Genomic DNA, 43,749 nt, shown 5'->3' on the forward strand with positions numbered 1-43,749 from the left:
ACGATTTCAAAGGGAAGTTATTTGTGATTGCATGTGAACACACAGTATTCGCTTTATTAAATAACAGCAAAATACAAATCATTCACGATGAATAATGAGTGAAAAGCTTATTAAAAATCAGGCAATTTAATTCCGACTAACAAACTGATGGCAAGTACATAATTGTCTGATGCGCTACGCTTATCAGAGCGACCAATCCCTGCAGGTGCTGAACGCTGGTCGAATAAGAGGCGCATACCGCTTCCAGCATAAACAAAGTGTACTTTGTCAACACGCGAAAAAGGCGCCGAAGCGCCTTTAGACGTTAGTCGAATCAGTAAATTACTGGTATTCGCTAATCGGTACGCAGGAGCAGAACAGATTACGATCGCCGTAAACATCATCCAGACGTTTCACTGTCGGCCAGTATTTGTCTGCCACGCCTGCCGGGAATACCGCAACTTCACGGCTGTACGGGTGTGCCCACTCGGCGACCAGTTCGTTCTGAATGTGCGGCGCGTTCACCAGCGGGTTATCTTCCAGCGGCCAGACACCGGCTTTCACCTGGTCGATCTCCGCGCGGATAGCCAGCATCGCGTCGATAAAGCGATCCAGTTCCACTTTGCTTTCAGATTCAGTCGGCTCAACCATCAGCGTCCCTGCCACCGGGAACGACATGGTCGGCGCGTGGAAACCGTAGTCAATCAGACGCTTGGCAATATCCAGCTCGCTGATGCCGGTTTCTTCTTTCAGCGGACGAATATCGAGAATACATTCGTGCGCCACGCGACCATCACGACCGGTATACAGCACCGGGAAGGCATCCTGCAGGCGGCTGGCAATATAGTTGGCGTTAAGAATTGCCACCTGGCTTGCTTTTTTCAGCCCTTCTGCGCCCATCATGCGGATGTACATCCAGCTGATTGGCAGAATGGATGCGCTACCGAACGGTGCCGCAGAAACCGCGCCCTGACGGGTTAACATACCTTCGATTTGCACCACGCTATGACCCGGCACAAGCGGTGCCAGATGCGCTTTCACGCCGATCGGTCCCATCCCCGGGCCGCCGCCGCCGTGCGGAATGCAGAAGGTTTTATGCAGGTTAAGGTGCGAAACGTCCGCGCCAATAAAGCCCGGCGAGGTGATGCCGACCTGGGCGTTCATGTTCGCGCCATCAAGGTAAACCTGACCGCCGTACTGATGTACGACTTCACACACTTCACGGATCGTTTCTTCGTACACACCGTGGGTGGAAGGATAGGTCACCATGATGCAGGAGAGGTTATCGCCCGCCTGTTCCGCTTTAGCGCGCAGATCAGCCAGATCGATGTTGCCATTTTTATCACACGCCACAACGACCACCTGCATTCCTGCCATATGTGCGGAAGCAGGATTAGTACCGTGCGCCGATGCCGGGATCAAACAGATATCACGATGACCTTCGTTGCGGCTTTCGTGATAATGGCGAATCGCCAACAGGCCCGCGTATTCGCCCTGAGCGCCAGAGTTCGGCTGCATACACACGGCGTCGTAACCGGTCAGTTTCACCAGCCAGTCAGCCAGTTGCGCGATCATCTGCTGATAACCTTCGGCCTGTTCCGGTGGGCAGAACGGATGCAGTTCGGCAAATTCCGGCCAGGTTATCGGGATCATCTCGGCGGCGGCGTTCAGTTTCATGGTGCAGGAACCCAGCGGGATCATCGCCTGATTCAGCGCCAGATCTTTACGCTCCAGCGAGTGCATATAGCGCATCATTTCGGTTTCGCTGTGGTAGCGATTAAACACCGGATGGGTAAGGATTTCGTCATCGCGCAACATCGCAGGCTGAATAGAGCAGCTATCGTGCGCCACGTCTTTGTCCAGCGTGTCGATGTCCAGCCCGTGATTATCGCCCAACAGCACGCTGAAAAGCTGCATCACGTTTTCGCGGGTGGTGGTTTCATCAAGGGTGATCCCAACCGCGTTCAGAATATCGCTACGCAGGTTGATTTCAGCCGCTTCGGCACGCGCCAGCACGCCCGCTTTATCTGCCACTTCCACACACAAGGTGTCAAAATAGTGCGCATGACGCAGCTTCAGACCTTTTTGTTGCAGGCCCGCCGCCAGGATATCGGTAAGACGGTGGATGCGGTTAGCGATACGTTTCAGGCCAACCGGACCGTGATAAACAGCATACAGACTGGCAATATTTGCCAACAATACCTGAGAGGTACAGATGTTGGAGTTCGCTTTCTCGCGGCGAATATGTTGCTCGCGAGTCTGCATCGCCATGCGCAACGCAGTATTGCCTGCGGCATCTTTCGATACGCCAATAATACGGCCCGGCATTGAGCGTTTGTATTCATCTTTCGCCGCAAAGAATGCCGCGTGTGGGCCACCGTAGCCCATCGGTACGCCAAAGCGTTGCGCCGAACCAAAGACAATATCCGCGCCCTGTTTACCCGGCGCAGTTAACAACACCAGCGCCATGATATCGGCGGCGACGCTGACCACAATTTTGCGTGATTTCAGTTCGCTGATAAGCGCAGTGTAATCGTGGATTTCCCCCGTCGTGCCGACCTGCTGTAACAGCACGCCAAAGACGTCCTGATGATCGAGCGCTTTTTGCGCGTCATCGACAATCACTTCAAAACCAAAAGTTTCAGCACGGGTGCGTACTACATCCAGCGTTTGCGGATGCACGTCAGAAGCCACGAAGAAGCGGTTGGCATTTTTCAGTTTACTGACGCGTTTCGCCATCGCCATTGCTTCGGCGGCGGCAGTGGCTTCATCCAGCAAAGAAGCAGAGGCCATATCCAGTCCGGTTAAATCCAGCGTTACCTGCTGGAAGTTGAGCAGTGCTTCAAGGCGGCCCTGGGAAACCTCAGGTTGATACGGAGTATACGCGGTATACCAGCCCGGATTTTCCAGCATATTGCGCAGGATAACCGGCGGCAACTGCACGGCGGTGTAACCCATGCCGATGTAAGACGTGAAGCGTTTATTGCAACTGGCAATAGCCTTGAGTTCCGCCAGCGCGGCGTATTCGGTCGCCGGTGCGCCAACCTGTGGCGGGGTCGCAAGCTGAATATCTTTCGGCACAATCTGGCCGGTCAGCGCGTTTAACGATTGTGCGCCAACGGCATTCAGCATTTCTTGCTGTTGCGCGGCGTCCGGTCCGATATGGCGTTCAATAAAAGCGCCGCTGTTTTCAAGCTGGCTTAACGTCTGTGTCATGAGCGATGGTTCCTGAAACGTGCAGTGAATGGTGAACCTCTCTCCTTGCGAAGAGAGTGGGGTGAGGCGCGAATTTTCCTCACCCCGGCCCTCTCCCGCAGAAGAGGGATAAAGCCGTTACTCGTCTTCTAACAATGCTTCGTATGCGGTCGCATCCAGCAGTGAATCCAGTTCGCTTTCATCGCTGGCTTTGATTTTAAAGATCCAGCCACCAGCGTACGGCTCGCTGTTTACCAGTTCCGGGGAGTCGCTCAGTGCGTCGTTCACCGCCACGATTTCACCGCTTACTGGCGCATAAATGTCTGACGCCGCTTTTACCGATTCGGCAACCGCGCAGTCATCGCCCGCGCTTACCGTTGCGCCGACTTCCGGCAGGTCAACAAACACCATATCGCCTAACAGCTCCTGAGCGTGCTCAGTGATGCCAACAGTGTAAGTGCCGTCGGCTTCTTTACGCAGCCATTCGTGTTCTTTGCTGTATTTCAGTTCTGCTGGTACGTTGCTCATCAATCAATCTCCAAAAAAGTAAATCACGCGACGGCTTTGCCGTTACGCACAAAAACAGGTTTAGTCACTTTAATCGGCATCTCACGGTTGCGAATTTGCACAATCGCCGTTTCGCCAATGCCTTCCGGCACGCGCGCCAGCGCAATGCTGTAACCCAGCGTCGGGGAGAACGTCCCGCTGGTGATAATGCCTTCATGCTGATTGCCCTGCGCATCGGTAAAACGTACCGGCAGTTCATTACGCAGCACGCCTTTTTCGGTCATCACCAGGCCAACTAATTTTTCTGTGCCATATTCACGCTGCGCTTCCAGGGCTTCGCGACCGATAAAGTCACGATCTGCCGGTTCCCAGGCGATGGTCCAGCCCATGTTGGCGGCTAAAGGAGAAATGGTTTCGTCCATCTCCTGACCATAAAGATTCATACCCGCCTCCAGACGCAGCGTGTCACGCGCGCCCAGGCCACATGGCTTAACGCCCGCTTCTACCAGCGCGCGCCAGAAATCCGCCGCTTTTTCATTGGGCAGCGCAATTTCGTAGCCCACTTCACCGGTATAACCGGTGGTGGCAATAAACAGATCGCCCGCCTGCACGCCAAAGAAGGGTTTCATCCCTTCCACCGCCTGACGCTGAGCATCATTAAACAGTGTAGCAGCTTTTGCCTGCGCATTCGGCCCTTGTACGGCAATCATGGAGAGGTCATCACGAACGGTAATTTCGATGCCAAAAGGTTCAGCGTGTTGGGTAATCCAGGAGAGGTCTTTTTCGCGGGTGGCGGAGTTGACAACGAGGCGGAAGAAATCTTCAGTGAAGTAGTAGACGATGAGGTCATCTATCACCCCGCCAGAGGCATTTAACATCCCCGAGTAAAGGGCTTTGCCGCTTTTGGTGAGCTTCGCCACATCGTTCGCCAGCAGATAACGCAGAAACTCCCGGGTGCGACTGCCGCGAAGATCGACGATGGTCATATGTGACACATCAAACATTCCCGCATCGGTGCGTACCGCGTGGTGTTCGTCGATTTGCGAACCATAATGCAGCGGCATCATCCAGCCGTGGAAATCCACCATGCGAGCGCCGCAAAGCGTGTGTTGTTCGTACAAAGGTGTCTGTTGTGCCATCTTGTCCTCATTGAATAAGCGGGGCTGACAACTTTTTCACGGTGAAATCATCACCACGAAACCCAGCATCGGAGCCACTCCCGGTCCCCAACGCAATCGTTCTCTTTTCCCTGAACTTACCACCGAAACAGACGGTTAACCATAAGGTAAAATTGATCATCACATTAGCTTATGGTTAAAAAATGCCAAAATCACAACAGAATAAAAAACTAAAAAATATTCATATTCTTATGCAAACACGCCATATTCAGACAACGAACTCATGTAAACCAATATTAAGAACTAAAAAGATGTCAAAAATCACCAAACCCAAAAAATGCGACATTAGAAAATATAATGCGAAATTGCAGGTGAAATTAGTTTATTTCAAATGAGGAAAATCTCCCGGCGAAAAAACCGGGAGATGAAAGTGTGATGGGTATCAAATAAACAACAGAGGGAAAATTTTTAACGCAGCCATTCAGGCAAATCGTTTAATCCCATTGCCTGACGGATAAGTTGCGGCTTAACGCCAGGAAGCGTGTCGGCCAGTTTCAGACCAATATCACGCAGCAGTTTTTTCGCCGGATTAGCCCCGGAAAACAGATCGCGGAATCCCTGCATACCTGTCAACATCAACGCCGCGCTGTGTTTGCGGCTACGCTCATAGCGACGCAGGTAAATGTACTGCCCGATGTCTTTACCCTGACGATGCAACCGTTTCAGTTCAGCAATCAGCTCCGCGGCATCCATAAAGCCGAGGTTCACGCCCTGGCCTGCCAACGGATGAATGGTATGCGCGGCGTCGCCCACCAGCGCCAGACGGTGCGCGGCAAACTGGCGCGCATAGCGCCCCGTCAACGGGAACACCGGGCGTTCACTCTCAACCTTGCATAAGCCCAGGCGATTATCAAAAGCGATATTTAACGCGCGATTAAATTCCTCTTCGCCTGCCTGCTGCATCCGTTTCGCTTCCTGTGGTGCTAATGACCAGACAATTGAGCAAAGATGCGGATCGCTAAGCGGCAAAAAGGCCAGAATGCCTTCGCCGTGGAAAATCTGGCGCGCCACTGCTTCATGCGGCTCTTCCGTGCGAATAGTCGCCACCAGCGCGTGATGCTGATAATCCCAGAAAGTCAGCGGAATATCGGCTTTGTTGCGCAACCAGGAATTAGCGCCGTCTGCGCCAATCACCAGACGCGCCGTTAACATACTGCCGTCTTTCAACGTCAGGAAGGTTTCGTTCTCTCCCCAGGCAACCTGCTGTAATTCTGCGGGAGCTAACAGGCTGATATCTGACGACTGCTGCGCTTTGTTCCACAGCGCGTAGTGAATGACTGAATTTTCAACGATATGCCCAAGATGGCTATAGCCCATGCTTTGATCATCAAACGAGATGTGACCAAAACTGTCTTTATCCCACACTTCCATGCCGTGATAGCAGCTAGCTCTGCGGGAGAGGATCTCCTGCCAGACGCCAAGACGGGTGAGTAATTTTTCGCTGGCGGCATTGATAGCCGAAACGCGCAGTTGTGGTGGTGCATCCGCCGCCAGAGGTTCCGGTACGCGCTGCTCCAGTACGGCGACGCGTAATCCGCTCCCCTGTAAGCCGCAGGCAACCGCCAGCCCCACCATGCCGCCGCCAACAATGGCTACATCAACACTTTGCATTGTTTATTCCTTAAAGCCGCCTTCAACGCGCTACCCAACCGAGGGTGCGCTGCGCCAGCACATCGCGTGCCGGAGTGAATAATTCCATCGCCATCAGCCCGAGGTTACGCCCGGCAATCAGCGGCGCCCAACGGTTGGCAAAGAGATGCACCAGACTGTCCGTGACGCTAATGGTTGCTTCGCGATCGCTCTGCCGACGCTGCTGATAACGGCACAATACGCCGTAATCACCAATATCTTCTGCACGCTCCTGCGCCTGAGTCAGAGTTTCCGCAAGACTCATCACATCACGCATACCAAGGTTGAATCCTTGCCCGGCGATCGGGTGCAGGGTTTGCGCCGCATTACCTACCAGCACGGTACGATGGGTAATAGGTTTGGCAGCGCGGGTTAACGCCAGCGGATAAGCACTGCGTTTTCCTGCATGGGTAATTTGCCCCAGTCTCCAACCAAAGGCAGACTGGAGTTCACGGCAAAACTTCTCGTCGCTCCACGCCAGCACCTCTTCGCGCCGTTCCAGTGGATGACACCAGACCAACGAACAGCGTTCGTCAGACATCGGCAACATCGCCAGCGGGCCATGTTGTGTGAAGCGTTCAAAAGCGCGCCCTTCGTGCGCAACGGAAGTCGCAACGTTGGCAATCACTGCCAGTTGTTCGTAAGGCTCCTGCAGCCAGTCAACACCGCACGCGGTGGCTAACGCTGAATGGGTGCCGTCAGCCGCCGCCAGCACGCGGCCCGTCAGCGCCTCGCCACTCTCCAGCGTCACTTCAACGTGGCTTTGAGTACGGGAAACGTTAGCCACGCGATCAGGGCAATGCAGCGTTACGCCAGGTGCTTTGCGCAGCAATGCAAACAGCCGTTGCCCGACATTGTGCAATTCGACAACCTGCCCCAACGCCGCCAGTTGGTAATCTTCTGCAGCGAGGGTGACGAATCCGGCATGACCACGATCGCTGACATGCACAGTAGTAATGGCGGTTGCGCAATCAGTCAGAGATTGCCAGACGCCGATGCGCGCCAGTTGCTGACAGGTACCCGCCGCCAGCGCAATAGCTCGTCCATCAAAGCCCGGATGAGCATGTGACTCTGGCGCGGTCGCTTCAATCAGATGTACCGGCAGCGTCCCATGACTTAACCGGGAAATAGCTAGCGCCAGCGTCGCGCCCGCCATGCCGCCACCGACGATGATTACGCTCATTGTTTTCTCGCAGCTGCCATCAACGCTTCGATTTCTTCCGGCTTTTTCACCACGCTGGCGGTGAGGTTTTCGTTGCCGGTTTCGGTGATCACAATGTCGTCTTCAATACGAATGCCGATGCCGCGATATTGTTCTGGCACATCCGCATCCGGCGCGATATACAGACCCGGCTCTACGGTCAGTACCATGCCCGGTTCCAGAATGCGCGAGCGATCCTGACCATAAACGCCAACGTCGTGAACATCCAGCCCTAACCAGTGGCTAAGGCCATGCATAAAGAAGGGACGGTGCGCATTTTGGGCGATCAGTTCATCGACATCGCCTTTCAGGATACCCAGTTTTACCAGGCCGCTAATCATAATGCGCACCACTTCACCGGTGACTTCCTGAATGGACGTTCCCGGACGATACAGGCGCAAACTGGTTTCGAGAGACTCCAGCACAATGTCGTAGATTTCGCGCTGAGCCTGTGTGAATTTGCCGTTGACCGGGAAGGTGCGGGTAATATCGCCAGCGTAGCCTTTGTATTCGCAACCCGCGTCAATCAACACCAGATCGCCGTCGCGCAGTTCACACTCGTTTTCGGTGTAGTGCAAAATGCAGCCGTTCTCACCGCTGCCGACAATGGTGTTGTAGGAAGGATAACGCGCGCCGTGGCGGTTAAATTCGTGGTGAATTTCGCCCTCCAGATGGTACTCAAACATCCCCGGACGGCATTTTTCCATCGCCCGTGTATGCGCCAGTGCAGTAATTTCGCCAGCTCGACGAAGAACGGCAATCTCTTCTGGCGATTTGAACAGACGCATTTCATGGACCATGGGACGCCAGTCGATCATCGTTGCCGGGGCAGTGAGATTTTGCCGCGAGCCTTTACGCAGTTTTTCCAGCGCGCTGTTCACGATTTCATCAGCATACGCGTATTCGCCCTGGGCGTGGTAAACCACATCCAAACCATTAAGCAATTGATAAAGTTGCTGATTGATTTCGCTGAACGCCAGTGCGCGGTCAACGCCCAGTTTCTCTGGCGCGGCATCCTGACCTAAGCGGCGACCAAACCAGATCTCTGCCGTCAGATCGCGAACGCGGTTAAACAGAACGCTGTGGTTATGAGTGTCATCGCTTTTAATCAGCACCAGCACCGCTTCCGGTTCGTTAAAGCCAGTGAAGTACCAGAAGTCGCTGTTCTGACGATAGGGGTATTCGCTGTCGGCGCTACGAGTCACTTCCGGGGCGGCAAAAATCAGCGCCGCGCTGCCAGGTTGCATTTGCTCCACCAGGGCCTGACGGCGGCGCTGAAATTCTTGCTGGGATATCACACTCATAACACTCTCCTTACGTTTTTTGTTTTTAGTGTAGAGTCGGTTTTTGTACTTCTGGCGCGGTCGGTTGCGGATGGGTAAAGGTATCGTGGCATAACAGCGCAGCGACACGGACATACTCGATGATCTCTTCAAGCGACATTTCCAGCTCTTCCTGATCTTCGTCTTCGTCGTAGCCCAACTGCGCAATATTACGCAGATCGTCGATGGCTTCACCGGTTTCGCCGGTCACTTTGTCCAGCTTCGGTTGCGTAACGCCAAGACCAAGCAGGAAGTGATTGACCCAACCTGCCAGCGCATCCGCACGATCGAAAACGCTGACATCATCACCATCAGGCAGATAAAGCTGAAAAAGAAAACCGTCATCCTGCAGGGCATCGCTGGTAGCAGAGTGCATTTTGCGCAGTGCCTGTGCCAGCTCATGACCGAAAGCCATGCCTTCGTTCGTCAGGTCGTGAAGCAGCGGCAGCCATGAGCTGTCATCGTTACCGCCGCATACCATCCCGCTGATCAAACCATGCATTTCAGCAGGGGTCAGACCCGTCCCTTGTTGGTTCAGATACTGGTTCATTTCGTTGTAACCAGGCATTTCATTCTGTATAGACATAAGCATTCGTCATCAAAGGGAGGAATATTCATGGTATGCTACCACTTTGGGCCCTGGTGGACCAGAAAAGGGCTTGTCTCTTCTCATCAGGGTAGCTATAGTGTCGCCCCTTCGCAGACCATGGGTCTAAAGACGAAGGCAGCGCAGTCAATCAGCAGGAAGGTGGCATGTCTGCACAACCCGTCGATATCCAAATTTTTGGCCGTTCACTGCGAGTGAACTGCCCGCCTGACCAAAGGGATGCGTTGAATCAGGCCGCGGACGATCTGAACCAGCGGTTGCAAGATCTGAAAGAACGCACTAGAGTCACAAATACAGAACAGTTGGTCTTCATTGCCGCGTTGAATATCAGCTACGAGTTAGCGCAAGAAAAAGCGAAAACTCGGGACTACGCGGCGAGTATGGAACAGCGTATTCGGATGCTGCAACAGACCATAGAACAAGCGTTACTTGAACAAGGTCGCATCACCGAAAAAACGAACCAAAACTTTGAATGACACTTTTCGGTTTACTATGGTAGAGTAACCGTGAAGACAAAATTTCTCTGAGATGTTCGCAAGCGGGCCAGTCCCCTGAGCCGATATTTCATACCACAAGAATGTGGCGCTCCGCGGTTGGTGAGCATGCTCGGTCCGTCCGAGAAGCCTTAAAACTGCGACGACACATTCACCTTGAACCAAGGGTTCAAGGGTTACAGCCTGCGGCGGCATCTCGGAGATTCCCTTCTTATCTGGCACCAGCCATGACACAACTATCAGAACTCCCACTGACATTATCCCGACAAGACATCCGCAAAATGATTCGGCTGCGTCGTCGTGCGTTAACGCCAGAACAACAGCAAGAAATGGGTCAACAAGCCGCTACCCGGATGATGAATTATCCCCCGGTGGTGATGGCGCATACAGTTGCTGTATTCCTCTCGTTTGATGGCGAACTCGACACTCAACCGCTCATAGAACAACTCTGGCGCGCCGGAAAGCGCGTATATCTTCCAGTTTTGCATCCTTTTAGTGCCGGTAATTTGCTATTCCTGAATTACCATCCGCAAAGTGAACTGGTGATGAACAGGTTGAAGATCCTTGAGCCAAAACTGGACGTGCGCGATGTGCTTCCCCTTTCCCGGCTAGATGTATTGATCACACCGCTGGTAGCTTTTGATGAATACGGTCAACGCCTGGGAATGGGCGGTGGTTTTTATGATCGAACCTTACAAAACTGGCAGCACTACAAAATGCAACCGATAGGTTATGCGCATGATTGCCAGTTAGTAGAAAAACTGCCGGTGGAGAAGTGGGATATTCCACTGCCTGCGGTGGTTACACCGTCGAAAGTCTGGGAGTGGTAAGGGCGACACACCTGCATCGCCCTGATTGACATCGTTGATTCTTTAACCTAATTTAGTGAGTAAGGGTAAGGGAGGGTTTCCCCTCCCTCTGGCACACTGTTAGAAAGCCGGGCAGCTTATCATCAACAGAATGACCAGTATGATGACGCTCTTCATCATAACCCTTCTCCTTCAAGCCCTCACTTCGGTGAGGACTTTACCGTTGCAGCCCTGTGCTGCCCCGCCATCGTAAATCCTCCATATACAAACACAACGCATTGATCTGGCTTTGGTTTATTTCTTCGAGCAGACTCGCAAAGACATATGTACGGCACTGCAAATGTGGGGAAAACGAATAAAAAAACGGGCAAGTCAGCGACCTGCCCGTTATTTGTCAGAGATGGAGAAATCAGTACAGCAGACGAGCGCGGATAGTCCCCGGAATAACTTTCATCGCTTGCAGTGCTTTCTCGGCGACGTCCTCATCAGCTTCAATATCAATAACTACGTAGCCCATCTGAGCAGAAGTTTGCAGATACTGCGCGGCAATGTTAACGCCCTGCTCGGCAAATATTTTGTTCAGCGCAGTCAGCACGCCCGGACGGTTTTCATGGATGTGCATCAGTCGGCGACCGCCATGTAACGGCAGCGAGACTTCCGGGAAGTTCACTGCAGAGAGCGTAGAGCCATTATCAGAGTATTTGATAAGCTTACCAGCCACTTCCAGACCGATATTCTCCTGCGCTTCCTGAGTCGAACCGCCAATGTGCGGCGTCAGCAGAACATTGTCGAATTCGCATAGCGGAGAGGTAAACGGATCGCTGTTGGTCGCCGGTTCCGTGGGAAATACGTCGATTGCCGCACCGGCCAGATGTTTGCTCGCCAGCGCATCGCACAGAGCGGGAATATCAACCACCGTGCCACGAGAGGCGTTAATCAGTAGCGAGCCGGGCTTCATCAGCGAGATCTCTTTCGCTCCCATCATGTTTTTGGTGGACGGATTCTCTGGCACATGCAGACTCACCACGTCGCTCATATTCAGCAGGTCAGAAAGATGTTGTACCTGAGTGGCATTGCCCAGCGGCAGTTTGTTTTCAATATCATAGAAGTAAACATACATTCCCAGCGATTCCGCCAGAATGCCCAGTTGTGTACCAATATGACCATAGCCGATGATACCCAACTTTTTACCGCGCGCTTCAAAAGATCCCGCCGCCAGTTTATTCCATACGCCACGGTGTGCTTTGGCGTTAGCTTCCGGCACGCCGCGCAACAGTAACAGAAGTTCGCCAATCACCAGCTCCGCGACAGAGCGCGTATTCGAGAACGGCGCGTTAAATACTGGGATCCCGCGTTTTGCCGCCGCATCCAGATCAACCTGATTTGTGCCGATACAAAAGCAACCAATTGCGACCAGTTTTTCTGCTGCGTTGATCACGTCCTCGGTCAGATGGGTACGGGATCGCAGGCCGATGAAGTGGGCATCGCGGATAGATTCTTTTAATTGTTCATCATCCAGCGCGCCTTTGTGAAATTCGATGTTGGTATAACCTGCCGCGCGAAGACTTTCCAGCGCCTTTTGGTGCACGCCTTCTACCAGCAGAAACTTAATCTTGTCTTTCTCCAGCGATACCTTTGCCATTTACCCAATCCTGTCTTTGAAATGTTGTGTGTGGATTTACATCCGCCTTTCAACATATCAAAAAATAATATTGCGGCAATATGAACGTTTGCGTCGCGATGTTGAGGAAATATCACGTGAGGTTAATTAACAGAAGAAAATACTGGGGATAAGACTTTCTTTAGATGGTTAGGCAATTTCGAAGGAAAAACGTGACACATGTCACCAAATTTAACAGTACAAAAATTTTAGCGGGGGAACACGTTCCCCCGTCAGCTCATTTCACAATGGTTTTGACACCGTCAGCCGTGCCAATCAGCGCAACATCCGCACCACGGTTAGCAAACAGACCAACAGTAACGACACCAGGAATAGCGTTAATCGCGTTTTCCATCGCTATAGGGTCAAGAATTTCCATACCGTGAACGTCGAGAATCACGTTACCATTATCGGTTACCACGCCTTGACGGTATTCCGGTCGGCCACCCAATTTCACCAGCTGGCGCGCTACTGCGCTACGCGCCATCGGAATAACTTCTACCGGCAGCGGGAATTTACCCAGAATATCAACCTGCTTAGAGGCGTCCGCAATACAGATAAATTTCTTCGCCACTGAAGCAACTATTTTTTCACGCGTTAGCGCCGCACCACCGCCTTTGATCATCTGCATATGGCCGTTGATTTCATCAGCGCCATCAACATAGATGCCGAGGCTGTCCACTTCATTGAGATCAAAAACGTGAATGCCGAGGCTTTTCAGTTTTTCAGTGGATGCTTCAGAACTGGAAACCGCACCTTCAATCTGATCTTTCATCGTGCCGAGCGCATCAATAAAATGTGCGGCGGTTGACCCCGTGCCTACGCCAACAATGGTCCCGGGCTGAACATATTGAAGTGCTGCCCATCCTACTGCTTTTTTCAATTCATCCTGCGTCATGATCGTTTCGCCTGTGATATGAAATTCGAGGCGCATTATAGATCATTAATGAGAAAAATATCCCCGCGAAGGCACGTAGATAGTGGATTTGCTCTGTATCCAATGCAAAATTATGTCATAGTTCGGCATAAGAAAATTTCAGGAGCAGGCCAAAGCAATGAAACGCCCGGACTACAGATCATTACAGGCACTGGATGCAGTGATACGTGAACGAGGATTTGAGCGCGCAGCACAGAAATTGTGCATTACGCAATCAGCAGTCTCACAACGTATTAAGCAACTGGAAAATATGTTCGGGCAGCCGTTATTGGTGCGTACGGTCCCGCCACGCCCAACAGAACAAGGGCAAAAATTGCTGGCGCTGCTTCGCCAGGTTGAATTGCTGGAAGAAGAGTGGCTGGGCGATGAACAAACCGGTTCAACCCCGCTATTACTCTCACTGGCGGTTAACGCCGACAGTCTGGCAACCTGGTTGCTTCCGGCGCTGGCCCCTGTGCTGGCAGACTCGCCTATCCGCCTGAACTTACAGGTGGAAGACGAAACCCGTACCCAGGAACGTCTGCGTCGCGGCGAAGTCGTTGGCGCAGTGAGTATTCAACACCAGGCGCTGCCCAGTTGTCTTGTAGATAAACTGGGCGCGCTCGACTATCTCTTTGTCAGTTCCAAACCGTTTGCCGAAAAATATTTCCCCAACGGTGTAACGCGTTCTGCATTGCTGAAAGCGCCAGTCGTCGCCTTTGACCATCTTGACGATATGCACCAGGCATTCTTGCAACAAAACTTCGATTTGCCGCCAGGTAGCGTGCCATGCCATATCGTTAACTCATCAGAAGCGTTCGTGCAGCTCGCTCGTCAGGGAACGACCTGCTGTATGATTCCGCACCTGCAAATTGAGAAAGAGCTGGACAGCGGCGAGTTGATCAACCTGACACCCGGACTATTTCAACGGCGGATGCTCTACTGGCACCGTTTTGCCCCTGAAAGCCGCATGATGCGTAAAGTAACCGATGCGTTACTTGACTATGGTCACAAGGTTCTTCGTCAAGAGTAATCAATCACTTAATGCCTGGTAGCACATATCAGGCATTCCACCAATATCTTTTTATATTCTTTGAATTCCATCACAAAACAGACAAATCTCACACGGCAAAAAACGACGCCTCAATGCATTTTTTTTGCTGGCGACAAATCAGCGTAAAAAGTTCACCGTAAGCGCAAATACCCTCATTTTTATTGCGTTTTATGGAGCAGATAATGTCTAACGTGCAGGAGTGGCAACAGCTTGCCAACAAGGAATTGAGCCGTCGGGAGAAAACCGTCGACTCGCTGGTGAAGCAAACCGCGGAAGGGATCGCCATCAAGCCGCTGTATACCGAAGCCGATCTCGACAATCTGGAAGTGACCGGTACTCTTCCTGGTTTACCGCCCTACGTGCGTGGTCCTCGCGCAACCATGTATACCGCCCAACCGTGGACTATCCGTCAATATGCCGGTTTCTCCACCGCAAAAGAGTCCAACGCCTTTTATCGTCGTAACCTCGCCGCCGGGCAAAAAGGACTTTCCGTTGCATTTGACCTGGCAACTCACCGCGGCTACGACTCTGATAATCCACGCGTCGCGGGCGACGTCGGTAAAGCGGGCGTCGCAATCGACACGGTGGAAGATATGAAGGTGCTGTTCGACCAGATCCCGCTGGATAAAATGTCAGTTTCGATGACCATGAACGGTGCAGTCCTGCCGGTGTTGGCGTTTTATATCGTTGCCGCCGAAGAACAAGGCGTTACGCCCGAAAAACTGACTGGCACCATTCAGAACGATATCCTGAAAGAATATCTCTGTCGCAATACCTACATTTATCCGCCAAAACCGTCCATGCGCATTATCGCCGACATCATCGCCTGGTGTTCCGGTAACATGCCGCGCTTTAATACCATCAGTATTAGCGGCTACCACATGGGAGAAGCGGGCGCGAACTGCGTACAGCAGGTCGCGTTTACCCTTGCCGATGGCATTGAATACATCAAAGCAGCAATCTCCGCTGGGCTGAAGATTGATGACTTCGCACCGCGTCTGTCATTCTTCTTTGGCATTGGCATGGATCTGTTTATGAATGTCGCTATGCTGCGCGCGGCACGTTATTTGTGGAGTGAAGCGGTCAGCGGATTCGGCGCCCAGGACCCGAAATCGCTGGCGCTGCGCACCCATTGTCAGACCTCCGGCTGGAGTCTGACTGAACAGGATCCGTATAACAACGTCATCCGCACAACCATTGAAGCGCTGGCGGCCACTCTGGGCGGAACGCAATCGCTACATACTAACGCATTTGATGAAGCGCTTGGTCTGCCCACCGATTTCTCGGCACGCATTGCCCGCAACACGCAGATCATCATTCAGGAAGAGTCAGAAATCTGCCGCACAGTCGATCCTCTGGCCGGTTCTTATTACATCGAATCACTGACCGATCAGATCGTGAAACAAGCCAGATCCATCATTCAGCAGATCGATGAAGCAGGCGGGATGGCGAAAGCGATCGAAGCCGGTTTACCAAAACGAATGATCGAAGAAGCATCCGCGCGCGAGCAGTCGCTTATCGATCAGGGCAAGCGTGTGATCGTTGGCGTTAACAAGTACAAACTGGATCACGAAGACGAAACTGATGTACTTGAGATCGACAACGTAATGGTGCGTAACGAGCAAATTGCTTCACTGGAACGCATTCGCGCCGCCCGTGATGATGCAGCAGTAACAGCCGCTCTGAACACCCTGACTCACGCAGCACAGCATAATGAAAACCTGTTGGCAGCCGCCGTTAACGCCGCGCGTGTTCGTGCGACGCTGGGCGAAATCTCCGATGCGCTGGAAGCCGCATTTGACCGTTATCTGGTACCGAGCCAGTGTGTTACTGGCGTGATTGCGCAAAGCTACCATCAGTCCGATAAATCAGCCGCCGAATTCGACGCTATCGTTGCGCAAACAAACCAGTTCCTCACCGAAAACGGTCGCCGTCCCCGTATTCTGATCGCCAAAATGGGTCAGGATGGACACGATCGCGGAGCAAAAGTGATCGCCAGCGCCTACTCCGATCTCGGTTTTGATGTCGATTTAAGCCCTATGTTCTCAACACCGGAAGAGATCGCTCGTCTGGCAGTGGAAAACGACGTTCATGTCGTTGGCGCATCCTCACTGGCGGCGGGTCATAAAACGTTGATACCAGAACTGGTTACAGCATTGAAGAAATGGGGACGTGAAGACATCTGCGTGGTTGCCGGCGGCGTTATTCCGCCGCAGGATTATGCCTTCTTGCAAGAGCGCGGCGTGGCAGCGATCTATGGCCCTGGCACCCCCATGCTCGACAGCGTGCGCGATGTGCTGACCCGCATCAGTCAACATCATGATTAATGAAGCCTCGCTTGCAGACAGTATCCGGCGCTTACGTTTGGGTGAGCGCGCCACGCTCGCCCAGGCAATGACCCTGGTGGAAAGCCGTCATCCTCGTCATCAGGCGCTCAGCACCCGATTGCTTGACGCCATTATGCCATTTTGCGGTAACGCCCTCCGGCTGGGCGTTACCGGCACGCCAGGCGCAGGGAAAAGTACCTTTCTTGAAACCTTTGGCATGTTGCTAATTCGCCAGGGATTAAAAGTTGCGATTATCGCCGTTGATCCCAGCAGCCCGGTCACAGGTGGCAGCATTCTCGGGGATAAAACCAGAATGACTGAACTGGCGCGTTCCGATGCAGCATTTATTCGCCCGGTTCCTTCAGCCTGTCACCTTGGCGGCGCCAGCCAGCGGGCCCAGGAGTTAATGCTGTTATGTGAAGCGGCGGGTTATGACGTGGTGATTATCGAAACGGTCGGCGTCGGTCAGTCAGAAACGGAAGTGGCCCGCATGGTGGACTGTTTTATCTCGCTGCAAATTGCCGGCGGCGGCGACGATCTACAGGGTATCAAAAAAGGGCTGATGGAAATGGCGGATCTGATCGTCATTAACAAAGACGATGGGAATAACCATGCGAATGTCGCCATTGCCCGCCATATGTATGAGAGTGCCCTGCATATTATGCGTCGCAAATACGATGAATGGCAGCCACGGGTCCTCACCTGTAGCGCGCTGGAAAAACACGGTATTGATGAGATCTGGCGCGCAATCATTGATTTCAAAACAGCGCTCACTGCCAGTGGCCGTTTGCAGCAGGTACGGCAGCAACAATCGGTGGAATGGCTACGTAAGCAAACCGAAGAAGAGGTGCTGCACCACCTGTTCGCTAATGAAGATTTCAGTCGCTATTACCACCAGACATTGTTAGCGGTCAAAAACAATACGCTTTCGCCACGCACCGGCCTGCGACAGCTCAGTGAATTTATTCAGACGCAGTATTTTGATTAAGGGAATTTGTATGTCTTATCAGTATGTTAATGTTGTCACTATCAACAAAGTTGCGATCATTGAGTTCAACTATACCCGCAAACTCAATGCGTTAAGTAAAGTATTTATTGATGACCTGATTCAGGCGTTAAGCGATCTTAACCGACCAGAAATCCGTTGTATTATCCTGCGAGCGCCGAGTGGATCGAAAGTTTTCTCCGCAGGCCATGATATTCATGAACAGCCATCAGGCGGTCGCGATCCTCTCTCCTACGACGATCCGCTGCGCCAGATCACTCGCATGATCCAGAAATTCCCGAAGCCAATCATTTCGATGGTCGAAGGCAGCGTCTGGGGGGGCGCATTTGAAATGATCATGAGTTCAGATCTGATCATCGCCGCCAGTTCTTCAACCTTCTCAATGACGCCGGTCAACCTGGGCGTACCATATAACCTGGTTGGCATTCACAACCTGACCCGCGATGCAGGTTTCCACATCGTCAAAGAGCTGATTTTTACCGCTTCGCCTATCACCGCTCAGCGCGCGCTGGCCGTCGGCATTCTCAACCACGTTGTTGACGTCGAAGAACTGGAAGACTTCACCTTACAAATGGCACATCACATTTCGGAAAAAGCGCCACTGGCGATTGCGGTAATTAAAGAAGAACTGCGCGTACTTGGCGAAGCACACACCATGAATTCAGATGAATTCGAACGTATTCAGGGTATGCGACGCGCCGTTTATGACAGCGATGATTATCAGGAAGGTATGAATGCATTCCTGGAAAAACGTAAACCTAATTTCGTCGGCCATTAATGGCCTGCGAACGAAGGAGTAAAGGATGAATATTTCCTGGACAAGGATGAGCGCCGATGAAGCGGCGGAAATTATCCAGCATAACGATATGGTGGCATTCAGCGGTTTTACTCCCGCAGGTTCACCAAAGGCTCTGCCTGTCGCTATTGCCCGTCGCGCCAGCGAACAACATGAAGCGAAGAAACCGTATCAAATTCGCTTGCTGACCGGGGCATCGATTAGCGCCGCCGCTGACGATGTTCTCTCTGAAGCAGATGCCGTCTCATGGCGCGCGCCGTATCAAACATCGTCGGGTTTGCGTAAGAAAATCAATCAGGGATCGGTGAGCTTTGTTGATCTGCATTTGAGTGAAGTGGCACAAATGGTCAATTACGGTTTCTTCGGCGAGATTGATATTGCGGTAATTGAAGCGTCTGCGATAGCGCCGGATGGTCGAGTCTGGTTAACCAGCGGGATTGGTAATGCCCCGACCAGGTTATTGCGAGCGAAGAAAGTGATCATTGAACTCAATCACTATCACGATCCGCGTGTCGCCGAACTGGCCGATATTGTGACTCCCGGCGCCCCTCCACGCCGCAATAGCGTTCCGATCTTTCATGCGATGGATCGCGTTGGTACTCGCTATGTGCAAATTGATCCGAAAAAAATTGTCGCTGTCGTGGAAACCAACCTCCCCGATGCCGGTAACGTACTCGATAAGCAGAACCCTATTTGTCAGCAAATCGCCGACAATGTAGTGACCTTTTTGCTGAATGAGATGGCAAACGGACGCATTCCACCAGAGTTTCTACCGCTGCAAAGCGGAGTAGGTAACATCAATAACGCAGTAATGGCGAGGTTGGGCGAAAACCCGGATATTCCTTCATTTATGATGTATTCGGAAGTACTACAGGAATCTGTCGTGCATCTGTTAGAAACCGGAAAAGTTACCGGCGCCAGTGCTTCAAGTCTGACGGTTTCTGCCGATTCACTGCGCAAGATTTACGACAATATGGACTATTTCGCCAGTCGCATTGTGCTGCGACCACAGGAAATTTCCAATAATCCAGAAATTATCCGCCGTCTTGGCGTTATCGCCCTGAACGTCGGCCTGGAGTTTGATATCTACGGGCACGCCAACTCCACGCACGTTGCCGGCGTTGATTTGATGAATGGTATCGGCGGAAGCGGTGATTTCGAACGTAACGCTTATCTGTCGATCTTTATGGCGCCATCTATTGCTAAAGAGGGTAAGATCTCAACCGTTGTGCCAATGTGCAGTCATGTCGATCACAGCGAACACAGTGTGAAAGTGATCATCACGGAGCAAGGGATCGCCGATCTTCGCGGCCTGTCTCCACTTCAACGCGCCCGTTCTATTATTGATAACTGCGCTCACCCCATGTACCGGGATTATCTGCATCGCTATCTGGAAAATGCGCCAGGCGGTCATATTCATCACGATCTAAACCATGTTTTCGATCTACACCGCAATCTGATCGAAACCGGCTCAATGTTGGGTTAATTGCTCGTACCGTCACGATCTTCAGCAATATATTGAAGCATCGTGGCGGTATATCGATGATTTCTAATCGAATAAAGATATTCCTGCATATACATTGGCGTATGCGGCGCATCAAAATATTTCAGCTTTGCCGGATTTACCAGGCGCCAGGCAAAATGCGGGATCACCGTAAGGAAATGTCCACGCTCTACGGCGCTGATTTTGGCCATAAAACTGTATGGACGATAAATAATGGTTGGATTAATCCCACAAGGGCGCATGTTCGCATCAATCATCGCTTCAAAGTTCGCCCGGTTCTGAAAGCGCATCTGTAACTAGGGCAACTCCTGTAGCAGTTCCTGTTCTTGTCGCTCTTCATAACGGCGAGAAACAAGAAAGCCCAGTCGTAGCGGCGGCAATTCGCTGATCGCCAGATTTTCCAGGTCCTGCACGCGAGCTGAGACGTGCTGTGGGGAGATAATAAAATCAAGCTGGCGATCGAAAAGGTTGTCGATAACGCCATTTTCACTGAACTCAATCGGCTGTGCTGTAACTCCTTCATACTTATCGCCGAGGCTGATTAGCTGATCAAAAATAATTGTCGGATAAGTATTATCGATACCAATCACAATTTCACGTGAACGACGCCCTGAGTTATGGATCTCATTATCAATAGCAGAAAGCCGTTGATAAACAGGAAAAAGTTTTTGATAAAGTTCCTGCCCTGCTTTATTGAGGCTAATATTATTATCTTTGCGGGTAAACAGTGTATAACCAATTTGCTCTTCCAGAGCGGCAATACTTTTGCCAAATGGCGAGGCAGTCATATGTATTTTTTCTGCTGCCCTGGCAATATTATTGGTTTGCGCTAATAAAATAAAATTGCGCATCTTTTTCGAAATAAAAATATCCATACCTGCTCTCCACCAACATCCCTATCCGCTTAACCGTTTCAGTAAGCCTATCCTTAATAAAATCACGGACAAAGATAGGTGATTGCGTCATGGTTTTACAGAAAATTACAGAAAAAGAAGACAATATCAGGTGAAGATATTAGCCCGACGAATGAGTCGGGCTGGATGTATTATTTTGCGGCAGATGTTTTTGCTGGTTGTTGATCAACAGGTTCTAACTGGAAGACGACATCGACCTGATCATCAAACTGAATTGCAGCCTGCTCATAGGTTTCCTGAGAAGAAACCGGGGCGGCATCCGCTTTCATCATCCGTACCATTGGGCTTGGTTGATAGTTTGAAACATGGTAGCGCACACTGTAAACCGGCCCCAATTTGCGATTAAAACCGGCAGCCAGCTCCTGCGCCTGATGAATCGCATCATCGATCGCCGCTTTGCGCGCTTTATCTTTATAAGAATCCGGCTGTGCCACGCCTAACGAAACAGAACGAATCTCGTTAAGCCCGGCCTTCAGCGCACCATCCAACAAAGAATTTAGTTTGTCTAACTGACGCAACGTCACTTCTACCGTTCTCACAGCCCGGTAACCTTTCAGAATACTTTTACCGTCCTGGTAATCGTAATCTGGCTGGGTCCGTAAATTCGCAGAACGAATATCCTTTTTGGCTATCTGATTGAGTTCAAGGAAAGAGATATATTGCGCAACGCGTTCATCCGCCTGTTTCTTAGCTGTAGCAGCATCCTTCGCAGCCACGTTAACTTCAATAGCAAGAGTGGCGATATCTGGCACCGCATCGACACTTGCCGTACCGGAGGTAACAATATGCGGTCCATCCGGCAATTCGTTAGCTTGCACCGCCATCCCGCTAAAACCCATCAATGCCGCCAGGGCGATAACTTTGAACTTCACGTTAGTCTCTCCGTGTTAATTGACTTGCCCACAATTTCAGGACCTCTGGAGGCAAGCTTAGCGGTTCTGTTTTAATTTTCCATCAGATAGCGCCTAACTGAATAAGGCTTGTACATGAGCAATGCCATCTTTCGCCAGTTGCAGGGCGATAAACCACATCACACCCCCCACAATAATATTGATAATACGCTGTGCATTGGCAGTTCGCAGACGCGGCGCCAACCAGGCAGCTAACAACGCCAGGCCAAAAAACCACAGAAAAGAAGCACTAATCGTACCAAGTGCAAACCAGCGTTTTGGCTCCGGGGCCAGCTGCCCACCCAGGCTGCCCAATACCACAAAGGTATCCAGATAAACATGCGGATTCAGCCAGGTGACTGCCAACATAGTGGCGATAATTTTCCATCGTCCCTGCTTCATCATCCCGGCACTGACTAGCTCAGTATTGCTGCTCATTACGTTTTTAAAAGCACCAAAACCATACCACAGCAAAAAAGCAACGCCACCCCAGGTCACCAGCGCCAGCAACCATGGCGACTGCATGAGTAACGCACTACCGCCAAAAACACCGGCGCAAATAAGCAGCAAATCGCTGAGTGCACAAAGCAAGGCCGTCATAATATGGTATTGGCGACGAATCCCCTGATTCATTACAAACGCATTTTGTGGGCCAATCGGCAGGATCATTGCAGCACCAAGAGCAAGTCCTTGAAAATAATAAGATATCACGTTAATTATTCCGATTTAATTATCTGACGCGGAGACTATAGTGCGGGAATAACATTAGTAGAAATTGATAATATTAATAGTGTATAAATTATTTTAATAACAAACAAAATAATCCTATCTGGGAACTGAATTTAAGATAAAAACACCATTATTTCCCATAGCGCAACTGACACTATGGCATGCTTACCTGCTCGCTTTGTAAAGGATTGATATTATGCAAGCATATGATCTTACTCTTCTCCCCTATCCTATACGCGAGAATACACCACGCCAGCAAGGTTGGTGTTTTGGACTGCCTTCAGGAATAACACCTGAACAATGGCCGCTGGACCCAAATAATGGCTTTCCGCTGAATCACGGTTTTACCCTGTTGCTGCCGACGGATTATCGGATCTATGGGCCAGAAATCGTCGCCCTATCTTTCTTTGCTGTTGCTCCCGAACAAAACGATGGAGGAACACCATGCACAGAAGAAATATTGAATGCATTCGAGCATTTTGAACCTTCCACACCGCCTGAAGACCCTGATCTTTATCTCTTCTGGCTAGCAGAGAAAAAACGCCATCCATTGCTATTTCGGATGGAAGATATATTAGGCTGTTCTTATGCGATTATTTTGTTGACTCAATACGAATTTGAAGGTCCATTTTGTCAGCCGCCAGAACTCCTGCCAAATCGCTATCGCGATCAACAAGCGCCCCCCGCATGGCTATCCTCAGGCAGTGCTTTTAATTATTTCCAGTCAAATATCAGGTCAAAAGATACACCTGAAAGTAATTTTGTATATCGCAAATTTGGTACCCTTCCAGAACACTCGCTAGCATTCAATCTGGCTATTTCCTGCCAGCCACGTGCTTTCGATCCGAATGCGGGTATCAGTCCAACGGAAGATGATAATGGGGAATATCAGTCAATTTACTCTTTTTATGAAGATTCAGAGGGTGAGAGTAAATGTGAAATTCAACAATGGCATAGCGCACATCACGCCAATCACCTTGGCGGTTCCATGGCACCCGTTCAGTTCATTCCAGATGATATATCACCTTATTATATTGAATTTGAGGAATACTTCGGCGGATATAACTTTGGTGCAGGCAATGCATGGCTGGACTTTAAAAATATGAAATTTGATTTCAGTTGTTAAAAAAGAAGGCTTATCGATATCGATAAGCCTTCTTTACATCATTAATTATTGTTCTTTTACCCACTTAAAGTTCACATCCATTTGCGGATACGGGAAGCTGATACCTGCGGCATCAAACTCGCGTTTAATACGCTCCAGAACGTCCCAGTAAACATTTTGTAGATCGCCGCTTTTGCTCCAGACACGAACGATAAAATTAATCGAAGATGCGCCAAGTTCATGCAAGCGAACAGTCATTTCACGATCTTTCAAAATACGATCGTCGGACTGAATAATATTGGTCAGGATCTGCTTAACCTGATCGATATCAGAATCATATGCCACGCCAATAATAAACTCGTTACGGCGCGCTGGCTCGCGAGAGAAGTTAATAATATTACCAGCAATAATTTTCCCGTTCGGAATAACGATAATTTTACCGTCCGCGGTGCGCATGGTGGTGGAGAAAATCTGCACACTCAACACAGTACCCGCAACCCCGCCGAGATCAACATATTCGCCGGCACGGAACGGGCGGAACAGTACCAGCAATACGCCAGCGGCCAGGTTGGACAAAGACCCCTGCAAGGCCAGACCAACGGCTAAACCTGCGGCGCCCAGAACAGCAATAATCGATGCCGTTTGTACGCCCACGCGACCCAGTGCTGCGATTAGCGTAAAGGCAATAATCGCATAACGAACTAATGCAGAAAGAAAATCAGCAACAGTGACATCGATTTTACGGGAGATCATCAGGCGATTCACCGCGTTGGAGAAAACCCTCGCCACAATCAAACCAATGATGATAATCGCGAGTGACGCCACGATGTTTACAGCATAGCTTAACAGCAGTGTCTGGTTATTCACCAACCAGTTCCCTGCGTCGTTTATGCTATCGACAACATTCAAATCTTCCATTCAATATTCCTTTTCAACTGACTCAAAATGGAGAAAAACTCCGCCGCCATATGGCGGACAGTCAGACAAGGGTAAACAAAAAATAATAATTTTGCCAAATAGATCACAGATTTCCCCTATCCATCACCTTGCTTTTGGCGAAAAAAAGCCCCGCTGAGCGGGTTCTCAGACAGATGACAATGTGCGCTTTGTCATGCCGGATGCGGCGTGAACGCCTTATCCGGCCTACAAAAAACTGCAAATTCAAGATATTGCAGGATACGTGTAGGCCTGATAAGCACAGCGCATCAGGCAATTTTTCTTCTGGCGAAAAAAAGACCCGCAGAGCGGGCCTTGAGATAAGCAGAAAGGAATATCTTACAGAACGTCGATTGCGTTCAGTTCCTGGAATGCTTTTTCCAGACGAGCAATCATTGAAGTCTGGCCGGCACGCAGCCATACGCGCGGATCGTAGTATTTCTTGTTCGGCTGGTCTTCGCCTTTCGGGTTGCCCAGCTGCCCCTGCAGGTAAGCTTCGTTCGCTTTGTAGTAGTTCAGAACGCCTTCCCAGGTTGCCCATTGGGTATCGGTATCGATGTTCATTTTAACTACGCCGTAGCTTACGGAGTCCTTGATTTCCTGAGCAGTAGAACCGGAACCGCCGTGGAATACGAAGTTCAGGCTGTTGTGCGGCAGGTTGTGTTTCTTAGAAACATACTCCTGAGAGTCGCGCAGGATGGTCGGAGTCAGAACTACGTTACCCGGCTTGTAAACACCGTGTACGTTACCGAAGGAAGCTGCGATGGTGAAACGCGGGCTGATTTTGCTCAGCTCGGTGTATGCGTAATCAACGTCTTCCGGCTGGGTGTACAGTGCAGAAGCGTCCATGTGGCTGTTGTCCACGCCGTCTTCTTCACCACCGGTGCAACCCAGTTCGATTTCCAGAGTCATGCCGATTTTGGACATGCGCGCCAGGTATTTAGAGCAGATTTCGATGTTTTCGTGCAGAGACTCTTCAGACAGGTCGATCATGTGAGAAGAGAACAGCGGTTTACCGGTAGCAGCGAAATGTTTTTCACCCGCGTCCAGCAGACCGTCGATCCACGGCAGCAGTTTCTTCGCACAGTGGTCAGTATGCAGGATAACCGGAACACCATAGTGTTCAGCCATCTGGTGAACGTGATGCGCACCAGAGATCGCCCCCAGGATAGCAGCGCCCTGCGGAACGTCAGATTTCACGCCTTTACCAGCGATAAAGGAAGCACCACCGTTGGAGAACTGAACGATAACCGGCGCTCTAACTTTAGCAGCGGTTTCCAGTACGGCGTTGATGGAGTCAGTACCGACGCAGTTTACTGCTGGCAGTGCGAAGTTGTTTTCTTTTGCTACCTGGAAAACTTTCTGTACGTCATCACCAGTGATTACGCCAGGTTTTACGAAATCAAAAATCTTAGACATGTCTCTTGTCCTGTATCGTCGGGCCTTATACTCCTCATACTTCAAGTTGTATGTGCTGCGTCTTGAATTATTTAGAGTATGAAAAATTGCGTGCTACATGAGCGCGCGGCAACAAGGGCAGGTTTCCCTGCCCTGTGATTTTTTACTTCTTAGCGCGCTCTTCGAGCATCGCTACTGCAGGCAGTACTTTACCTTCCACGAATTCGAGGAATGCGCCGCCGCCAGTGGAGATGTAGGAAATTTTGTCAGCAATGCCGAACAGATCGATTGCTGCCAGAGTGTCACCGCCGCCAGCGATGGAGAACGCTTCGCTGTCTGCGATAGCGTTAGCCACAATTTCAGTCCCTTTACGGAAGTTCGGGAATTCGAACACACCAACCGGGCCGTTCCACAGAATGGTTTTCGCATTCTTCAGGATTTCAGCCAGTTCCTGTGCAGAAGCGTCGCCGATATCCAGGATCTGCTCGTCAGCTTTCACGTCGTTAACCGATTTCAGAGTAGCCGGAGCGGTTTCAGAGAATTCAGTTGCTACGCGAACATCAGAAGGAACCGGGATGTTGCAGGTGGTCAGCAGACGTTTAGCTTCGTCAACCAGGTCAGCTTCGTACAGGGATTTACCCACATCGTGGCCTTGTGCCGCGATAAAGGTGTTAGCAATACCACCACCAACGATCAGTTGGTCAGCGATTTTAGACAGGGAGTCCAGAACGGTCAGTTTGGTAGAAACTTTAGAACCACCAACGATAGCCACCATCGGGCGAGCTGGTTCTTTCAGTGCTTTACCCAGCGCGTCCAGTTCAGCCGCCAGCAGCGGGCCTGCACATGCAACGTCAGCAAATTTACCGATACCGTGCGTAGAAGCCTGAGCGCGGTGAGCTGTACCGAATGCATCCATTACAAACACGTCACACAGTGCAGCGTATTTTTTGGACAGGGTTTCGTCGTCTTTCTTCTCGCCTTTGTTGAAGCGAACGTTTTCCAGAACAACCAGTTCACCTTCAGCAACGTCAACGCCGTCGAGGTAATCTTTGACCAGACGAACCGGATTAGACAGTTTATCTTTCAGGTAGTTAACAACCGGCAGCAGAGAGAATTCTTCGTTGTACTCGCCTTCGGTAGGACGACCCAGGTGGGAAGTTACCATCACTTTTGCGCCTTGTTTCAGGGCCAGTTCGATGGTCGGCAGAGAAGCACGGATACGCGCATCGCTGGTTACTTTCCCGTCTTTTACTGGTACGTTCAGATCCGCACGGATAAATACACGTTTCCCAGCAAGATCCAGATCGGTCATCTTAATTACAGACATGGTGAATCCTCTCGTTGATTCTAAAAGTTTTGCAGACGCGCACGCGTCTTACCTGAAGGCAACAGCGGTCATCGCTAACGTCGTGTCAAGCATTCGGTTAGCAAAGCCCCATTCGTTATCGCACCAGACCAACGTTTTGATCAGATGTGCGCCACTGACCCGGGTTTGGGTGCCATCGACAATGGCACTGTGCGGATCGTGGTTAAAATCTACAGAGACCAACGGCAATTCCGTATAGTCAACTATACCATGAAATGCACCTTGTGCTGCTTTTTGCAGCAATCGATTGACTTCATTGGCTTTTACCGGTTTCTTCACCGTTACGCTTAAATCGATTGCCGTCACATTGATGGTCGGCACACGTACCGCAATCGCCTCAAAGCGATCGTTAAACTGCGGAAAAAATCGTGTGATACCGGCGGCCAGTTTTGTATCGACCGGAATAATCGACTGGCTGGCAGCCCGGGTGCGGTGCAGGTCAGGATGGTACGCATCAATAACCTGTTGATCGTGCATGGCGGAGTGAATTGTGGTCACAGTGCCAGATTCAATACCGTACGCATCATCTAACAATTTGATGACGGGAATTATGCAATTCGTGGTACAGGAGGCATTAGAAACGATGCGGTGTTCCGCCCGAAGTTGATCCTGATTGACGCCATAAACAACAGTTGCGTCGAGATCATTACTGCCAGGATGTGAAAAGAGCACTTTTTTGGCCCCGGCGGCAATGTGTGCTTCGCCATGCTCGCGGGTGCCATATACGCCGGTACAGTCAAGGACCACATCAACGCCAAGTTCACGCCAGGGCAGCGATTGCAGTGAACGTTCATGCAATACGCGGATGGCGTCACCACCAACAAAAAGCTGATCGCGTTCCTGGCGAACTTCCCAGGCAAAACGGCCATGGCTGGTGTCGTATTTCAACAAATGCGCCATGCCCGCAGCATCCGCCAGTTCGTTGATTGCCACCACGGTAATTTCCGCCCGACGTCCTGATTCATACAAAGCACGAACCACATTACGCCCGATGCGACCGAAGCCATTTATCGCTACGCGTACGGTCATAGATCTCCTGCAAGGCTTTCCCTGAGCAAATTTGCCAGACAGAGTAATCCAGCAAATCGTCCGGGGAAACCTTACCTGTCGCAAACTGCGACTGATTGGTTAATTGTCGAACATTTAATCGACTGAAACGCTTCAGCTAGAATAAGCGAAACGTGGAATAAAAGGAATGATTGTCCAGTCAAAGAAGACAATTATCTGACTTACGTCACGTTTTCAGCCCCGCCCCTGTGGAATTTATTTCACTTTGCAGAATCACGAATAAGCGTAGCAAAATCTTTTCGTTGTGCCGTCACAAACCCTGACTTATATCAGAATATGACTGATGCAGCGTCGATATTATCCGCAATACGTCCGAGTTTCGGAGTACTCCAATGATGACATTGCCCTACCCATATTCTTCCTCCGCACGTTTTTACGCGCTGCGCCTGCTCCCCGGGCAGGAAGTTCTCTCCCAATTACGCGCCTTCGCGCAACAACAACTCCACGCCGCGTGGATTGCAGGTTGTACCGGCAGTCTGACTGACGTCGCCTTACGCTATGCCGGGCAAGAAAACACTGCCCTGCTAAGCGGTAAGTTCGAAGTCATCGCATTGAACGGCACGCTGGAACAGAGTGGTGAACATCTTCATCTCTGCGTTTCCGATCCACACGGCACGATGCTTGGCGGTCATATGATGCCCGGCTGTACCGTGCGGACCACGCTTGAACTGGTGATCGGCTGCCTTGAGGAACTGGCGTTTAGCCGCCAGTCTTGCGCGCTTTCTGGTTACGACGAGTTGCATATTTCCCCCGTTAAATAACTACTTTCAGTGAGGTTTTCTTATGGCGCGTCGCCACTTTTCCAGTCAGGCATTGGTGTTGATCGTTATATCTATCGCCATCAATATGATCGGCGGGCAACTGGCCAGCATGGTCAAATTACCTATTTTTCTCGACTCCATCGGCACACTTATTAGCGCGGTACTGCTTGGTCCGGTGATCGGGATGCTGACCGGTTTACTGACCAATTTACTCTGGGGATTGCTGACCGACCCGATCGCCGCCGCATTTGCGCCCGTCGCGATGGTCATCGGCCTGGTCGCCGGTTGGCTGGCGCGAGCGGGTTGGTTTCGCACCCTGCCAAAAGTCGTTGTTAGCGGCGTGATTATTACGCTTGCGGTAACGGTCGTCGCTGTACCGCTGCGTACTGCGCTGTTCGGCGGCGTGACAGGAAGCGGAGCCGATTTGTTCGTTGCCTGGATGCACTCGATGGGGCAAAACCTGGTGGAGTCGGTGGCGATTACGGTGATAGGCGCGAACCTGGTCGATAAAGTTCTCACAGCAGTGATTGTCTGGCTTTTGCTCCGACAGTTGCCGATTCGCACCACACGCCATTTTCCGGCAATGGCTGCCGTGCGCTAAATGCATCCGTTTACATCCTTAACGCTGTGGGCGCTGGCGGCCTGCACCACGCTTATCCTGCCCACACAGACAATATTGCCAGTCTATAGCGCGGCGACCTTTTTCTGCCTTATTGCACTAAAGGCCACGCGGCGGCGGGCAAAATATGTCGTCTGGCTGATGTTCTCGCTGGGGGCTGGACTGTGGCTGGTGCACAGTGGCTGGCTGACAGAATGGCTAAGCGGCACGCCACGCTCTCCAGAACAGTGGGCGCATACTATTACGCTCTGGTTGCGGATTCTGGCGATTGTTTCAACCTCACAGTTGTGGATGCAGTACGTCCCCGTGCAACGTTTTATCCGCGCTTTGTTTGCTTCTCGCCTGCCGCCGGGCGTCGCTTATCTGTTTGCCGGGCCGTTATTGGTCGTTGAGCAGTTAAAACGGCAATTGGCGATTATTCATGAAGCGCAGCGCGCCCGCGGCGTGCCGCTGGATGAGGGCTGGTATCAGCGTTTACGTGCGATGCCCGCGTTAATTATTCCGCTAACACACAATGCGCTTAACGATCTGGCAGTCCGTGGTGCGGCGCTGGATATGCGGGCATTTCGGATCCACAACCGACGCACTACGTTATGGGCACCGCCTGACAGTAACCTGGAAAAAGTGGCGCGTTACACCATGATCTTGCTGATGCTGGCAGAATTCGGAGCGTGGATATGGTTACGTTAGAACAGTTTCGCTATTGCCCGACACACTCAACGCATCCTCCGTTCTGTTATGACTTTCACTATGTCAAACCGGGGATGGTCGCCATCTTTGGTGACAACGGCAGTGGCAAAAGTACGCTGGCACAGCTGATGGCGGGCTGGTATCCGGACTTTCTACCAGGAGAGATAACCGGCACGGGGACGCTTCTCGGTACGCCCATTAGGCGTCTCCCGCTTAATGAACAATCCGCCACCATCCAGCTCGTCCAGCAATCGCCCTATTTGCAGCTCTCCGGCTGTACCTTTAGCGTGGAAGAAGAAGTTGCCTTTGGGCCAGAAAATCTGTGTCTTGCTGAAAAAGAGATTATGGTGCAGATTGACGCCGCCCTGGCCCTGACCGAGTGCCAGCCGTTGCGCCATCGTCACCCGGCAACACTCTCCGGTGGAGAGACACAGCGCGTAGTCATCGCCTGAGCCATCGCGATGCAGCCAAAACTATTAATTCTTGATGAAGCCTTTAGCCACCTGACGCCGCAGGCCCGCGAAATGCTGTTGCAGCGCTTACAACACTGGGCGCTTGAACGTGGTTCGCTGATTATTCTTTTTGAACGTCATCACACACCTTTCCTGAATCACTGCCAGCAAGCGTGGCAATTGCAAAACGGAGCGCTCCAGCCACTATGTTAACGTTAAATCAGATATCTTATCGCTGGCCTGGAGCGGCAACGGATTGCCTTTGCGACATTTCTCTGCAACTCAAACAAGGTGAATGGCTGGCGCTGACCGGCGATAATGGCGCGGGAAAATCGACGCTGTTACGAGTAATGGCAGGTCTTCTTACGCCCACAGCCGGTACGGTTATGCTGCAACAACAAGCGATGAAAAACCTGAAAAACCGCCAGCGCGCGGCAAAGATTGGCGTACTGTTTCAGGAAGCGGAAAACCAGCTTTTTCACAGCACCGTTGCTGACGAGATCGCATTTGGTTTGAAACTGCAAAAATGCCCGGCGGATGAAATCACTCAACGTACCAATGCTGCCCTGCAATGCTGTCAGTTAGCAGACACTGCCAGCGCGCATCCGTTAGATCTGCATAGTGCGCAGCGACGGATGGTCGCCGTCGCCTGCCTGGAAGCACTCTCTCCACCACTATTGCTACTGGACGAGCCGAGTCGGGATTTTGACGAAAATTGGTTGAGCGTGTTTGAAAGCTGGCTGGAGAAGTGCCGCCAGCAAGGCACGAGCGTCGTAGCAATCAGTCATGACGCCGCATTTACCCGGCGTCATTTCTCTCGTGTGGTGCGACTGGAAGATGGTGTAATCAGGAACGTTAATCCACCAGACAATATTCACCCGTAGCGGTCATCATTAAGGTCAAATTTGCAGGCATACTCTCTTCCAGCACCCGGCGAACATTCGGCCCGTCGGTACGATCATAAAAGGCTTCTGCATCTGCCAGCGATAACCCTCCCGCCAGCTTGCGCCCCACCAGACGCTCCCGCAACGCAGATGCGGGAGCTTTGATAAAGATCGAGAAATCACAAAATTGCGCAAGCTGGCACCACTTTTCATCGTCCAGCAACAACCAGTTTCCTTCGACGATGACGAGAGATGCGGTAACGTGCAATGCATCTTCTACCGGATCGTGCTTTTGTCGATCATACTGCGGCCACGTACAATCCCCTTCCACTGCCCGGCGCAGATTTTCCGCCAGTTTCGCCACATCGAATGTCTCTGGTGCGCCTTTGAAGGGGCGTAATTGGTGCGCATCCAGCCAGCCGTTGTAATGGTGAAACCCATCCATCGGTAGCGTCTGGATAGTGGGTAATTCAGGGTCTTGTTGCGCGAGATATTCCCAGAAGGTGGTTAGGGTAGATTTACCCGTCCCCGGCGGAGCGCAAAGAAAAACCACCGTACGCCGCTGCGGATTTACCGCCTGTAAGGCCGCCAGCATACGCAGTAGCGGTTTATGAACATTCTCAATTTCATCATCAGAGTACTGCGCCTGTACCTTTAGTCCATTCACCGTCAGTTCGATTTTCACGGCGTTAATTCCTTTAAGGTGGTCGTTACTGCCAGCGTCAGCGCCGTTTTGACCATCCCGCTAAAACGCGCCTCTGACCAGACGGCGAAATCGGCGAACTTCATCGCTTTCAACGCGTCATAGAGCGTCGCATTGCGGGTTATGCTATTGACGTTGCTGATAAAATCCCAGGTCATGTCATCGGCAAATCCGGGCGTTTCATCCTGTTCGTTCAGGTAATGCCAGAACTGGGAAAAATGCGTGATATCGGCGTACAGCCATTTATCCATTTTCCCCAGCGCATAAATCAAACGCAGCGCAACATCAATATCGTCAAGTGGGCCACTTTGGGCGAGTAGCGGCTTCACTGCATATTCCACGATCTCTTCATCGTTATCGACAAACAGCGACGGCAGAAACTGGCGTATCCCCTGGAGCAAAATAGAATGCGCAGTTTTCATAAATGAAAATAAATTGTCCTGTGCATCCAGTTGCTCAAGCACATCATCTTCTGTCAGCGTCGCCATTCGTCTTCCGATAGATCACCATCAATGCAGGGAATCTATTATATTACACGTTTGGTCTGTGCCGCCGATCAGTAATGTCTGCGTCCGCACCCCATTCGCCGTCTGTTGGATACCGTTCACCAGCTCGCCGCCCGTCACGCCCGTGGCACTAAAGAGGATATCGTTCCCCCTCACCAGTTCGTCGAGCGAGTACACACGGTTCACTTCAACACCCATTGCCTTACAGCGCTGACGTTCCTGTTCTGCAATCTGCCGATTTTCGGTGTAATCCCCTTTGGCCTGACAAAAGTCAATCAGCTCGGCCTGCATATCTCCGCCCAGCGCTTTGACGGCACAGGCAGAAATAACCCCTTCTGGTGCGCCGCCGATGGTATACATCACGTCGTAAGGATTATCCTGCCAGCAGGTCAGCACGCTGGCGGCGACATCGCCATCCGGCAGGGCGAAAACCTTCACGCCCAGTTGCGTTGCTTCATCAATCACGGCACGAAGACGGGGTTTATCCAGCGTAACCATGCGTAGCCGGTCCAGCGGTTTTCCTAACGCTTTCGCCACGTTGCGCAAGTTATCCGCCAGAGGCAAAGACAAATCAATCGCGCCCGCCGCCAGTCGATTAACAACCAGTTTTTTCATATACATATCGGGCGCGTGTAACAAGCTACCTCGTGGTGCGAAAGCCATTACCGCCAGCGCATTGCTCTGCCCCATCGCCACCATCCGCGTGCCTTCAATCGGGTCAACCGCGATATCGACTTCTGGCCCATCGCCTTTGCCCACCTCTTCGCCAATCCACAGCATCGGCGCGTGGTCAATCTCCCCCTCACCGATAACCACTCGCCCACGAAAAGCGACGTCGTTCAACGCCTGACGCATCGCGGTGACCGCCAGACCATCAATTTTGTTTTTATCGCCACATCCGGTTTGCGGCCAGGCAGCCAACGCTGCCTGTTCCGTAACGCGAAATAATGGCCACGCCAGGGACATCATTGCGCAGCCTCCCCGATATCAACGCCAAATTGCGCCAGCAAATATTTCTCGGCCTGTTCATTCCAGATACCGTGCGTTTCCTCAACCAACCGCGCCAGCGCTTTAAACAGCGGATCGGTTTTGCCTTTTTCGGCAAAATCAGCAATGGCGGTCAGCGGCATGGTGACACCGTTATAAATGAGTTTTTTGCCACCGGGGATATCCGGCAAATTGAGCACGGTATCTGGCACCGCATCCAGCCCACCGACATGGGTCACCATAAAGGACGGCTGCAACTGCCCCGTGGCACTTAGCGCTATCGCCTCTTTCATATCGTCCGTTGAACCGCCAGATGTACCGACAACATGCGTGCTGTTGTAATGCACGTTGTAGAAATTAAACGGTACTTTGAAGTTTTTATCCGTCGGCCCGGCAAAGAAGTTCAGGCAACCATCTTCCGCCAGTAATTCGTCAGCCATCTCAACGACAGCAGGCACCGCCGCATAAACAAAAATGTCATCGAACCCGGCATCTCCTGTCAGTGCCCGCAGTATCTGGACCGGATCGCTCATCTCTTTGGTATTCACATATACCAGCTCAATGCCTTTACTGGCCGCCATTTCCGCCGGCAGCAGCTTCTGCACCTGCTCCAGCCGTTTTTCGTCGATATCGACCACCACTATCCGCGACGGTTGTATATCACCGTTAATGGCGTAATCGATAGCACCAATCCCCATCGGGCCAGCACACGCCAGCAGCGCAATATTGCCGCCAGGTTTGACGCCCATGCGATGTTCGTAAACATATTGCGTGGTGTGATAATTGGCATGATAAGCGCCAATAATGCAGCACATCGGTTCCGCCAGCGATGCCGCAGCAAAATAAGAGCCGTGATACGGTAATACGCAGCCCAGGTTAATAGCGACCTCAGGAATAATCATATAAGTGGCATTACCGCCAAAATATTCGTAGCTGTATCCGGCTGAATATCCACTGGGTAATCCCATTGCCGGTTGCAGTACAAAACGCTGCCCCTTTTTATATTTCCCGGTAAGATTCTTACCCACTTCGACAATAATCCCGGCACATTCATGCCCGGTAATGACCGGATGATTTTCTAAATCGTCGGGGACGCGTTTATGTTCACTACCGAGTAACGCCGCTTTCCATGTTGATAAACAAACACTGTCGGAAATAACGCTAACCAGTAATTCATTATCGGTAATTTCGGGCAATTCAAATTCGCGCAGACGGACATCCCGCTTGCCATAAATAGCAGCAACGTTGGTTTTCATTTTTACCTCTGCAATCAGTTTTTATGCTCGGCGGTTAATTGATTAAATAAAGTGTCGAGTTTTGGATCGCCAATATAGTTATTAATCAATATCAGTGGCTTCTCCGTCACGCGTTTCACTCGCCCTTCAAGACTGGCGTGCGTGACGACAATATCCGCATCCGCAGGCACGTTTTCGATGGCGTAATGTTTTACTTCAATTGCCAGTCCCGCTTTTTCCAGACGCTTACGGAAGGTGGTTGCGCCCATCGCGCTGGAGCCCATCCCCGCATCGCAAACAAAAGCAATACGCTTAACACGGCTTAATGAGAACGCGCCTTTCTGCTTCATTGCCTTAACGGCATTGGCTGATTCGGCAAACTCATCCTCACTCTCGGTTTCTGCCGTTTTTTCCATCTTCAGTATCAGGGAAGTAATGACGAAAGACACCAGGGTGCCGACTGTAACACCGGCAATTGTCGCCAGGAACGAGCCTTTCGGCGTCAGTGCCAGATAAGCAAATATAGATCCCGGACTCGGACCTGCCACCAGACCACCATCCAGTAAGTTAAACATCCAGGTGCCAGACATGCCGCCCGCAATCATGGCGATAATAGTCAGCGGCTTCATCAGCACGTACGGGAAATACAGTTCGTGGATCCCGCCGAGGAAGTGAATAATCATCGCGCCAGGCGCAGAGCGCTTACTCATTCCCTTACCAAACAGACTAAACGCCAGCAGCAACCCCAACCCTGGCCCCGGATTCGACGCCACCATAAAGAAGATGGATTTACCGTTAACCGAAGCCTGTTGCATCCCCAACGGATAATAGACGCCCTGATCGATAGCGTTATTGAGGAAAAGCACTTTTGCTGGTTCATTGATGACTGACAGCAAAGGCAAATAGCCCGCATGTACCAACGCCTCAATACACTCTTTGACGAAAGTATTGGCAATTAACACTGCCGGACCGATAACTTCAAAGCCCAACAAGCAGAGGATCATCCCGGCAATCCCTAATGAGAAGTTATTGATAACCATCTCAAAACCGGCGGGGATTCGCTTTTCCAGAACCTTATCGATGAATTTAATCACCAGGCCGCCCAGCGGCCCCATAATCATTGATCCAAGGAACATAGGTATATCAGCGCCGACGATCACACCGATAGTACCGATTCCCCCCATTACTGCGCCGCGCTTACCACCGACCAAATGACCGCCGGTAGAACCAATCATCACGGGCAATAAATAGGTAATCATTGGACCGACAATTTTGGCGAAATGTTCGTTTGGCAGCCAACCGGTGGGAATAAATAACGCCGTTATAAATCCCCAGGCAATAAAGGCACCGATATTGGGGATGACCATTGCAGTCAAAAAGCCCCCAAAAGCCTGGACCTTTGCACGAGCAGACTTGTTTTCCATGATATTATCCTGTAGAGGAGAGAGTAATTATCCGCGGCTGATAATGTCCGCTAATTGTCTTTCTGATGTTGCTGTTAATAATTGTTCGAGTATTTCATCTTCACTCAGTAATTCGCCTAACGCCTGAATAGCGCCAATGTGCGAATCGGCATCGACAGCAGAAAGCCCGATAAGTAATTTAATCGGTTCATTACTTCCCGGAAAATACACTGGCCGTTCGAGTAATGTCAGAGACATCCCGGTTTTAAGCGCCCCACATTCTGGCCGTGCATGAGGCATCGCTACTCCTGACGCAAGAATATAATAAGGACCATTGCTGATAGTTGAATCTTTAATAGCCTGAATATAATCCTCGCTGATATAATTTTCTGCTAGCAGTGATGCCATCGAAAAATCAATAGCATCCTGCCACTCTTTTGCTGCATGTATAACTGAGATTGATGATTCTGGAAAATAATCAATAAGCCGCATAAAATATCCTTATTTTTAGAATACCGCCGAGCGGTAAAAACAGAATACAGCGAATAAAATTGAAATCAATTCAGCTCAAGAGACAGCATTTAAAAGTCGGCAATAATATCAAACTATAATTAACAATGAGTTATGACAAGATGAAAATAAGTCAACTATTAAAATGTGATAATGAACACAAATGATGATTTCTTATTAAACATATAATTGTGATTTGCATCACTTTTTGCATATTGAAAGTACGAAAATGGACAATTTAGTTCTAATCATTTCCGCCATCGCCTTTATAGAATCCTAATTAACAAGCGTTCTCTGTTCTCTTTTCTGCCCATATGACATATTCCGTATCTTTACTCAAGGAAGATACACATGAAAGCCCCAGCTGCGATAACCTCATTCCGCCCGCAAAAACCTCTTGCCATCTCTATTGGCGTTCTGGCCATTGTGATACTGCCCTTTCTCTCGTATTACACCGTAAATGAAGGCGAGCGCGGTATTTTGCTTCGCTACGGAAAAATAGTAAAAGTGGCCGATCCGGGGTTGGGTTTTAAGATTCCTTTTATGGAAAGTGTGGAGAAAATTTCCACGCGTAATCAGGCTGTGGTCTATCAAGGGTTGCAAGGGTTGCAAGCCTACAGCCGTGACCAGCAGCCAGCGCAAATGACTGTATCAGTCAGCTTCCATATTAAGCCTTCAGAAGCGGGGGCGGTTTATACTACCTATAACACCATTGACGCCTTAAAAGATCGCCTTATTGTTCGACAGTTGCCGACCCAACTGGAGAACGTTTTCGGGCAGTATACTGCCATCAGCGCCGTACAGGATCGTACAAAATTAGTTCAGGATCTACAAAACGCGATGCGTAAAGCCGTGGTTGGCCCGGTGGTTATTGACGGGGTGCAAATTGAGAATATTGATTTTTCTGATGCTTATGAAAAGTCGATTGAGGACCGGATGAAAGCGGAAGTCGCTATTGCCACACGTAAACAAAATCTGGAAACAGAGAAAATCCAGGCGCAAATTGCGGTAACTCAAGCCCAGGCAGAAGCAGACAGTAAGCTGGCGGCAGCCAAAGCGGAAGCAGAAACGATTCGCGTAAGAGGCGCGGCAGAAGCCGAAACTATCCGTTTAAAAAGTGCCGCAGAAGCAGAAGCTATTCGCCTGCGCGGAGAAGCACTGCGAGATAATCCAGGCCTTGTAGCTCTTACCACTGCTGAACGCTGGAACGGTAAATTACCCGATACCATGATCCCCGGCAGTACAGTTCCATTTATCTCCACCAAATAATAAAGGGCCGCGTTTGCGGCCCATGAGACTGATGGCAAAGGCAAAACTGCCTGATGCGCTACACTTATCAGGCCTACATACTTTCTGCAATATATAGAATTTGCACGATCTTGTAGGTCGGATAAGGCGTACACGCCGCATCCGACATAAACAACGCGCGCTTTGCTAATAATCTGAAGGGCCGCTTTCGCGGCCCTTCTCACAAAACGTCTTACTGATTACAGCAGCGCTTTGGCTTTCGCAACAACATTGTCAACGGTGAAGCCGAACTCTTCGAACAGTTGTTCTGCCGGAGCAGATTCGCCGAAGGTATTCATGCCGACGATAGCGCCATTCAGGCCAACATACTTGTACCAGTAGTCAGCAATGCCCGCTTCCACCGCAACGCGAGCAGTAACCGCTTTCGGCAGTACAGATTCACGGTAAGCCGCATCCTGCTTGTCGAACGCGTCGGTAGACGGCATAGAAACCACGCGCGCTTTCACGCCTTCGGCAGTCAGTTTTTCATATGCAGCGACAGCCAGTTCAACTTCAGAACCAGTGGCGATGAAGATCAGTTCCGGCTGACCAGCACAGTCTTTCAGCACATAACCACCACGCGCGATGTTTGCCAGCTGCTCTTCAGTACGTTCCTGCTGCGTCAGGTTCTGACGGGAGAGGATCAGTGCGGTCGGGCCGTCCTGACGCTCAACACCGTATTTCCACGCTACCGCGGATTCAACCTGGTCACACGGACGCCATGTAGACATGTTCGGGGTCACGCGCAGAGAAGCGACCTGCTCTACCGGCTGGTGAGTCGGGCCATCTTCGCCCAGACCGATGGAATCGTGGGTGTAAACCATCACCTGACGCTGTTTCATCAGCGCTGCCATACGTACGGCGTTACGTGCGTATTCCACAAACATCAGGAAGGTGGAGGTGTACGGCAGGAAACCACCGTGCAGGGAGATACCGTTAGCAATCGCGGTCATACCGAACTCACGAACACCGTAGTGGATGTAGTTACCCGCGGCATCTTCGTTGATTGCTTTAGAGCCAGACCACAGAGTCAGGTTAGATGGCGCCAGGTCAGCGGAGCCGCCGAGGAATTCCGGCAACAGCGGACCGAACGCTTCAATCGCATTCTGAGACGCTTTACGGCTGGCGATTTTCGCCGGGTTCGCCTGCAGTTTAGCGATGAACTCTTTTGCTTTCGCGTCGAAGTCAGACGGCATTTCGCCTTTCATACGGCGGGTAAATTCAGCAGCTTCCTGCGGATAAGCTTTCGCGTAAGCAGCGAATTTCTCGTTCCATGCGGACTCTTTCGCCTGACCTGCTTCTTTCGCATCCCACTGAGCATAGATTTCAGACGGGATTTCGAACGGCGCATATTTCCAGCCCAGCTGTTCGCGGGTCAGGGCAATTTCAGCGTCGCCCAGCGGCGCACCGTGGGAGTCGTGCGTACCGGCTTTGTTCGGGGAACCGAAACCGATGATGGTTTTGCACATCAGCAGGGACGGTTTGTCAGTCACTGCGCGCGCTTCTTCTACTGCGCGTTTGATGGATGCCGCGTCATGACCGTCGATGTCGCGAATAACGTGCCAACCGTAGGCTTCGAAACGCATTGCGGTATCGTCGGTGAACCAGCCTTCAACGTGACCATCGATAGAAATACCGTTGTCATCGTAGAACGCAATCAGTTTACCCAGCTTCAGGGTGCCCGCCAGAGAGCAAACTTCGTGGGAGATGCCTTCCATCATGCAGCCATCGCCCATGAAGGCGTAGGTGTAGTGGTCAACGATGTCGTAACCAGGACGGTTAAACTGCGCCGCCAGCGTTTTTTCTGCAATTGCCATACCGACTGCGTTGGCAATCCCCTGCCCCAGCGGACCGGTGGTGGTTTCCACACCAGCGGTGTAACCCACTTCCGGGTGGCCCGGCGTTTTGGAATGCAGTTGACGGAAGTTTTTCAGTTCTTCCATCGGCAGATCATAACCAGTGAGGTGCAGCAGGCTGTAGATCAGCATGGAGCCGTGGCCGTTGGACAGCACGAAGCGGTCACGGTCAGCCCAGGACGGATTCTGCGGGTTGTGTTTCAGGAAATCACGCCACAGGACTTCGGCAATGTCAGCCATACCCATCGGGGCGCCCGGGTGACCGGATTTGGCTTTTTGTACTGCGTCCATGCTCAGCGCACGAATAGCATTGGCAAGCTCTTTACGTGAGGACATTTTGACTCCAGATCGGATGATGAAGGGCACGCCCTTAACGACTTGACGACAGCGCGTTTTGGGCTACGCCGGAAAATTTGCCAACAATTTACCGCAAGCTGCGCGTCATGTACATGGAACATCCTTTTGCCGTCTCAGAAATCTCTGGATCATGCTCGCATGTTGCGCAATCTGCTCGCCCGTCCATCACGCTTTTCCTTATACTTAGCCAGAACGTCGATTCACCTGCAAACGGCGTATTTTTAGAATAATCCTGACCTTGTGCGGAAGAGAAAACATGAAAATTCGCGCCTTATTGGTAGCAATGAGCGTGGCAACGGCACTGACCGGTTGCCAGAATATGGACACCAATGGACTGCTCTCATCTGGAGCGGAAGCTTTTCAGGCTTACACGCTGAGTGATGCGCAGGTGAAAAGCCTGAGCGATCAGGCATGCCAGGAGATGGACAGCAAGGCGACGATTGCACCAGCCAGTAGCGAATATGCTAAACGCCTGACAGCAATTTCCCGTGCATTGGGCGATAACATCAACGGTCAGCCGGTGAATTACAAAGTGTATATGGCGAAGGATGTGAACGCTTTTGCAATGGCGAATGGCTGCATCCGTGTCTACAGTGGCTTGATGGATATGATGACCGATAACGAAGTTGAAGCAGTGATAGGCCACGAGATGGGACACGTCGCATTAGGTCATGTGAAGAAAGGGATGCAGGTAGCGTTAGGTACCAATGCAGTACGCGTCGCGGCGGCCTCTGCGGGCGGAGTTGTCGGCAGCTTATCGCAATCACAACTCGGCGACCTGGGCGAGAAACTGGTCAACTCGCAATTCTCTCAGCGCCAGGAATCGGAAGCAGATGATTACTCCTATGACCTTCTGCGCCAACGCGGCATCAGCCCGGCGGGCCTTGCCACCAGCTTTGAAAAACTGGCGAAACTGGAAGCTGGCCGCCAAAGCTCAATGTTTGACGACCATCCGGCCTCCGCCGAACGCGCCCAGCATATTCGCGATCGCATGAGCGCGGATGGAGTTAAGTAAAGTCTGGTGGTGCCGAACGTAGGTCAGATAAGGCATTCACGCCGCATCTGACATGAATGGCACATTTACTACCTCGTGCGCATTGCCGGATGCGATGCTGGCGCATCTTATCCGGCCTACGGGTGCCGAACGTAGGTCAGATAAGGCGTTCACGCCGCATCTGACATGAATGGCACATTTACTATCTCGTGCGCATTGCCGGATGCGATGCTGGCGCATCTTATCCGGCCTACGGGTGCCGAACGTAGGTCGGATAAGGCGTTCACGCTGCATCCGACATTAATAGCAAATAGTACGTTACCCGTGCGCAGCTTATTCGGCGCTTACTCGCCCTTTTTCGCCGCCTGAATATACAGCATCTCCAGCGCCAGCGTCGCTGCTGCCAGAGCGGTGATTTCAGACTGATCGTATGCCGGAGCCACTTCCACTACGTCCATCCCAACAATGTTGAGATCTTTCAGACCACGAACCAGTTTAATGGCGCGATCGGAGGTCAGGCCGCCAATCACTGGCGTACCGGTTCCCGGCGCAAATGCAGGGTCCAGACAATCGATATCAAAGGTCAGGTAAACCGGCATATCACCAACAATCTGTTTCACCTGGGCGATAACGTCATCCACACTGCGATCGTTCACCTGGCAAGCATCCAGCACGGTAAAGCCATTATCTTTATCGAACTCAGTACGAATACCAATCTGCACGGAATGATTCGGGTCGATCAGACCTTCTTTCGGCGCAGTATAGAACATGGTGCCGTGGTCAAATTCACAACCGTTCGCATAGGTATCGGTGTGGGCGTCAAAGTGTACCAGCGCCATTTTGCCGAAATGCTTCGCATGAGCACGCAGCAGCGGCAGCGTAACAAAGTGGTCACCACCGAAGGAGAGCATACGCTTGCCAGCAGCCAGCAGTTTTTCTGCGTGTGCCTGCAATTTCTCGCTCATCTCACGGGCATCGCCGAAGGCATACACCAGATCGCCGCAGTCCACCACGTTCAGGCGCTCACGCATGTCGAAATTCCACGGGAAGCGATTGTGTTCCCAGGCCAGATTCGTCGAAACCTGGCGAATCGCTGCCGGACCGTGACGTCCACCGGCACGACCAGAAGTGGCCATATCGAACGGCACGCCAGTAATCACCCAGTCGGCATCGCTGTCATACGGCTGGAAGTTCATCGGCAGGCGTAAAAAACCAAAGGCGTTGGAAACCAGTGAGTTATCGTATTGATGACCTAAGGTGCTCATGGATGGACTCCTATTACAAAGTCGATACAAAAAACCCTTCCGCGTCGTTAGGCCCGACGAGGAAGGGTTGGATTCGCGAAACACATATTTAGAGCAATTATCGCCTTAAATGGGCGAGGCATCAAGCGAGGTTGCTACTTACGACACGGCGGCGGCGCGTAACCGTTGTTGTCTGCAGGAAATGCCTGCGCAGAACATGGCGGTTGCGCATTTTGAACCGGGCTTTGCAATTCAAAAGCGGCAAAGCCAATCACCCCTGTATTACGCACATCGCCTTGCGCCGAATTGGCAGCGTAGGAATCAGCAACGTTGGCGAACTGAAAAGCCGCTTCGGTATGTTTATCTTTGCGGAATCCTTTAATCGCTAACGAATCTCCAGCATTCACAATATAGCCATTGTTGTTCAACGAACCTTGTTTTCCGTTCAGAACATCCAGGCCATCAACCGTGGCAACAATCTCGTAGTTAGTGTTACGGCTGTAGTTACGGATATATAGTTGATAATTCATTCCCACACGAGCCTGAACAATATATCTCGGCGCATTATTTGATGAATCATAAACCCGTGTTATAGGAAGCGAATTGAAATTAGCATCACGAATAGCATATTCCAGTTCGTTAATACGAATACTGTAAACGCGATCGTGGTG

40 protein-coding genes, 1 other RNA gene and 2 pseudogenes are annotated in these 43,749 nt (G+C 51.2%); 17 read left to right on the top strand and 26 right to left on the bottom strand.

Annotated elements, in window-relative coordinates; translation table 11 throughout:
* Positions 1 to 321: 321 nt before the first annotated feature.
* From gcvP to gcvT, 3 genes are all read right to left on the bottom strand, one after another.
* On the bottom strand, positions 322 to 3,195 hold the full coding sequence (gene gcvP / locus EA14781_RS07355) for an aminomethyl-transferring glycine dehydrogenase (RefSeq protein WP_000194993.1): 2,874 nt from the start codon (positions 3,193 to 3,195) through the stop codon (positions 322 to 324).
* Positions 3,196 to 3,312: 117 nt separating this feature from the next.
* Complete coding sequence (gene gcvH / locus EA14781_RS07360; RefSeq protein WP_002461349.1) at positions 3,313 to 3,702, bottom strand: glycine cleavage system protein GcvH; 390 nt, start codon at positions 3,700 to 3,702, stop codon at positions 3,313 to 3,315.
* Between the two features lie 23 nt (positions 3,703 to 3,725).
* Positions 3,726 to 4,820 (bottom strand): glycine cleavage system aminomethyltransferase GcvT, encoded by a 1,095-nt coding sequence (gcvT, locus tag EA14781_RS07365; RefSeq protein WP_000068713.1) that lies wholly within the window; start codon positions 4,818 to 4,820, stop codon positions 3,726 to 3,728.
* A 290-nt stretch (positions 4,821 to 5,110) separates the two neighbouring features.
* Here gcvT and EA14781_RS26155 point away from each other — a divergent pair, with 290 nt between their 5' ends.
* Entirely contained in the window at positions 5,111 to 5,194 is an 84-nt protein-coding gene (locus EA14781_RS26155) for a hypothetical protein (RefSeq protein ID WP_419666889.1), read from the top strand.
* Between the two features lie 73 nt (positions 5,195 to 5,267).
* On the opposite strand, the gene ubiI is transcribed toward EA14781_RS26155, so the two are convergent.
* Genes ubiI through ygfB form a run of 4 tightly spaced genes read right to left on the bottom strand, consistent with a single transcriptional unit; the run spans position 5,268 to position 9,597 of the window.
* Positions 5,268 to 6,470 (bottom strand): FAD-dependent 2-octaprenylphenol hydroxylase, encoded by a 1,203-nt coding sequence (gene ubiI, locus EA14781_RS07370; RefSeq protein ID WP_001192214.1) that lies wholly within the window; start codon positions 6,468 to 6,470, stop codon positions 5,268 to 5,270.
* A gap of 22 nt (positions 6,471 to 6,492) precedes the next feature.
* Positions 6,493 to 7,671 carry a 2-octaprenyl-6-methoxyphenyl hydroxylase gene (gene ubiH, locus EA14781_RS07375; protein WP_000111239.1) on the bottom strand — a complete coding sequence of 393 codons (1,179 nt, stop codon included), beginning with the start codon at positions 7,669 to 7,671 and terminating at the stop codon, positions 6,493 to 6,495.
* Complete coding sequence (pepP, locus tag EA14781_RS07380) at positions 7,668 to 8,993, bottom strand: Xaa-Pro aminopeptidase (RefSeq protein ID WP_000111498.1); 1,326 nt, start codon at positions 8,991 to 8,993, stop codon at positions 7,668 to 7,670. The genes ubiH and pepP overlap by 4 nt, the downstream gene beginning before the upstream one ends.
* Before the next feature lie 25 nt (positions 8,994 to 9,018).
* On the bottom strand, positions 9,019 to 9,597 hold the full coding sequence (gene ygfB, locus EA14781_RS07385) for a UPF0149 family protein YgfB (protein WP_002461343.1): 579 nt from the start codon (positions 9,595 to 9,597) through the stop codon (positions 9,019 to 9,021).
* A 167-nt stretch (positions 9,598 to 9,764) separates the two neighbouring features.
* Here ygfB and zapA point away from each other — a divergent pair, with 167 nt between their 5' ends.
* The 3 genes from zapA to EA14781_RS07395 all read left to right on the top strand — a co-directional run bounded on the left by zapA (position 9,765) and on the right by EA14781_RS07395 (position 10,942).
* Entirely contained in the window at positions 9,765 to 10,094 is a 330-nt protein-coding gene (zapA, locus tag EA14781_RS07390) for a cell division protein ZapA (protein WP_001276008.1), read from the top strand.
* A gap of 41 nt (positions 10,095 to 10,135) precedes the next feature.
* Positions 10,136 to 10,319, top strand: a non-coding RNA gene (gene ssrS, locus EA14781_RS22965) — 6S RNA.
* 20 nt (positions 10,320 to 10,339) lie between these two features.
* A complete protein-coding gene (locus EA14781_RS07395) occupies positions 10,340 to 10,942 on the top strand; it encodes a 5-formyltetrahydrofolate cyclo-ligase (protein ID WP_024164723.1) in 603 nt (200 codons plus the stop codon).
* A gap of 99 nt (positions 10,943 to 11,041) precedes the next feature.
* Here EA14781_RS07395 and EA14781_RS26060 read toward each other — a convergent pair whose 3' ends face one another.
* From EA14781_RS26060 to rpiA, 3 genes are all read right to left on the bottom strand, one after another.
* Positions 11,042 to 11,101 (bottom strand): type I toxin-antitoxin system Ibs family toxin, encoded by a 60-nt coding sequence (locus EA14781_RS26060; RefSeq protein ID WP_123058238.1) that lies wholly within the window; start codon positions 11,099 to 11,101, stop codon positions 11,042 to 11,044.
* A 229-nt stretch (positions 11,102 to 11,330) separates the two neighbouring features.
* A complete protein-coding gene (gene serA, locus EA14781_RS07405; protein WP_001151605.1) occupies positions 11,331 to 12,563 on the bottom strand; it encodes a phosphoglycerate dehydrogenase in 1,233 nt (410 codons plus the stop codon).
* 256 nt (positions 12,564 to 12,819) lie between these two features.
* Positions 12,820 to 13,479, bottom strand: coding sequence for a ribose-5-phosphate isomerase RpiA (gene rpiA / locus EA14781_RS07410; RefSeq protein WP_002461336.1), 660 nt, complete (start codon positions 13,477 to 13,479; stop codon positions 12,820 to 12,822).
* A 157-nt stretch (positions 13,480 to 13,636) separates the two neighbouring features.
* Here rpiA and argP point away from each other — a divergent pair, with 157 nt between their 5' ends.
* From argP to scpC, 5 genes are all read left to right on the top strand, one after another.
* Positions 13,637 to 14,530, top strand: coding sequence for a DNA-binding transcriptional regulator ArgP (gene argP / locus EA14781_RS07415; RefSeq protein WP_000828341.1), 894 nt, complete (start codon positions 13,637 to 13,639; stop codon positions 14,528 to 14,530).
* Positions 14,531 to 14,733: 203 nt separating this feature from the next.
* Complete coding sequence (gene scpA, locus EA14781_RS07420) at positions 14,734 to 16,878, top strand: methylmalonyl-CoA mutase (RefSeq protein WP_000073231.1); 2,145 nt, start codon at positions 14,734 to 14,736, stop codon at positions 16,876 to 16,878.
* Positions 16,871 to 17,866 carry a methylmalonyl Co-A mutase-associated GTPase MeaB gene (gene meaB, locus EA14781_RS07425; RefSeq protein ID WP_000606474.1) on the top strand — a complete coding sequence of 332 codons (996 nt, stop codon included), beginning with the start codon at positions 16,871 to 16,873 and terminating at the stop codon, positions 17,864 to 17,866. The genes scpA and meaB overlap by 8 nt, the downstream gene beginning before the upstream one ends.
* Before the next feature lie 10 nt (positions 17,867 to 17,876).
* Complete coding sequence (gene scpB, locus EA14781_RS07430) at positions 17,877 to 18,662, top strand: methylmalonyl-CoA decarboxylase (protein WP_000122072.1); 786 nt, start codon at positions 17,877 to 17,879, stop codon at positions 18,660 to 18,662.
* Positions 18,663 to 18,687: 25 nt separating this feature from the next.
* Positions 18,688 to 20,166 carry a propionyl-CoA:succinate CoA transferase gene (gene scpC, locus EA14781_RS07435; RefSeq protein ID WP_001027664.1) on the top strand — a complete coding sequence of 493 codons (1,479 nt, stop codon included), beginning with the start codon at positions 18,688 to 18,690 and terminating at the stop codon, positions 20,164 to 20,166.
* Here scpC and srsR read toward each other — a convergent pair.
* From srsR to argO, 3 genes and pseudogenes are all read right to left on the bottom strand, one after another.
* A pseudogene (gene srsR / locus EA14781_RS25205) lies at positions 20,163 to 21,059 on the bottom strand (LysR family transcriptional regulator SrsR). The gene scpC and the pseudogene srsR overlap by 4 nt on opposite strands.
* Before the next feature lie 170 nt (positions 21,060 to 21,229).
* Complete coding sequence (locus EA14781_RS07450; protein WP_000669822.1) at positions 21,230 to 21,970, bottom strand: oxidative stress defense protein; 741 nt, start codon at positions 21,968 to 21,970, stop codon at positions 21,230 to 21,232.
* A gap of 93 nt (positions 21,971 to 22,063) precedes the next feature.
* Positions 22,064 to 22,699, bottom strand: coding sequence for an arginine exporter ArgO (argO, locus tag EA14781_RS07455; RefSeq protein WP_002461329.1), 636 nt, complete (start codon positions 22,697 to 22,699; stop codon positions 22,064 to 22,066).
* Positions 22,700 to 22,913: 214 nt separating this feature from the next.
* On the opposite strand from argO, the gene EA14781_RS07460 reads away from it, so the two are divergent.
* The gene (locus EA14781_RS07460; RefSeq protein WP_001149545.1) at positions 22,914 to 23,843 is read left to right on the top strand and encodes a hypothetical protein; all 930 of its coding nucleotides are present in this window, start codon (positions 22,914 to 22,916) and stop codon (positions 23,841 to 23,843) included.
* 45 nt (positions 23,844 to 23,888) lie between these two features.
* Here EA14781_RS07460 and EA14781_RS07465 read toward each other — a convergent pair whose 3' ends face one another.
* The 4 genes from EA14781_RS07465 to epd all read right to left on the bottom strand — a co-directional run bounded on the left by EA14781_RS07465 (position 23,889) and on the right by epd (position 28,551).
* Entirely contained in the window at positions 23,889 to 24,740 is an 852-nt protein-coding gene (locus EA14781_RS07465) for a small-conductance mechanosensitive channel MscS (protein WP_000389810.1), read from the bottom strand.
* A 357-nt stretch (positions 24,741 to 25,097) separates the two neighbouring features.
* A complete protein-coding gene (gene fbaA / locus EA14781_RS07470; RefSeq protein WP_000034391.1) occupies positions 25,098 to 26,177 on the bottom strand; it encodes a class II fructose-bisphosphate aldolase in 1,080 nt (359 codons plus the stop codon).
* Between the two features lie 142 nt (positions 26,178 to 26,319).
* Entirely contained in the window at positions 26,320 to 27,483 is a 1,164-nt protein-coding gene (gene pgk / locus EA14781_RS07475; protein ID WP_000111269.1) for a phosphoglycerate kinase, read from the bottom strand.
* Positions 27,484 to 27,531: 48 nt separating this feature from the next.
* Positions 27,532 to 28,551, bottom strand: a complete 1,020-nt coding sequence (gene epd / locus EA14781_RS07480; protein WP_000218487.1) for an erythrose-4-phosphate dehydrogenase — start codon at positions 28,549 to 28,551, stop codon at positions 27,532 to 27,534.
* A 371-nt stretch (positions 28,552 to 28,922) separates the two neighbouring features.
* Between epd and EA14781_RS07485 the strand changes: the two genes are divergently transcribed.
* The 5 genes and pseudogenes from EA14781_RS07485 to EA14781_RS07505 all read left to right on the top strand — a co-directional run bounded on the left by EA14781_RS07485 (position 28,923) and on the right by EA14781_RS07505 (position 31,996).
* The gene (locus EA14781_RS07485; protein ID WP_000988704.1) at positions 28,923 to 29,351 is read left to right on the top strand and encodes a PPC domain-containing DNA-binding protein; all 429 of its coding nucleotides are present in this window, start codon (positions 28,923 to 28,925) and stop codon (positions 29,349 to 29,351) included.
* A 22-nt stretch (positions 29,352 to 29,373) separates the two neighbouring features.
* A complete protein-coding gene (locus EA14781_RS07490) occupies positions 29,374 to 29,952 on the top strand; it encodes an ECF transporter S component (protein ID WP_000113905.1) in 579 nt (192 codons plus the stop codon).
* A complete protein-coding gene (locus EA14781_RS07495; RefSeq protein ID WP_000553247.1) occupies positions 29,953 to 30,660 on the top strand; it encodes an energy-coupling factor transporter transmembrane component T in 708 nt (235 codons plus the stop codon).
* A pseudogene (locus EA14781_RS07500) lies at positions 30,648 to 31,325 on the top strand (ABC transporter ATP-binding protein). The gene EA14781_RS07495 and the pseudogene EA14781_RS07500 overlap by 13 nt, the downstream one beginning before the upstream one ends.
* Entirely contained in the window at positions 31,319 to 31,996 is a 678-nt protein-coding gene (locus tag EA14781_RS07505) for an ABC transporter ATP-binding protein (RefSeq protein ID WP_000956886.1), read from the top strand. The pseudogene EA14781_RS07500 and the gene EA14781_RS07505 overlap by 7 nt, the downstream one beginning before the upstream one ends.
* Here EA14781_RS07505 and EA14781_RS07510 read toward each other — a convergent pair.
* Genes EA14781_RS07510 through cmtB form a run of 6 tightly spaced genes read right to left on the bottom strand, consistent with a single transcriptional unit; the run spans position 31,968 to position 37,322 of the window.
* Positions 31,968 to 32,681: a nucleoside/nucleotide kinase family protein gene (locus EA14781_RS07510; protein WP_000687726.1), complete on the bottom strand. Its 714-nt coding sequence runs from the start codon at positions 32,679 to 32,681 to the stop codon at positions 31,968 to 31,970. The genes EA14781_RS07505 and EA14781_RS07510 overlap by 29 nt on opposite strands.
* Entirely contained in the window at positions 32,678 to 33,187 is a 510-nt protein-coding gene (gene fumE / locus EA14781_RS07515) for a fumarase E (protein ID WP_000224131.1), read from the bottom strand. Before fumE ends, EA14781_RS07510 begins: the two co-directional genes overlap by 4 nt.
* Before the next feature lie 21 nt (positions 33,188 to 33,208).
* On the bottom strand, positions 33,209 to 34,174 hold the full coding sequence (gene glpX, locus EA14781_RS07520; protein ID WP_000987300.1) for a class II fructose-bisphosphatase: 966 nt from the start codon (positions 34,172 to 34,174) through the stop codon (positions 33,209 to 33,211).
* Entirely contained in the window at positions 34,171 to 35,448 is a 1,278-nt protein-coding gene (locus tag EA14781_RS07525) for a zinc-binding dehydrogenase (protein WP_000856393.1), read from the bottom strand. Before EA14781_RS07525 ends, glpX begins: the two co-directional genes overlap by 4 nt.
* Before the next feature lie 14 nt (positions 35,449 to 35,462).
* Positions 35,463 to 36,851 carry a PTS mannitol transporter subunit IICB gene (gene cmtA / locus EA14781_RS07530; RefSeq protein WP_000428772.1) on the bottom strand — a complete coding sequence of 463 codons (1,389 nt, stop codon included), beginning with the start codon at positions 36,849 to 36,851 and terminating at the stop codon, positions 35,463 to 35,465.
* Between the two features lie 27 nt (positions 36,852 to 36,878).
* On the bottom strand, positions 36,879 to 37,322 hold the full coding sequence (gene cmtB, locus EA14781_RS07535) for a PTS mannitol transporter subunit IIA (protein WP_001236695.1): 444 nt from the start codon (positions 37,320 to 37,322) through the stop codon (positions 36,879 to 36,881).
* Positions 37,323 to 37,691: 369 nt separating this feature from the next.
* Here cmtB and EA14781_RS07540 point away from each other — a divergent pair, with 369 nt between their 5' ends.
* On the top strand, positions 37,692 to 38,609 hold the full coding sequence (locus EA14781_RS07540; RefSeq protein ID WP_000646802.1) for a prohibitin family protein: 918 nt from the start codon (positions 37,692 to 37,694) through the stop codon (positions 38,607 to 38,609).
* A gap of 218 nt (positions 38,610 to 38,827) precedes the next feature.
* On the opposite strand, the gene tkt is transcribed toward EA14781_RS07540, so the two are convergent.
* Complete coding sequence (tkt, locus tag EA14781_RS07545) at positions 38,828 to 40,819, bottom strand: transketolase (RefSeq protein WP_000098637.1); 1,992 nt, start codon at positions 40,817 to 40,819, stop codon at positions 38,828 to 38,830.
* 277 nt (positions 40,820 to 41,096) lie between these two features.
* Here tkt and loiP point away from each other — a divergent pair, with 277 nt between their 5' ends.
* Positions 41,097 to 41,855, top strand: coding sequence for a metalloprotease LoiP (gene loiP, locus EA14781_RS07550; protein ID WP_000701838.1), 759 nt, complete (start codon positions 41,097 to 41,099; stop codon positions 41,853 to 41,855).
* A 323-nt stretch (positions 41,856 to 42,178) separates the two neighbouring features.
* On the opposite strand, the gene speB is transcribed toward loiP, so the two are convergent.
* On the bottom strand, positions 42,179 to 43,099 hold the full coding sequence (speB, locus tag EA14781_RS07555; RefSeq protein ID WP_000105566.1) for an agmatinase: 921 nt from the start codon (positions 43,097 to 43,099) through the stop codon (positions 42,179 to 42,181).
* Between the two features lie 134 nt (positions 43,100 to 43,233).
* On the bottom strand, positions 43,234 to 43,749 hold a 516-nt coding region (locus EA14781_RS07560), incomplete at its 5' end, for a hypothetical protein (protein ID WP_042335496.1).

The organism is Escherichia albertii NBRC 107761 = DSM 17582 (assembly GCF_000759775.1).
Classification (GTDB): domain Bacteria; phylum Pseudomonadota; class Gammaproteobacteria; order Enterobacterales; family Enterobacteriaceae; genus Escherichia; species Escherichia albertii.

What these genes read in the sequence shown, in the direction of transcription:
- speB (WP_000105566.1), bottom strand. Translation starts at nt 43,099, where the DNA reads ATGAGCACCTTAGGTCATCAATACGATAACTCACTGGTTTCCAACGCC.
- EA14781_RS07540 (WP_000646802.1), top strand. Translation starts at nt 37,692, where the DNA reads ATGAAAGCCCCAGCTGCGATAACCTCATTCCGCCCGCAAAAACCTCTT.
- EA14781_RS07525 (WP_000856393.1), bottom strand. Translation starts at nt 35,448, where the DNA reads ATGAAAACCAACGTTGCTGCTATTTATGGCAAGCGGGATGTCCGTCTG.
- meaB (WP_000606474.1), top strand. Translation starts at nt 16,871, where the DNA reads ATGATTAATGAAGCCTCGCTTGCAGACAGTATCCGGCGCTTACGTTTG.
- fbaA (WP_000034391.1), bottom strand. Translation starts at nt 26,177, where the DNA reads ATGTCTAAGATTTTTGATTTCGTAAAACCTGGCGTAATCACTGGTGAT.
- pgk (WP_000111269.1), bottom strand. Translation starts at nt 27,483, where the DNA reads ATGTCTGTAATTAAGATGACCGATCTGGATCTTGCTGGGAAACGTGTA.
- scpC (WP_001027664.1), top strand. Translation starts at nt 18,688, where the DNA reads ATGAATATTTCCTGGACAAGGATGAGCGCCGATGAAGCGGCGGAAATT.
- ubiH (WP_000111239.1), bottom strand. Translation starts at nt 7,671, where the DNA reads ATGAGCGTAATCATCGTCGGTGGCGGCATGGCGGGCGCGACGCTGGCG.
- EA14781_RS07505 (WP_000956886.1), top strand. Translation starts at nt 31,319, where the DNA reads ATGTTAACGTTAAATCAGATATCTTATCGCTGGCCTGGAGCGGCAACG.
- EA14781_RS07495 (WP_000553247.1), top strand. Translation starts at nt 29,953, where the DNA reads ATGCATCCGTTTACATCCTTAACGCTGTGGGCGCTGGCGGCCTGCACC.
- ygfB (WP_002461343.1), bottom strand. Translation starts at nt 9,597, where the DNA reads ATGTCTATACAGAATGAAATGCCTGGTTACAACGAAATGAACCAGTAT.
- tkt (WP_000098637.1), bottom strand. Translation starts at nt 40,819, where the DNA reads ATGTCCTCACGTAAAGAGCTTGCCAATGCTATTCGTGCGCTGAGCATG.
- epd (WP_000218487.1), bottom strand. Translation starts at nt 28,551, where the DNA reads ATGACCGTACGCGTAGCGATAAATGGCTTCGGTCGCATCGGGCGTAAT.
- EA14781_RS07465 (WP_000389810.1), bottom strand. Translation starts at nt 24,740, where the DNA reads ATGGAAGATTTGAATGTTGTCGATAGCATAAACGACGCAGGGAACTGG.
- EA14781_RS07395 (WP_024164723.1), top strand. Translation starts at nt 10,340, where the DNA reads ATGACACAACTATCAGAACTCCCACTGACATTATCCCGACAAGACATC.
- scpB (WP_000122072.1), top strand. Translation starts at nt 17,877, where the DNA reads ATGTCTTATCAGTATGTTAATGTTGTCACTATCAACAAAGTTGCGATC.
- serA (WP_001151605.1), bottom strand. Translation starts at nt 12,563, where the DNA reads ATGGCAAAGGTATCGCTGGAGAAAGACAAGATTAAGTTTCTGCTGGTA.
- scpA (WP_000073231.1), top strand. Translation starts at nt 14,734, where the DNA reads ATGTCTAACGTGCAGGAGTGGCAACAGCTTGCCAACAAGGAATTGAGC.
- argP (WP_000828341.1), top strand. Translation starts at nt 13,637, where the DNA reads ATGAAACGCCCGGACTACAGATCATTACAGGCACTGGATGCAGTGATA.
- EA14781_RS07485 (WP_000988704.1), top strand. Translation starts at nt 28,923, where the DNA reads ATGATGACATTGCCCTACCCATATTCTTCCTCCGCACGTTTTTACGCG.
- cmtB (WP_001236695.1), bottom strand. Translation starts at nt 37,322, where the DNA reads ATGCGGCTTATTGATTATTTTCCAGAATCATCAATCTCAGTTATACAT.
- rpiA (WP_002461336.1), bottom strand. Translation starts at nt 13,479, where the DNA reads ATGACGCAGGATGAATTGAAAAAAGCAGTAGGATGGGCAGCACTTCAA.
- pepP (WP_000111498.1), bottom strand. Translation starts at nt 8,993, where the DNA reads ATGAGTGTGATATCCCAGCAAGAATTTCAGCGCCGCCGTCAGGCCCTG.
- gcvT (WP_000068713.1), bottom strand. Translation starts at nt 4,820, where the DNA reads ATGGCACAACAGACACCTTTGTACGAACAACACACGCTTTGCGGCGCT.
- fumE (WP_000224131.1), bottom strand. Translation starts at nt 33,187, where the DNA reads ATGGCGACGCTGACAGAAGATGATGTGCTTGAGCAACTGGATGCACAG.
- glpX (WP_000987300.1), bottom strand. Translation starts at nt 34,174, where the DNA reads ATGATGTCCCTGGCGTGGCCATTATTTCGCGTTACGGAACAGGCAGCG.
- EA14781_RS26155 (WP_419666889.1), top strand. Translation starts at nt 5,111, where the DNA reads ATGTCAAAAATCACCAAACCCAAAAAATGCGACATTAGAAAATATAAT.
- gcvP (WP_000194993.1), bottom strand. Translation starts at nt 3,195, where the DNA reads ATGACACAGACGTTAAGCCAGCTTGAAAACAGCGGCGCTTTTATTGAA.
- gcvH (WP_002461349.1), bottom strand. Translation starts at nt 3,702, where the DNA reads ATGAGCAACGTACCAGCAGAACTGAAATACAGCAAAGAACACGAATGG.
- zapA (WP_001276008.1), top strand. Translation starts at nt 9,765, where the DNA reads ATGTCTGCACAACCCGTCGATATCCAAATTTTTGGCCGTTCACTGCGA.
- loiP (WP_000701838.1), top strand. Translation starts at nt 41,097, where the DNA reads ATGAAAATTCGCGCCTTATTGGTAGCAATGAGCGTGGCAACGGCACTG.
- EA14781_RS07490 (WP_000113905.1), top strand. Translation starts at nt 29,374, where the DNA reads ATGGCGCGTCGCCACTTTTCCAGTCAGGCATTGGTGTTGATCGTTATA.
- EA14781_RS07460 (WP_001149545.1), top strand. Translation starts at nt 22,914, where the DNA reads ATGCAAGCATATGATCTTACTCTTCTCCCCTATCCTATACGCGAGAAT.
- ubiI (WP_001192214.1), bottom strand. Translation starts at nt 6,470, where the DNA reads ATGCAAAGTGTTGATGTAGCCATTGTTGGCGGCGGCATGGTGGGGCTG.
- cmtA (WP_000428772.1), bottom strand. Translation starts at nt 36,851, where the DNA reads ATGGAAAACAAGTCTGCTCGTGCAAAGGTCCAGGCTTTTGGGGGCTTT.